Here is a 57,671-nt window from a genome sequence, read left to right as displayed (position 1 = left end):
CAGCTGTTCCAATTGAGTGGAGTTATGAACATTTTTGGACAGGTATTCCGAAATTCTTTCAATATAGAGTGTATTATAAGAAGGAACTCTTTTTCCATGAATCCAGCGGTTAACAAGCGAGTTGTCAACATTGATTGCCTTGGCCAGTCTATTAATACTTATATCTAAAGCCGATAGAATTAATTTCAGGCATTCACCGAATTTAATGTTGGTTGCCATGGTTTTCTCCTTAAATCAGTAGTGTATTTACTATATATCAATTAAAACGATTGTTCTCTATCTTCAAATATTTGTCATAACCACGGCTTTGACAAATTTTGATAATATATTACAAATAAAGCCTTACTAATATATCATAAGAGATAAGTTGTCAAAAAAAAATATATTGAGATAGTGATTTGTGGCACATTATTTGGAGGTATCTATGTTCAAGCTAAAAAGTATTAAAACAAAGCTGGTTCTATTTTTTGGAGCGTTATTGTTGTTTATTTGTACAGGACTTGGAGTTGCAGCAGATACGGTTTCATCTGGAGCATTGAAATCCACTATAAATGAATCGCTGGCTCAAATGTCCAAGGAGGCCGCAAAGGTTATACAGGCAAGGGTTGATGTTCAGCTGAGCGTTTTGGAAGCATTTGCCGAGACAGATTACATAAAAAATGATACCACATCATATGACGAAAAGCTGAGATTGATGGAAAACGAGGTAAAAAGAAGCGGCTATTTATACATGATGCTTGCAGATATGGATGGCAATGCAAGATATACCAACGGTAAAAATTCCATAATTGCGGACAGGGAATATTTTATAAAGGCAAAAGCCGGTGAAAGAGCCGTATCAGACCCTATTGTAAGCAAAACAAATAATAGTCTGGTAGTGTGCTATGCAGTTCCGATTAAAGAGGGAAATACCGTAAAGGGGGTATTGATTGCAGTCAGGGATGGGAATGAATTGAGTTCCCTTATCGATGACATACAATATGGAAAAAGTTCGGAAGCTTTAATGATCAGTAATTCAGGGACTATAATAGCTCATCATGATAAAAATCTTGTCTTTGATATGTATAATGTTTTTGAAGAAGCAAAAAAAGATCCGCAATTAAATGGACTGGCCGAATTGACAAAGCAAATGGCTGAGAGAAAATCAGGAGTCGGGGAATATCATTTTAACGGTGTTACAAAATACATGGGCTTTTCACCGGTGCAGGGCACTGCCTGGTCGTTGTCCATAGCGGCTCCGGAATCAGAGACCATGGCCGAAATAAGTAAATTGGCCGTAATTATAGTTGTACTTTCAATTATATTTATGTTGGTAAGTCTGGTAATTACACTATTGATTGCAGGAAAGATTTCAAAACCTATAAAAACAGCTTCAGATTATTTGAAGGTTGTGGCTACCGGGAACTTTTCGGGTAATATGCCTGAGAAACTGTTAAAAATGACAGATGAAACGGGTATCCTTGCAAACTCCATCAATACCATGCAGCAGGCTGTAAAAAATATTATCATTGAAGTTGCCGATGAGTCCTCCGAGGTCAGCGAGCTGCTGGTTACAATAAATTCTGAGATGGACAGGCTCAACAAAAATATAGAAGAAATTTCGGCGACAACGGAAGAGCTGTCAGCAGGTACCGAGGAGACTGCATCGTCCACAGAAGAAATGAATGCAACCTCTCTTGAAATTGAAACGGCAATTGAGGCTATTGCCACAAAAGCCCATGAGGGAGCACTTACCATAAATGACCTGAATAAAATGACTGAGGATATGGAACAAAATGCCGTTTCCTCAAAGTCCGATGCCGTATCGATATATGAAAAGACCAAAAAGGATTTGCAGAGTGCAATTGAACAGGCTGAAGCTGTCAACCAGATAAACGAACTGTCTGAAGCTATCCTCGAAATAACCTCCCAAACAAACCTGCTTGCCTTGAATGCGGCTATTGAAGCTGCAAGGGCAGGGGAAGTGGGAAAAGGCTTTGCGGTGGTTGCCGATGAAATAAGAAAACTTGCCGAAGGCTCCAAGAACACCATTGCGAGGATACAGAAGATTTCAAAAATAATATTCAAAGCGGTGAAGGAACTCTCGGCCAGCTCGGGAGAGATCATGGAGTTTATTGACAGGAAGGTTCTGAACGACTATGATTACCTGGTTGCTTCCAGCGGACAATACAGCAAGGCTTCAACAAGCATAAATGATATGGTAACCGACTTCAGCGCCACTTCCCAGGAGCTTCTTGCTTCCATGCAGAGTATGGTAAAGGGGATAGACGAAATAGCAAATGCCTCCAATGAAGAGGCGCAGGGCGCTACAAACATTGCAGAGGCGGCATCAACCATAGCTCTGATGTCAAACGATGTCATAAAGATGGCAGGGTCGGCAAAAGGAAAATCGGAGATTTTGATTAAAGCGGTCTCCCGGTTTAAGGTGTAGGCAGCGGAAGTTGTTAATGATTATACCGGTACTTCCGTACTAACTTCAAGCAGTGGAGTGCACACAAAGTGCTTACTTGAAATAGTAAGGGTTCAAAACAAGTATTTCACCTACAAATTTCAGTAAGCACTTTTATCGTGCACTCCATTGCTTGAAGTTGTACTCGCGTACCGGTATGATTATCATAAACAGTTCAACTGCCAGGCCGGTATCCGTCAATGGGATGACCGAATAGAAGAATTTGCTTGAAACATGCAGGTTTGCCCAAGTACATGGTGCCGGCAGATTTGCAAGCTGGAAAGCATACCGAATTTAACCGGGTTGGCAGGTACATCGGGTCTAAGTTAACGTGTTGTGCTAATTGAAATTGTCTTTTGCTTTACGGATAGATTTAATTAGAATCAACTGGTAACGCGAGGACAACTTCATGAAATAGATGCACGGTTAAAAACAATTGCGATAAATTGTCGACGAAGGTAAAGCGGTTTTGCCGGCAAAGCAGCAGGACGCTGCTTTGAGCTTCAAATCGAGACATGATGCCGAGTTTGAGCGACGGCAAAAACCGCTTTATAATGAGGCGATACAATTTTCGTAATTGTTTTTGGTGTGTCTATTTCATGAAGTTAGTGCGGAAGTTACCAGTTGATATAAAAAATTACACAGGTAAAGCAAATATGGAATAACTGGCACAACGGAGTTAAGTTAGCGCAGATGCTGCTTCCTGTACTCCCTCGGAGTGATGGAGGTAATATTCCTGTATGCCCTGTTGAAGGTTCTCAAGGTTTCAAAGCCGCTTTCCAGAGCAATCTCGGTTATCTGCTTGTCTGTGGATAAAAGCAGATGATTTGCGTAATTTATCCTCAATTCATTTATATATGTGTCAAGCCTGAGACCTATGTTATTTGAGAAGACCCGCGACAGGTAAAATGGGCTTATATCAAGTTCTGCAGCAATGGAATTAAGATTTATGGCATTGAGGTAATTCTGCTGGATATAGTTCAGTACCTTCTCCACCAGATTCACCGATACCTCCTTATTTACTTTTTGCAGATTCAAGAGTTCCAGCAGTCTTGCTACTGCGATATAAAGATATCCTGTGGTGATACCGGGATTATTGCCCGACTGTGTCTCACTGAATATGCTGCTGAGGCTGGAATAGACTTCTCCGGGGATACTCGGCCCCGGAATCCGGCATTCGGCGGCCTTGCAGGTTGAAAATACATTTTTATACAGGGGTAGCAAATCCCCATTGAATATTAAAATATAATAGTGACTCTGGGATATGGTTTTATATCCATGAATGGTATTGGGGAAAGCAAAACTTATATCTCCTCCATGCAGCACCTGCTGTTTGGAATTGACCGTCAGCTCTATTTCACCTTCTAATAAATACAGTATTTCAAGTTCTTTGTGAATGTGCGGAGGAAAAGTCATATTACTTCCCTGCCAGCAATATAAATGACTGGATTTATTTTCATAAAAAATCATTTAAGCCTCCAATCTGCACTCCATATAATTCAAATCCATGCACATTTTGATATAATTTTGCATCATATTAATATATTATATCTTACTGCAATAATTGTCTACTTTTTATAGCCTTTTTACTTTTTTTAGAAGCTGCAAAAGCATAATATGTTTTTAACGGATATTTAGAATTTAATCCGGACAATAAACTGCGGGTTGATTGACCGGGAGATGGGAGAGATTTTATGAAGAAAAGGGCTATGATTGTACGGGGCGGATGGGATGGACATCAGCCTGTGGAAGTATCTCTGATGTTTGAAAAACTGTTGAAGGGTGAGGGCTTTGAAGTTGATATCTTTGAAGAACTGAGTGTTTTTGAAAGCCTGGACACAATAATGGGATACTCTTTGATTATACCTGTATATACAATGAGCGAAATCAAGGAGGAATATGTCGGAAACGTCTGCAAGGCTGTAGAGAGCGGTATCGGATTGGCAGGCTGCCATGGCGGGATGTGTGACTCCTTCCGCAACAGCACCAGATGGCAATTCTTGACTGGTTCCCAATGGGTGGAACACCCGGGAAATGACGGTATCGAGTATGAGGTCAATATCGTCGGAGCAAGTTCCAGCCCTATAGTTGAAGGGCTTAAAGATTTTAAAGTGAAAACGGAACACTATTACCTGCACATTGATCCGGTTGTAAATGTTCTGGCAACCACGAGTTTTCCGCTTGTCCCGGGACCTCACAGCACCAACGGCCCCGTACTTATGCCAGTTGCCTATACAAAAAAATGGGGTGAGGGCAGAATATTTTATACTTCTCTGGGACATCACGCCGATGTATTTGATGCACCTGAAGCCGCTGAGCTGATGAAACGGGGATTTTTGTGGGCCAACAGGCTTATATGAAAGTATAAATCATTAAAAAAGCAAGTATAAAAAAATAAATGAGCATTGGCCCGGTAGGGTTTAGCCAATGCGAACGGAGGCCGGTATGGAGAAAGTTAAAATTGGAATAATCGGATGCGGGAATATCAGCGACATTTACCTGCAGAACCTGACTTCAGCTTTTGTCAACACCCAGGTATGGGCGGTCTGTGACCTGGTGGAAGAGAGAGCTGCGGCAGCTCGGGAAAAATATAAAATCAACAGGATATGTACCCTTGAGGAAATGCTTAACAGCGATGAAATTCAAATAATTATAAATCTCTCAACTCCAAAGGATCACTTTGAAATATGCAGGCGTTCCCTGGAGGCGGGCAAGCACACTTATGTTGAAAAGCCTTTGTCGCTCAAAGTTGAGCAGGGACTGGAGCTTGTGAAAATCGCAAAGGAAAAAAACCTGCTGCTGGGCTGTGCGCCTGACACCTTTCTTGGTGCAGGCCTTCAAACCTGCCGCAAGGCAATAGATGACGGCCTGATCGGGGATGTCACAGGCGCTACGGCTTTTATGGTCTGCCACGGGCATGAGAGCTGGCATCCCGACCCTGAATTTTATTATGATTTCGGCGGCGGTCCCATGCTGGATATGGGCCCGTACTATCTGACAGCTCTCGTTTCTCTCATTGGTCCGGCCAAAACGGTAGCCGGAATGAACTCAATAACCTTCAAGCAGAGAACCATCACAAGTGAGAAGAAATTCGGAAAGGTTATTGATGTGAAGGTTCCCACCCATGTGGCCGGAACGGTGGAATTTAAAAATGGGGCAATTGCCACGGTCATAACCAGCTTTGATGTATGGGGAAGCACACTTCCCAGAATAGAGATATACGGTTCAAGAGGCACGCTACTCGTTCCCGACCCCAATACTTTTGGAGGGGATGTAAAAATTCAGACCTATTTCCAGGACGGATTCAGGGAGCTTCCTCTGACACATATATATTCCGAGAACAGCAGAGGTCTGGGTGTGGCAGATATGGCCGACGCTATCTGCAGCGGCAGAAAAAATATAGCAAGCGGTGAACTGGCAGCCCATGTCCTCGAGATAATGCAGGCATTTCAGGAGAGTTCTGAAAAAAGAAGTTTCATTGACCTAAAAACGGAATGCTCCAGGCCAGAAGCATTAAAAATCGGGCTTGTCAAAGGGTTTGTCAGGTAATCAAAACAGTAAAAGTGAATAATGAACATAATAAAAAGCCTGCCTGTAAATAAGACTAAAAAAGTTGGACAGTTTATTTACAGGTATGGCTTTTTTATTATTTCACAAAAAAAGAAGTGGAGTTTTTTACGCGGCGGTTTTGTTACCTGGGTAATAGTTATAAGTCAAAGTTTAACCTGGACAAAGATAACGTAAGATAACACGAGATAATGAGTGAGAATTGAAGATATATAATAAAATTGATAAAATTTTAAATAAATTCTTGAAATTCTGCACAAAATCGTGTTAAAATGGGTTTGAGATACTTCTGAAATTATATAATTTCTAAAATTTTATCTTTTAAAAAAATTAAAATCTATTTAAATCAAAATTATTAAATAGTGTCCACACACGTACAGAAAAGACATTCAATGCCATATCTGGAAGGGGGTGAACATATGTTTGTCAGAATGCTAAGGCAGCATAAAATAAAAACTGAATAAAAAAGCGGTCAGAAGTGAAGTCTATTTTTTAGCACTTGTTTTTTGATCGCTGGTATACTTCAATGTTAATACACAAAATGGAGGTACTTAGTCATGACCATTAGAGAATCTGATTTGCCGAATATCGGAAAAAAATTCGAAGTAGAGGTTCAGGAAGGAAATAAGCTGGTTATTGTGGTACATGATGACGGACGACGGGAGCTGTATCATTTCTATCACAATGATTATGAGAACTGTGCTTCAATGGTAACCCTCGATGACAATGAGGCACGGAATGTTGCTGCAATAATAGGAGGACTGGCATACAAGCCAAAGGCCCTTGAAACGGTTGACGTGTCTTTGGGAGACCTGATAGTTGAGTGGTACAAAATTCAAGACGGTTCAAAATGCATCGGTAAATCCATTGGTGAGATGCAGGTAAGGAAGACGACGGGAGCGTCAATTATTGCCGTTATGGAGAAGGGGCAGAAAAAACACATAAATCCTGGTGTTGACTACGTATTTTCAGCTGAGTCCACCATAGTTGTAGTCGGGGAAAGAAAGCACTTAAAAGTGCTTAAAAATTATTTATTCGGAGGAGAAATATGAAAGTATAAACATCATAGGGAGGTAGAATGGATACATTAGTTTTTGAAATTGGTGTGGCAATAACACTGATAGCCATAGTGGGGTTTTTATCAAATAAACTTAACTTTTCGGTAATCCCATTTTATATATTGATAGGTATGGCTATGGGGCCTCATGCCCCGAGCTTTGGTATTATTGATTTAAGGTTTATTGAAAGTTCTTCATTTATAAATTTTATGGGCCGGTTGGGCGTGTTGTTCCTATTGTTTTATCTGGGTCTGGAGTTTTCGGTAACACGTCTCATCAAGTCGGGCAAGTCTATTTTTATTGGCGGTACGGTTTACGTCCTGTTAAACTTTTCTTCCGGGCTGCTGCTTGGCTGGATTATGGGCCTCCCCATCAAGGAAACCATGGTAGTATGCGGCATCATGACCAGTTCCTCCACCGCAATAGTAGCAAAAGTTCTCATTGACCTGAAGCGTACCGCAAATCCTGAAACAGAAATTATCATGGGAATGATAATGTTTGACGATCTGTTCATAGCTATTCACATATCCATATTATCCGGGCTGCTTCTCAGCGGATCAAATTCGGTCTGGGGAGTACTGTCTACATCACTTGTGGCGCTTATCTTCATACTGGCCATACTTATAGGCGGCAAAAGGGTGATGAAGTACATTGACAAATTGCTTAACATACAGTCGGCCGAGCTTTTCCTGCTGGTGGTTATAGGTGTATTGTTTCTGGTCGCCGGATTTTCCGAAACACTGCATGTAGCCGAAGCAATAGGTGCCTTGCTTGTTGGGCTTATTATGGCCGAATCGGTGCATGCCAAGAGGATCGAACACAATATACTGCCTTTCAGAGACTTCTTCGGCGCAATATTCTTTTTTAACTTCGGACTTTCAATAGACCCGCTGTCACTGGGCGGCGGTGCGATTATGGCGGTTGTAGCCGCTATTCTCACCATTCTGGGAAATATAATTGCCGGAATATTCTCGGGACGTCTGTCGAAAATATCCAATCCGGCTTCGGCCAATATTGGTTTTACACTTTCGGCCAGAGGTGAATTTTCAATAATTATGGCTAATATGGGTAAGGCAGGCGGGTTGCTGCCGGTACTCCAGTCCTTTGTTGTAATATATGTACTGATTCTGGCTATTGTTGCTCCGTTACTTACAAAAGAATCAAAGAAGATATATAATCTCTGCAGTTTTATTTATCAAAAGATATCCGGCAGACAAAAAAATATTCCTTCTTAAAAGAACAATGGTTTCAAAACTGAATTTATGGAGGTTGATATATGAATGTAAAACGCATGCTTCCAATAATTGTTATGAAATACATTTTTATTCTTGTGGGTTCAATAATGACTGCCCTGGGTCTCGAGGTCTTTTTCAAAACCCATAATCTTATCGGAGGCGGAATTATAGGAATTTCAGTGGTATTGAGCTATCTTATTGAAATACCTTTGGGAGTGATAATTTTTATTTTAAATTTCCCCTTTATTCTTATTGAATATATACAACGGGGAAAGCAAAAGCTGGTTACAATATTATTTGCATTGCTGTCCCTTATTTACTGGATATCCGCAATAAATACCGATAACTGGGAAACTTACGATATTCTGAATTCTACCATATTAGGCGGGATTTGTCTTGGTATAGGTTCGGGATTGATTCTAAAATACGGAGGGTTTTTAGACGGGATTGAGCATAGAAGAATATTATTTAAGATTAATAACAATTATTCACCAAATATGTTATTTATATTAATTAATCTTCTTATAGTAATTGCGGCCGGATTTATATTTGGGTGGGAAAATACAATATATTCGCTTATAGCGTATATTATTGTATTTAAAGTAATTGATTTTACACTGGATATATTGCATCCGCTGGACCGCATATACAAAAAGGGACAAAAATAAGAAAATAGCCTTCAAATAACAAATTTATAGGATATAATATTATTAAAATTTATTTTTTGAAGGAGAAGTAATGACTAAAAACAATACACTGGACGTTATTAAAAAGCATAACCTGAGGTTGACCAAGTCCCTCGGACAGAACTTTCTGAATGATGATAACGTCGTAAGGAAAATAGTTGATGCCGCTGATCTTGATAAGGATACGCTGGTTCTGGAGATCGGGCCGGGAATCGGCAGCATGACAAGGGAACTTGCCGGGAGGGCGGCCGGAGTTGTGGCCATAGAAATTGATAAACATCTGATACCTGCTCTCAATGACAACTTAAGTGAGTTTTCAAATATAGACATAATTAACAATGATGTTATGAAGGCAAATATCGATGACATAATATCGGAATACAAGAATAAATATAATTCAAAGTCGGTAAGGGTAGTTGCCAATCTTCCGTATTATATTACCACTCCCATAATCATGAGATTTCTGGAAGAGGTCAAAGGAATAGACGGAATGGTGTTTATGGTGCAAAAGGAAGTTGCGCAAAGAATGGTTTCCGGGCCGGGTACAAAGGATTACGGGGCACTGTCGGTTGCAGTGCAGTTTTACTGCAAGCCTGCAATAATATTTGATGTACCGCCCCATTGTTTTATTCCGCAGCCCGAGGTACATTCTACAATTATCAGGCTGGATATATTGAAAGAGCCTTCAGTCAGGGTTGACGATAAAGATCTGTATTTCAAACTGGTCAGGGCCTCCTTCGGGCAGAGAAGAAAGACTCTTGTAAACGGACTTGCCAATGCAGGCTTCCTTAGAAAGGATAAGGAGCAATTAAGGCAAATAATCGAGAGTATGGGCTTAAAGGACAATATAAGGGGCGAAGTGCTCTCGGTACAGCAGTTCGGAGAGCTGTCAAACCTGTTGGGACGTTAAGCGGCTATAAACTAAATAAAAGACAAATATAAAATGCCAATTATGCTTAAAAAAATCATAATTGGCATTAATTCTATATCATAGAAAATATTAACGTAACAATTTTATTATTATGTTACATTCGACCTTATTTGTCATTATACACTATAATATTTCCAATTTCTACATTAATTTTAAATTTAAATCTGACCGAACTTCAGAACTGCACCAATGAATAAAGCTCATCTTTCTGATCCTGATTGATCCCGATATAACGCAAGGTAATGCTCTGGGAACTATGGTTGAAAGTATCCATTATTAAACCGACATTATATTTTGACATGTTATATGTCCAGTACCCCCAGGTTTTTCTCAAGCTGTGAGTGCCGAAATTTTCAACATTGCAGAACATGGCCGCTTCCTTTAAAACCCTGTAAGCCTGAATCCGCCCGATATATCCGCCTTTTTGGCTTGAAAACAAATAGGAATCATACTTTATGCTGGAATTTTTAAGATACGAATTAATATTTTTACGCAAGGCATCATTTAACTTTATCTTCTTTTCCTTTCCCGTTTTCATTTCTTTTAATATCAGGTAGTCTCTGTATTCACCTTTTTCATTCAGTATATCCTTTACTTTTACCGCTAGAATATCACTGATCCTTAGTCCGGTATTCAATCCAAACTTAAATAAAAGGCCATATTTGGGGTCCTTTCCATTTAAAAAATAATAAATTTGCTTAATTTTTGCTTTATCCCGTATGGGTTCTACTGTCATGGTGATTTCCTCCGAGGTCAGATTCGTTTGGCAGACAAATGTCGTGAAATGTAGATTTGTGTCAATAAATAATGTAATTATTATAGCATATTATGCATAAATTGATACATTTATTTTTTGCAGGTTTAATATATTTTATAGCTGGGCGTCAGTGTAATTACAGTAATAGTATGCCTTATATACTTTAAAAAAATGTAACATAATAATAATATTGTTACATGGTTGATGAAGATATTATGTCAATAAATTTACAAAAGATTTTATATATTATTTATATTTACAAACAAGGATGTGATTGGATGCTAAAAGTGTTGGTAGTTGATGATGCGGTCTTTATGAGACAGGCTTTAAAGCTGATACTTGAAAGAAATGGTTTTACGGTAGTCGGTGAGGCTGAAAATGGCAGGATAGCAGTTCAGAAATACAAGGAATTGTCACCGGACCTTGTAACAATGGATATAACAATGCCTGAAATGGACGGGATTGAAGCCGTTAAAGCAATAAAAGCAATCAGTCCGGGCAGCAAAATAGTCATGATATCGGCACTGGGACAGGAAAGTCACATCAAGGAAGCTGTTATGGTAGGGGCTACCGGCTTTATTGTAAAACCTTTCAAAGAGGAAAGCATAATAAAAGCTCTCAGTAAATTTCACAGCAGCACATGAAAATAATCCGGTAATCATTATTCGATACAAAATTTATATTACGGGGTGGCTATTTTGTCGGACTATATAAATACTGAGCCAATGCAGGAAATATTTGTATTTGAAACTTCCCAGCTTATTGAACAACTTGAACAGATAATTCTTTACAGTGAAAAGAAAAACGGACTTGAAAGCCAGATAAATGAAATATTCCGGATTATGCACACTATCAAGGGCTCTTCTGCAATGATGTGTTTTAATAATATTTCCCTGCTGGCACATTCTGTTGAAGATGTATTTTTTCATTTGAGAGAGAACAAACCTCCGCAGGTTGATTACATGTACCTCACCGACATCATGCTGAAGGTCATCGATTTTATTGGGAGCGAGGTAGTAAAAATCAAAAATAAGGAAGAGTCCTATAAAGATCCATCAAATATAATCCACCTGCTTACCAATTTCCTATCTGATTTAAAAACTTCCCGGACGGGAGAAGAAATAAACCGTTCTGCACATGAAGCCGGTGAGCCTGACAACAACCCCGGCATACACAATTATGCCTATAAAGCTGTCATAACCTTTGAGGAAGACTGCGAAATGGAGAGTATGAGAGCATTTGCAGTTATTCATACACTTCAGCAGGTGGCTTATGGGATCAGCCACTTGCCGGAGGAGATTTTGGATAAGGACAGCTGCAATAAAGAAATCCGTGCTAAAGGACTTACAGTGCGGTTCTGCTGCCGGCTGCCCGAAAGTGAGGTAAGGCAGTTTCTGGAAGAAACCATGTTCCTGAGGGAGCTCACTATTGAATGTGAACCTGTACACGCAGATCGTGAGAGCTCAGAGGAAACTGAAATTTGCCTGCCAGGCATGGAGGAGGACAGTACCGGGAAGAATTCCGGGGAGCCTGCCGAGGCAGATAAGCTGGTAAATCTGTCAAAACAAAATTTCATAAGTGTTAATATTCAAAAAATGAATAAATTAATGGATGTGGTAGGAGAGTTGGTCATATCCGAATCCATGGTTACCCAGAACCCGGAGCTGAAGGGGCTTGAACTGGAAGGCTTCAAAAAAGCTGCCAGACATCTGAAAAAGATAACCGGAGAGCTGCAGGATATAGTCATGTCTATGAGGATGGTTCCCCTTTCCACTACATTTCAGAAAATGAACAGGATAGTCAGGGATATGAGCAAAAAGCTGGAAAAGGATATTGTTTTCGAAATAACCGGAGAAGAGACAGAGGTTGATAAAAACATTATCGAACATATATCAGATCCATTGATTCACCTTATCCGCAATGCGATTGATCACGGAATTGAAACCAGGGAGGAAAGAATATTGGCCGGAAAGGGTGAAATAGGAAAAATCACTCTTGAAGCAAAGAACTCCGGCGGGGATGTTTGGATAATCCTGAAGGACGACGGAAGGGGGCTGGACAAGGAGGGAATTATCCGGAAAGCCATTGAAAATAATATCCTTCAAAGGCCTGCAAGTGATATGACCGATAAGGAGATCTATTCAATCATACTGCTGCCGGGATTTTCGACAAAAGAGGAGGTAACTGAGTTCTCAGGCCGTGGAGTTGGAATGGATGTTGTCCAAAAAAACATCGATAAAGTCGGAGGAACAGTCCAGATCGACAGTAATCCCGGCACAGGCACCACATTCTCCATAAAAATTCCGCTGACTCTGGCCATTATGGACGGAATGACGGTAAGAGTCGGACCGGCTACCTATACCATCCCTACCGTTTCCATACGTGAATCGCTTAAAATCCGCCAGAACGATGTGATATGTGATCCTGACAAAAATGAAATGATTATGATCCGGGGTCAATGCTATCCAATATTAAGGTTACATAGGATTTTTAATGTGAAAGCCGGTACCGGTAAACTTGAAGAGGGCATCTTGATATTGGTGGAAAGCGAAAATGAAAGTGTATGTGTCTTCGTTGATAGTCTTATAGGCGAACAGCAGGTGGTGGTAAAAGCGTTGCCGCAATATATCAAACAGGTTCAGGGAATTTCAGGATGTACATTATTGGGTGACGGAAGCATCAGCCTGATAATTGATATAGCAAGTCTGATCAACAGTAAACGATGAAAGGAGACCAACATGGCTTCGATATTGGAAGATAATTTGCAAATTGAAAATGAAGACACTCAAAAAGGAAGGTTTCTGACATTTACATTGGGAAAGGAGGATTACGGGATAGAAATAAAATATGTAACCGAGATAATCGGAATACAGCCCATAACACAGGTGCCGGAGCTGCCGGATTATTTGAAGGGCATTATTAATCTCAGAGGCAAAATAATTCCGGTAATGGATGTAAGACTCAGGTTTAAAAAAGAACCTCTGGATTACACCGACAGAACCTGCATAATAGTGATCGATATAAATGAAACTTCCATAGGGCTCATCGTCGACACGGTATCCGAGGTAGCTTCCATTGATGATGAGGATATTATGCCGCCTCCCAATTCCAAAACCGGCTTTAATAACAAATATGTCAAGGGGATAGGAAAACTCGGGAATGAAGTAAAACTGCTCCTGGACTGCGGAAAGATACTGAGTGAGGATGAGACTGAATTGCTGGGAAGTATGGTGCAGGTGTAGTTATTGTTTTGCCGGTGGAATTATTGACAGCAATCTATCCGGTTATTTAAATTGGTTTATTTAAATTAAAATACATATCTCAAGGGAGGCTTTATATGAATTGGTTCAAAAATATGAAAATAGCGGCAAAGCTTATTACAGGCTTTGTTATTGTGGCATTGATAGCAGGCATCGTAGGCGTTGTGGGTGTCATTAACATTGTTCAGATAAATAATGCAGATACCGAGCTGTATGAAGTAAATACGGTACCCATAACAGAACTGGCCACCGCAAATGAAAAATACCAGAGAATCAGACTCAATATGCTCAATGTCATAATAAATAAAGATGCTCAATCAATGAATGAGAATATGACCAAAATCAGTCAGTTTCAGGATGAAATGCAGACTGCGCTGGACAGTTTCGGGAAAACCATTGTGGACAGTCAGGTGAGAACCGAATATGACTCGCTTGTAAAAACTATAGATGAAGAATTCCTTCCGTACAGCAAGCAGGTTACCGATCTGGCCCTGGCAGGTAAAAATGATGAAGCTCATGAGCTCACCAAAACAAAGGGAGACAGCTTGAATAAGGCTATTCAGGCCAACTATGACAACCTGTTCAATCTAAAGGTAGACGGTGCCAGCAAAAAATCCCAAAGCAACGATGGTGCAGCACAAACAGCTATTGTGATGATGATAATATTTATCGCTGTCGGAATGTTTTTAGCCATAGGCCTGGGAATGATCATATCAAGGCTCATCAGCAATCCTATAAAAAATATGGTTGTTGCGGCTGACAGGCTATCTCTGGGAGATGTTGAAGTAAGCGTACAGGCCGATACAAAGGATGAAATAGGAACTCTTATGCTGTCCTTCTCCAAAATGGTGGAAAACATACGGAGCCAGGCCCTGATTGTAGAGCGGATGGCAGCAGGTGATCTGACCATCGATGTAAAAGTGAGATCGGATAAGGATCTGCTCGGCAGGAAGCTGAGTGAGATGATCGAAACGAATAATGAGGTGCTGAGCAATATTAATTTTGCTTCGGAGCAGGTGGCATTGGGGGCCAGACAGGTGTCCTCATCAAGCCAGATGCTGTCACAGGGCTCTACTGAACAGGCAAGCTCGGTGGAAGAGATTACTTCCTCAATAACCCAGGTGGCTGCCCAGACAAGACAAAATGCCCAGAATGCCGGACTTGCAAATGAACTTGCCGTATCGGCCAAGGATAATGCGGCCAGGGGCAACTCCCAGATGCAGGAGATGGTAAAGGCAATGGCCGAAATCAATGAGTCTTCTGCAAATATATCAAAGATAATAAAGGTAATTGACGAAATAGCTTTCCAGACAAATATACTTGCGCTGAATGCAGCAGTGGAAGCCGCAAGGGCCGGGCAGCACGGAAAGGGTTTTGCAGTGGTTGCCGAAGAGGTAAGAAATCTTGCCGCAAGAAGTGCCAATGCAGCAAAAGAAACCACCGAAATGATAGAGGGCTCTATTAAGAAGGTTGAAATAGGTACAAAGATCGCCAATGAGACGGCAGCGGCATTGGACGAAATTGTCGGAGGTGTGGCAAAAGCAGCAGCGCTTGTGGGAGATATCGCAGTGGCATCAAATGAACAGGCCACAGGTATATCCCAGATCAATTCGGCTATCGAGCAGGTCGCTCAGGTTGTCCAGACAAATTCGGCTACCGCCGAAGAGTGTGCGGCTGCCAGTGAAGAGCTTTCCGGTCAGGCCGACATGCTTAAGGAGTCGGTATCACGATTCAAACTGAAAAAAGCTAAAGCCGCATTAACCGCCAACGATGTGCTTACACCGGATATGCTCCGCACAATAGAGGGTATGCTTGAACGGAAAAAGAGCAAGGAAACTCCGTATACACCAGAGGAGGAAGCCGCCGCCGCAAAACCCAAAATATCCCTTGACGACAATGACTATGGTAAGTATTAGGCAAATGACAGAAGAAGAATTCATCGATTTGGTTGATTATGTAAGGCAAAACTATGGGGTAAATCTTATACATAAAAAATCACTGGTTTCGGGAAGGTTAATAAATTATCTTGCAGAAAATAACTTTTCCAGTTTTACCGATTACATGAATCACATAAGAGCCGATAAAACCGGCAGGTCTGCTGCTGCAATGATTGACAGGCTCACAACAAATCATACGTATTTCATGCGTGAAAATCAGCATTTTGATTTCTTCAGAGATCATGTATTGCCTCAGCTTGAAAGGGTCTGTGACAAAAAGAAGGATATGGGTATCTGGAGTGCAGGCTGTTCTACGGGAGAGGAACCCTATACTCTGGCCATGATAATCGGTGATTACTTCGGGGCTTTAAAAAGTAATTGGGATACCAGTATCCTTGCCACCGACATATCCACAAAAGTTCTGGACAGAGCTGCTGCCGGTATTTATGGCAGAGAGACCGTAAACAGTCTGCCGGAAGCCTGGAGAAAAAAATATTTTACTGTTCAAAGCGGGGAGTCTTTTAAAGTTTGTGACAAAATAAGAAAGGAAGTCATTTTCAGAAGATTTAACTTAATGACCAGCTATTTTCCCTTTAAGAGAAAGTTTCATGTTATATTCTGCAGGAATGTGATGATATATTTTGATAATGAGACGAAGCGCGAACTGGTGAATAAGTTTTATGAGAGTACCGAGGAAGGCGGTTACCTTTTTATAGGTCACTCCGAATCCCTGAACAGAGAGGATTCAAAGTACAGGTGTGTCATGCCGGCAGTGTACAGAAAATAATATCCTGGAAAAATATACTTCTTCAAAAATTTTTATAAAAACAGAGCAAGGCAACCCAAAGAGTTAACGGGTTGCCTTTTAATTTGATATTAAAAGTTTTCAATGGAATATACGAGTGACTCCCTAAATTACCCATGTAAAATTTAAATGGGATTAATAACCAAAGGAATTAAATTAATATTGTAGAATAGGTATACCATAATATTTGCTATAATGATTCGGCAGTAAAATGTCACAGAATTATATCTCAAAGTTTTATCCAGGGTGTAGCCGGAGGGAATATCAGATGTTCAATATTTTAATTGTAGACGATGATCAAATAGATATAGAAGGTTTAAGCCGGTTTGTAAACTGGAAGGAACTTGGATATAATGTCATAGGTTCGGCCCACTCTGCAGCCGAAGCTGTTGGAATCATAGAAACGGAGTACGTGGATGTGGTGCTTACCGATATAGTTATGCCCGGCAAAAATGGGCTTGAACTCATAAAAGATGCCCTGGAAATCAATCCGAACATAAAAACCGTCATTTTAAGCGGTCACAGCGAATTCCAATATGCAAAGGAAGCACTGCGGCTGGGAGCTTTTGATTATCTGATGAAGCCTGTGGATTTTAATGAACTCAAGAGTATATTTGAAAAGCTGAAAGTGAGCCTTCATGAGGACATCCTGGCCAAGCAAAAGCAGGTTGAATTTATGAAGATACTGAGGATGCAGTTTCTGAATAATATTGCAGGAGGAGTCATACAAAATCCGGAATACATTCATAAAAAAGCCTATGAAATAGATATTGATCTCACGGATGAAAGTTTTTGCATAATCAGATTTTTAGTTCTGAATGAAAAAAGCCATAAGAACCTGGAGCATGGTGATTATGACAGTTTTAAGTCTGCATTGACCGGTGAGATAGCGAATTATTTTGAGAGCTACGGAAAAGCCTATGCCTTTGAAAACAATATAAGCGAAATATCGGTTATTTTTTATCCAAAGGATTTGACCAAATTGGAAAGCATACTTAAAAAGTTAATACTGACTATAGATATAGTTAAATCAATAAACCTGTACCTTGGTGTGGGAGGCATCTACAATACTGTGGGAATGCTCTCTCATTCGTACAGGGAAGCCGGAAAGGCTCTGGATTACAGGTATATAAACAAAAGCAGCCTGCTTTTTTATAAAAGCATATCAAGGTTCATTACCGGAAAGCCGGTTGTGCCGGCAAATCTTGAAGAAAGCATACAGGAACACCTCCTGCATGATAACGAGGAAGCCTTCGAGGAACATATTCTTAACATAATATCGGAACTGTATACCGAAAACATGTATGACAGAGGAGTCCTTCTTGAGGCGTGCATTGAAATTTTATTGAGCATAAACAGATTTTTAGGAAAATACGACAGCCGGGAGGTTCAAACCGCCCAATCCGATCACAATGTAATTGGAACACTTTTAAAAATAGACAATTACGAGGAAATTAAAAAGTTCATCTCCTCATATTTAAGAAAAACCATATCAGGTTTGCATACAGTCAGGGAAAAGCCCCTTGGGCTGGCTATCGAAAGCGTGCTCAGGTATATCAATGAACACTACAATGAAAATCTATCCCTGCAGAAGCTCTCCGATGTGGTATATATGCACCCTACCTATCTCAGCAAGCTCTTTAAGGAAAAAACGGGTGAGAATTTTTCCGAATATATTATGAAAGTGCGGATAGAACAGTCAAAAAAGCTGCTTCAGGATTTATCGCTCCGAATGTACGATGTTTGTGAAATGGTGGGCTATGACAGTCCCAAGCATTTTGGCAGGGTGTTTAAAGAAATAACGGGAATCACGCCAAAGGATTTCAGGAAGCAAAGCAAGGGGTTGAAACAATAATTTCTCATAAGGGGAAGTCCGATGAAAAGAAAAGGGATGAACCAGAAATTAAAGAAGATATATGCAGGAATTTTAAATATATTGAGGAAATTCAGCATATACAAGAGGCTGATATTAGCTTTTCTCATTATCATCATAATACCCAATATGGTAATTGGCTATTATTCCTTCAACATAAGCACCCGTGAGATGGATAAGAATATTTCAAGCAGTACCAGACTGATATTGAGCAATATCGAGAAAACTGCCGATGAAAAGCTGAAGCCTTATGAGAAACTTGCCCTCAGTGTCTTTTCAAATACACAGCTCAGAAATTTATTAACAGAATGCAAATCTCTCAAAGATAATAAAGCTTCTGACCCCGAGGCTATGAAAAAATACCAGGATTGTAAAATTAAAATAGGAAATATCCTTTTTGAGTCCTCTTTGCAGCAGGATATAAATAATCTGCAGATTGCCAGCGATTATGACCAGTTTGTCCAAATTGATTACAAAGGCACAAAAAGAGGTGCATCCATTGAAAAGATTGAGGAATATGTAAAAAGACAGGATTATCTCAATGCGGTAAATTCAGACGGCTCTCTGGTCTGGAGCAACAGTTCGAAGGAAAAGGACATATACCTCGTAGAGCCTTTCAGAAAATCATATTTGGGCGGATATATCACGCTTTTCCAGTCAATTCCCGACCCTCAGCTGAATCAGAGCGGACAATTGGGAGTAATTATTATTAATGTTCCCGTTAAAATATTCAAGGACATGATCGACCTGGAGAACATGTATGATGAAAATGAAATAGTATTCATGTCCGGAAAAGGCGGAACGGTGAGTGTTTTAAACGGCGTGTATGCAGTGAATAAAATGCCCGGAGCAGATATAATGAATGAAATAGCTGCTATTAAAGAAGGCAGCCTGGTGAGGAAAATCCAGAACAAGGATTATATACTGGTTTTCCGGACATCTGAAAAGACAGACATGACCATTGTATATATGGCCGAAAGGAAAAAAATACTCAGCGGTGTTTACAATGTCAGAAGCCTTATTATAGAGGTAACAATAATATGCATATTTTGTGCGCTTGTAATATCTTATGTCGTCACGTCAAGTATTTCCATTCCGCTCAGGCGTCTTAAGAAAACAATGGAGAGGGTCGGTGAAAATAATCTTGAGCTTGTCTATCATGACGAACAGAGAGATGAAATCGGGGTTCTCGGAGACAGATTCAATGCCATGATTGTACGTATAAAAAACCTGCTGGGAAATCTCATTGATTCCGAGGTGTCGAGAAAGAATGAAGAGATCAGACGCAAGGAAGCTGAATTGGATGCACTGCAGATGCAGATCAAACCTCATTTTATGTACAATACTTTAAATATTATCAGGTGGAACGCAATGTTTGCCGAAGATGGGGAAGGCCCTATCAGCAGTATGATTGCGTCATTTTCCAAATTTTTAAGATTTAATACCATAAATACCAACAGGCTGGTGGAGATACGGGAGGAAATAGAGCATCTGTATGCCTATGAAAAGGTGCTCAAGCTCAAGAAAGAGCTGGAATTTGCCATTATACTGGACCTGTCTGATGAGGAGCTTTTGAACAGCAGGATAACAAAACTCACTTTTCAGCCCATTGTTGAAAATGCGGTAAAATATGGACTCAGAAGTAATGGCCGGCCAGGTGAAATCAACATAAAAATCAGTGCTTCAGATGCGGATATATTGATAGAAATTACCGATAACGGAGTGGGCATGCCGCAGGAACAGGTGGATCTGATCAACGGCAGGCTCATTTCCAGCAGCAGTACTTCCGAGGGCGGAATCGGACTCAAGAATGTCAATGAGAGAATCAGACTTTCTTTTGGACAGGAATACGGACTAAAAGTCGTTAGTGAGGAAGGAAGATATACTTCTGTCATTATTCATATCCCATATATTAAAGGTTGATTATAAAATTGGTTTACATAATAATATTTTTAAAAAAGAGATTGAATTCACGCACCTTTTACAAATATACGGCCTTTTGAGCACGTTGGGTTTCTTCATATAATTGATCTGGAAAGTAGTTAAAAATAAAGGGGGAAATCATTAAATGTGTAAAAGATTTTTAAGTATTATCTTATCGGCAGCGCTTTGTACGGGATTGCTTTCAGGATGCGGCGGAAGCGGTACTGCTGAAAGTGCCGGTTCCACAGCTGCAGCACAGACTTCGGCAGCTTCTGCTTCGGCTCCTGCAGCTGAACCTGAAAAGGATATAACCATAACCTTATGGCAGCAGGCTGCAAATACAGCAGAAGCAACACTTGCCATGCAGCAGAGTTTCCAGAAGGATAATCCGCATATTAAACTGAACATAGTTGAAACACCGGATAACGGCACTGATGCCATAATAGCAGCCATTGCAGCGGGAAATGCTCCTGCGGCCATACAAATGGGCTATCCTACCGTAATGTCCTACATATATAGGAATGCATGTCTGCCTATTGATGATTTTATAGCTAAAACTCCGGATTTTTCAAACTTCGAAAAGACACAGGTGGAATCTTTTGCGGTAAACGGCAAGCACTATGCGGTACCCTACGATAAATATGTCATGGGTTTCTACTACAACAAAAGATTGTTTGAAGAAGCAGGAGTAACTTCAACTCCTGCAACCTGGGATGAATTCCTTGAAACTGCCAAAAAACTCACAAATCCTGCAAAACAACAGTACGGCTTTGGCCTTGATGCAATACAATGGGGCTGCTGGCATTTTGAAACCTGGGTATGGGGAGCAGGCGGAGATTTGACCAAACAGAATTCAGACGGAACGCTCACTTTGACATTTACAGATCCGGCAGCAATAAAGGCGGCCGAATTCTACAGAACTCTCAAAAAAGAAAAAGTAATACAATCTGACGGAACAAAAAATCTTGAAGCTTTGACAAAGGATTTTGCAATGGGAAAATCAGCAATCATTTATGACAGCATAAATGCAGGTACTCTTGCAAAATTTGTAGATGCCGGTGCAAAGGCTGAGGAAATAGGATATTTCGCATTTCCGAAAGGCCCAAGCGGAAATGCCTATACACAGGCCGGTGCCAATGCCTGGGTGCTGCCTGCCACCAGTGATATGGATATTGCAAATGCAGGCTGGACCTATATAATGTATGCAAATTCAAAAAATGAATTAATAAATACACTTAAGGAACAGGCCGCAAAAGGTCCTTTAGGAGCAGCAATTCTGGCCAGAACCGATGTGAAGGTTTCTGATATCGGTGAAATTGATGCTGAAATGCAGGCAGTAATGGATGCATCAAATCTCATAAGCAAGCCTGAATTCTATGGAAAAGGCGCAGTTGGTTCTTTCGCAGACGATATGGTTGCAAAAATCTTTGGTGATACAAATTCAGACATAACTAAAGTATTCCAGGAATATCAGGATAAAGCCGCTAAAGCTGTAGAAGAATTCAATAAATCCGTCAAGGAATCTAAAAATTAATCCCTCTTGTAATTAATATTGCAAACATACAAAAGAGGCACTTAACAGGTGCCTCTTTAAAAATAGCGAGGTTTAGTTTGAAAGAAACTGAAAAAGTTTCTGGAAAACTAATGCACAAGTGCCTATTTTTTAGGCACTAAAAAATAAATGGCACGTGCGATAAATTGAATTTAAGCCCATAAAAAATTTCATTGAAATTTTTGTGTCTGTTTTGGGCAAATTCATTTTGCACAAAGCAGAAATGGAGCTTAAAATGAAAACATCAAGTTCTGTTATTACTACCCACAGGCATCTGCATATTTACCGGGTAAAAAAGGCGGTAATACCGTGGCTGTTCCTGCTGCCGGGATTGTTATCCACCTTTGTGCTGAGATATTACACAATATTTCAGGGGCTTAAATTGTCCTTTTATCAGTATGACGTTGCAAACCCTCCGGGTAAGTTCGTGGGTTTTGAAAAATTCGGAGAGCTGTTCAGGAATACAGATTATTGGCAAGCCTGGAGGAATACCTTTGTATATCTGGTTCTGATCGTGGCATTGAATTTTTTCATACCCATAATTCAGGCACTGTTTTTAGGAGAAATAATCAAGCTAAGAGGCTTCTTTTCAACTTTTTATATTCTTCCGGCAGTTATTCCGCTGACAATAAATATAACCCTGTGGAAGTGGATATGGGAACCTGAATTCGGAGTGGCAAACTACCTGGTAAAGTTTTTTGGAGCCGATCCCATACCATGGCTGTCAGATGCACGGTGGGTCAAGTTCTGCATTATTTTCCCCGGAATTATAGGCGGCGGGTTTTCGGTATTATTATATCTGGCGGCAATCCTCGGCATATCGGAGGATGTCAAGGAAGCCTCAATGCTGGACGGCTGTACCGGCTTTAGAAGAATGTTCTACATTATTCTGCCCAACATCAAGTTTCTTATATTGATTCAATTTGTTTTAACTACCATGACGGCTCTGCAGCTGCTGGACCTTCCTTTCCAGTTCACAGACGGAGCACCGGCCGGGGCGTCAACATCACTTCCGCTGTTTATTTACCACTACTACACAAGGAATTACGATTATGGCCTGGGCAGTGCCGCAGCCATGACACTGATGATGATTATAGCGGTAATAACATTTATACAGTTGAAGCTGAATAACCAGGAATCGGAATAAAGGGAGGCAGATGAAATGGCTAAAAACATTTCCGAAAAAAGACTTAAAATCATAGCATATTTTTTAAGCACTATATTTTTATTAATTATTATATTCCCGTTGTTTTATATCGTGAGTTTATCTCTGCAGGACGACAGCGAAATATATTCCTACCCTCCAAGGCTGATTCCCAGAGAAGGAACAAGCATATCCATAGTTATGGATTATTCAAAACTGGAAAATCAATCTGAGGATGAGTTAAAGGATACTCTGCTGAAGGATTCGACCCTTGCAATGTATTCCACCATATATGAATTGAACAGGGAGACTATAAGTGAAGTCAAATTTTACGGCACCATGGACGGCAAAACAGTATTTTATTCAAGGGCTCACGGTTTAATGCTCAGGCTCCAGCTGCAGTTCGGAACATATACCAAGGCAAGGGTTTCCTCAAAAGTCCTGCTTGCAAACGGCAAATATTTGGAATCAGCGGAGGCATTGGGCTATAGCTTTGATATTAATGGTCTGGACAGGGTTTATGATACTATGGAGCTGGGAAAAAACAGTTACTCCGGCCAAATGGGGGAATATCTCAAGACCACATATAATACCGAAGGTGATTTCAAGGGCACCATAGCGGCTTACAACAGTATTCTCCTGCTGGAAAACTACAAGTACTATTATCTTACACCGGTGTATATGTATAAAAATATTCCAAGCATCCAGAAATACAGTTTTTTTGCATTTATGTTCAATACTGTGATCACACTGGTATTTGCCATAGTTTGCGAAGTGGTCATATGCTCCATTACTGCATATCCTTTGTCTAAATTATTGAGTAAAAAAACCTCCGACAAGGTACTTCTATATTTTCTTGTTACTTTGATGATACCTTTTGTATGTATTATGATACCGCAGCTCATACTGGTCAAAAGCTGGGGAATGTATAATAACTACGGCGGAATGCTGATTACCTGGCTTTATCCCTATCCATTCTATATTTATCTTTTTAAAGGCTTTTTTGACAGGATTCCCAATGCATATTTCGATGCTGCAAGAATGGACGGTTCGGGAGAACTCAATACTTTTCTGAAAATATGTATTCCCATGTCCAAGCCTATTATAACTTTGATTGCCCTTCAAACCTTCGTAGGAGCCTGGGGCGATTTCTTCTGGTACTTCCTGGTGGCAAACAAGCCCGAACTTTGGACACTTAACGTGGCCATATATACGATTTCCAAGACATCCCAGGTACGGCAGAATATGATGATGGGACTTTCTGTAGTGACAATCCTGCCTGTTCTGATAATCACAGCTGTTTTCTCAAAGCAGATCAAAACAAGTATCATGTCCTCTGGCATAAAAGGTTAAAATAAAGAATTTTGTAGTATGGAGGTATATATGAAAAAAGTAAGCATCGCATTGATAGGAGCCGGGCAGAGAGGCAGTATATATGCCGCTTATGCGCTTTCTCATCCTGAGGAGCTCAGAGTTGCTGCTGTTGCAGAGCCTGATAAAAATAAAAGGGAAGCTTTCGCAAGGCTTCATGGAATCCCGGAAAACATGTGTTATCCCACCTGGGAGGAATTGCTGTCGTCTCCGAAGGCAGCAGATGCCGTTTTGGTCTGTACCCAGGATAATATGCATACAGGGCCGGCAATAAGGGCATTGGAGGCGGGATACCATGTTTTGCTGGAGAAGCCCATGTCAAATAATGCATTGGAATGTTTGGCGATAGATGAGCATTCACAGAAGTATGGCCGGATGGTTTCGGTATGCCATGTTCTGAGGTTTACTCCTTTTTTTTCAACATTAAAAAAGATATTGGACGAAGGTCAAATAGGCAGGCTCATATCAATACAACACAATGAAAATGTGGGATACTGGCATCAGGCACACAGCTATGTGCGGGGCAGCTGGAGGAATTCCAGGGAGTCAAGTCCAATGATTCTTGCAAAATCCTGCCACGACCTGGATATACTTTTATGGCTGGCAGATTCGGAATGCAGTAGTGTGGCATCTTTCGGAGAATTGACCCATTTCAGGGAGGAAAATGCCCCTGGTGATGCTCCCGCCCGCTGTCTTGACGGATGTCCTCAGCGTGAGGAGTGCCCGTTTTATGCACCCAGGATATATATAAACGGAAATACAGGGTTTCCCGCATCGGTAATCAGCAGTGATACCAGTGCGGAAGCACTCACTGCTGCTCTTAGGGACGGTCCTTACGGAAGGTGCGTGTACCGCTGCGATAATGATGTGGTTGACCATCAGATAGTAGCAATGGAATTCAAAAATAGCGTTACAGTATCGTTTACAATGTGTGCCTTTACAAATGAAGTAAGCAGAACAATTAAAATTATGGGTACCAGAGGTGAAATAAGGGGTGCCATGGAAAAAAATGAAATTGAGATCACCAGGTTTGCCGATGGTGCAAAAACTAAAATCTGTCTTAACCCTGGTGCTTCAGGGCATGGGGGAGGAGACGAGGGGATTATGAGTAATTTCGTAAAACTCATGCAGACAGGAGAGGAAGACCGGCTCACATCCTCCGGAATTTCAGTCCAAAGCCACCTCCTGGCATTTGCAGCCGAGAAATCCAGAATTGAAAAACGGGTAATCCATATGGAGGAATACACCCGGGAACTCAGAAACGGAGGCCGCCATGAATAAGCCTGATGAAGCAGCAAAACCCACAAAGCAGCAAAGGAACTGGCAGGACCTGGAGCTGGGGCTTTTTTGTCACTTCGGAATAAATACCTTCAACGGCAAAGAGTGGGGGGACGGCACCGACGACCCGGATGCCTTCCATCCAACTTCCATGGATTGTTTGCAGTGGGCCCGGACTGCCAAAAAAGCAGGTTTCAAATATTTGATTTTAACTGCAAAGCATCATGACGGATTTTGCTTGTGGCCCACAAAAACAACTGATTATTCGGTAAAATCGGTTACATGGAGGAACGGGAAAGGGGATGTTGTGAGGGAGTGTGCAGAAGCCTGCCGTCAGGAGGGAATACATTTCGGCATTTACCTGTCACCCTGGGACAGGCATGAACCCTGTTATGAAAATAAGGCCGCTTATGACCAATTTTATCTGGAACAGCTTAAAGAGCTGTTAACAGGCTATGGCCCTCTGATAGAGCTCTGGTTTGACGGAGCGGGTTCCGAGGGGCGTCAGTATGACTGGAAGAAGATATGCGATACTGTGACTGAATATCAGCCCGATGCAATGATATTCAACATGGGACGCCCCACTATACGCTGGGTGGGAAACGAGGACGGCCTTGCACCCGAGACCTGCCGGAATACGGCAAGTGAAGCCAGAGCCAGTATGTTTACAGAGGATATGCTAACCTGGCTGCCTGATACACCGAAGTGGGTACCCGCTGAATGCGACGTTCCCATAAGAAAGAAGCACTGGTTCTGGCATCCGGATGATGAAGGAAGCCTTCTTTCACTTGAGGAACTTATGGATATATATTATAAATCTGTAGGAAGAGGTACCAATTTGCTGCTAAACGTATCTCCGGACAGAAACGGTTTATTCCCCGAAACAGATATTAAAAGGCTGCTGGAATTCGGTGATGAGATCAGAAAGCGTTTCTCAAAGCCTGTAAAAACCGTTGAAGGACCGGGAAAAAGTCTGGAATTGACGCTGGAGGAGCCAGCTTATATCGACCATGCGGTAATTATGGAAGAGATATCAGAGGGGGAACGTATAAAAGAATATAAATTGGAAGCCGAGCAAAGAGGAAAATGGATTGAGCTGGCAAGGGGTACTTCAGTAGGACATAGGAAGATAAATCATTTTAGCAGGATAATGACCTCAAGGGTCAGGCTTACTGTACTGAGCTGTGAAAACCAGCCTCTGATAAGGAGTTTTTCGGTTTACCATACCGAAGTTGATCTTTAACAATTTATAAAGGTGGGAGAGAGACTGTGCATTACGGATATTTTGATAACCAAAACAGAGAATATGTAATAACCAGACCGGATACTCCTACTCCCTGGATAAACTTCCTTGGAAACGGGGAGTACGGAGGTTTTATCTCCAACAGTGCCGGAGGAATGAGTTATTACAAGGATCCGAATTCAAAGAGGATAACAAGATACAAGTATAATAACCTGCCTGCAGACAGGCCCGGCAGATATATTTATCTTAAAGATATGAAAACGGGGGAATACTGGTCGCCTACCTGGCAGCCTGTAATGAAAACACCGGATTCCTATGAATGCCGCCACGGTCTGGGGTATACGGCCATAAGCAGTTCATACGGCGGAATTGAAACACAGATCACGTATTTTGTACCGGTTGGGAAAGACCATGAAGTCTGGAAAGTCCGAATAAAGAATAATTCCGGAAAGGAACTGAGCCTGAAAGCCTTTACTTATGTGGAATTCAGTTATCATACGGCTTCTCTGGATCTGATGTGTGATTGGCCCAGGATGCTGTTTAATGCTGATTTTAAGGATGGATTCATTGTATTTGAGTCCATGACGGCTGAAGCTTTTTATCCATACATAGGCACAAATGCCGGAGTTGAGGGCTATGACTGCAGTCTGGAAAAATTCATCGGGACATACCGTTCCGAGAGCAATCCTATTGCACTTGAAAACGGAAAGTGTTCAAATTCCCCGGTATCTTCCGATAACGCAGTTGGAGCTATGTGCTGTCCTGTAAATTTGGAGTCCGGGGAGGAAAAGACTTTCGTTGTGGTTCTGGGTTTTTCAGAAAATAAGGAAACTGCAGTGCAAAAAGGCAGGGAGAATCTTGATGAACAGCAAATCGAAAAGGACTTTGCCGATTTACGGGCATACTGGGATAACTTCTTATCCCATGCCAGCTTCAGTACTCCAGATGAGAATGTAAATATTATGCTGAACATCTGGAACCAGTATCAATGCAAAACTACCTTTGACTGGTCCAGATTTATTTCCCTGTATGAGCGCGGGATAGACAGGGGATTGGGATTCAGGGACAGTATGCAGGATATATTGGGAGTTGTGCATGCAATTCCTGATAAGGTTAAAGCCAGAATTAAAGATCTTCTGAGCATACAATTTAAAAAAGGAGATGCCATGTCGGTACTGTACCCCGCAGACAGGAAAGCCTGCGGAGGAGGACGTTCCGATGATCACCTGTGGTCTGTCTTTTCGGTCTGTACTTATATAAGGGAAACAGGGGACAGGGAATTTCTGAATGAAAGGGTACCCTATTATGACGGGGGAGATGGCACGGTTCTGGAGCATATGGAGAATGCTGTGAAATTCACCGTGGACAATTCTGGAGAACATGGCATACCGCTGCTGCTGCTCAGCGACTGGAATGATACGTTGGCTTCAATCAATAAAAAGGGCGGCTCGGAGAGCATATTCGTATTTTTCCAGCTGGCTCATGCAGTATATGAACTGCTGCTTTTATACAGGCAATACGGATATATTGAAAAGGAGAAATGGGCATCGGAAATATATGCTTACTGCGAATCAAAGCTTGATACCATCTGGGACGGCAAATGGTTCTTAAGAGCCTTTAACAGCTATGGTGAAAAGTACGGAACAGCTGATGACGAGTACAATAGAATTTTTCTGAATCCGCAAACCTGGGCCGTCATGAGCAGACTTCCAACCGAAGAACAGGCTCATTCGGCGCTGGATGCCGTCCATGAAAATTTAATGACAGAGTTTGGTTTGCTCATCCATTATCCTGCTGCTGATTTTTATGATGTTGAAAAAAAGGCCTATATGCCCTGTGCTGCGGGAACAAAGGAAAACGGCGGAATTTTCTATCATACAAATGCCTGGGCTGTTATTGCCGAAGTCTTGCTTGGAAGAAATGAGCACGCTTTTGAATATTATAGTGCTGCATTGCCCTGCAGAAGAAATGAGATTTCCGAGCTTTGCCGCATTGAACCTTACGTCTATGCATCGCATATATTCGGAAAACAGCACCCGGAGTTTGGGGCAGGCACAAATTCATGGCTTACAGGAACTGCGGCATGGATGTTTCTTGCGGCATCTCAATATATACTGGGAATACGCCCTGATTATGACGGCCTCGTTATTGATCCCTGCATACCTAAGGAGTGGGATGGGTTTAAGGCCGAAAGAATGTTCAGAAATGTAAAGGTTATCATTACGGTAAAGAATACCTGCGGCAGTGCTGGAAGAGTTAAAAATCTGACTGTTGACGGTAATGTGATGGAGGACAATACGATTCCGGCTGCTTATTTAAAGGGAAAAACTCTGGTACAGGTATATGCGGAGATATAAATATTACAATGCACTGGAAGGGAGGCTGCTCAATTAACGGGCAGCCTCCTGTCCGACTGCGCAGAAGGGTTTTAGCTGAGGTTGAAACCAAGGCATGACTATTATTCTAAAGCTGAAGAAAGCTGCGGAATATATTTATTACACTTTTGGCGTCCTCCAGGGACGGCATTTCACTGAAAATTCTCAGAACAGGTTCGGTTCCCGAAAAACGGCAGATGACCCAACCACCGTCTTTGAAATATATCTTGCAGCCGTCAAGGTATGAAATTTTATCTATAGCCCATGGGAATTCCGGAATCTGTTTTTCCCGGAACAGGAGATTTGACAGATCCAATTTGCGTTCACCGGTCATCAGACAGTCAAATTCATCCATAAAGAAACTTCCGTATTTAGTGTGTATGTCCTTCAAAATTTCATTCAAAGGCTTTCCGATTACACTCATCATTTCAACTAAAAGTGATCCGGCATAAACACCGTCCTTGCCCTGTATGTGCCCCCTGACCGTCAGGCCTCCCGAGGATTCTCCCCCGATAAGGGCATCAGTTTCCATCATTTTGGAGGAAATATGCTTGAAGCCCACCGGCACCTCGTGACACTTTTCTCCAAATGCGGCTGCCATCCGGTCGAGGCAGTGGGTTGTCGCAATGTTTCTTACAACATCTCCCTTCCAGCCTTTGAATTCATGCAGATAAAAATACAGCAGCACCAGGATGTCATTGGGATGTATAAAAGTGCCGCTGGAGTCGATCAGACCAATTCTGTCGGCATCTCCGTCTGTTGCTATGCCCATGTCGTAACCGCCCTGAACAACCAGCTGGGACAGGTGGTACAGCGTCGAACTGTTGGGGGAGGGGAGCCTTCCTCCAAACAGTGTGTCATGCCGGTCATGTATGACATCCACCTGGCAGCGGCAGGTGAGCAGGATTGTCTGGAGGGTGGTTTTACTGACACCGTACATGGGATCAAGCAGGATCTTCAAGTTCTTATTCTTAATTGCTTCGTAATCAATTATTTTAAGTATGCTGTCAATATAACTGTTCTGGGGGTTTATAGCGATTATCAGACCTGAGGCAATTGCTCTGGAATATTCCATGCTGCGGATATCGGCCTTTGATATAAGAGCGATCTGGGCCTCAATATCATTTGTGACTGTTTCTGTGGCATCTCTGCCGCCTGAGGTGAACACTTTTACTCCATTGTATTGTGCCGGATTGTGACTTGCGGTGACAGCCATGCCGTATGCGGCATTTTCCTTCATGACCTCGTACATTATAAGCGGCGTTGGAGCATCATAGTCTATAAGGTTAACTTTAATGCCCTCGGCTGCAAATACGCAGGCCATCCATTTAGAAGCCAGATCCGATAAAAATCTCCGGTCATATCCAATAACCACAGGTAAAGATTGCTTCATATCGCGTTTGATTATTCTTACAAGTGCAAGCGATATGAGCTCGAGATTTTCCCGGGTAAAATCTTCGGCTATTATTGCACGAAAACCGCCTGTTCCAAATTTTATCATAGTAATACCTCCAATTAATCCTTCCGTAAATACCGTTTATGGCTGTATTCTAACACCCGCAGCGCCATTTTTCAAGGAATCGGCAGCAAATCTGAACAACATGCAAGTATTCTCAACAAAAGTTCAGAATCGTCACATTGTATAAAAAAAGCTAAGATGCAATAATATTTTTGTAGATATTCAATAAAAAATCGGGAGGAAGAAAAATGAAAATGAAAAAAATTCTCAGTTCCATGTTAGCTGCAATTATGATCATGGGGGCAGTGGCTGGTTGTGGAAATTCCGGCGGAAGTTCCTCTGAAAGTTCCCAGGCAGCAGCCAGTACTTCTGTAGCTTCAAGCGAGAGCTCAACTGCAAAAGCCGGTGGTTCAAAAACTGTCACAGTTTATTCTCCGCACCCGGCAGATCCTTTAAATGCAGGTATTAAGGAATTCCAGGAAAAGACGGGCATCACGGTGGATCTTGTAGCTGCCGGAACAGGTGAATTACTTAAAAGAATAGAAGCAGAAAGCGGCAATCCCCTGTGTGATGTATTCTGGGGCGGCGGAGCCGATTCACTGGCCGCATACAGCAAATATTTCGACACCTTCAAACCCGCAGATTTAAGCAGTATAGATCCGCAGTATGTAAGCAAGGATAACCTCTGGACAGGTGAATCACCCCTTCCGATGGTAATCATGTATAATAAGAAGCTTGTAAGCGAGGCCGATGTTCCGAAAGGCTGGGCCGACCTGACAAGTGCAAAGCTAAAGGGTAAAATTGCCTGCGCTGATCCTGCAAAGTCCGGATCTTCTTACACCATACTGTGCACTATGCTCACCGCCTTCGGAAAAGACGACGGAAAGGGCTGGGATTTTGTAAAACAGTTTGTTGGCAATCTGGATGGAAAGATTTTGAGTTCCTCCGGCGATGTATATAAAAAAGTGTCCGATGGTGAGTACAGTGTTGGCCTGACTCTTGAGAAGGAAGCCATCAAATATGTTCAAGCCGGTGCCGATGTTGGTATCATTTATCCGTCGGAAGGTACTTCGGCTGTTCCTGATGGAATCGCAATAGTAAAGGGCGGCAAAAACAAGGAAAATGCAGAGATCTTCGTTAATTTCGTCCTTGGAAAGGAATGCCAGACAATGATGTCAAATGACTTCTCCCGAAGGTCGGTTAGAACTGATACGGAAGCTCCCGAAGGCCTTCCTGCAATAAAGGATATAAAATTCGTGGACTATGATTTTAACTGGGCTTCCTCGGAAAAGGTGAATATCCTGGAGAAGTGGAAAGAGATAATAGTGGGATAAACTTCAATATGAAGTAATACGGTTTTTGGATAAATACATTAAATAATCGGAAATCAGTTCGTGCAGGCACCTTTCAGAAGCTGGAAGGCGCCTGTACAATATATAGCTGTCCAGTAGTCTGTAACCTCCGTCTCCGGACAATATACGTTTTAGATGTTACAGAATGCCGGGCTTTGCGAGAAAAGGGGTTGAGTGGATGAGCCACAGTGTTAAGGTTTGTAATGTAGTCAAGAAGTATGGTGATTTTGTTGCAGTAGACAAAATATCCTGTGAAATCCGTGAGGGTGAATTTTTTACCCTGCTTGGTCCGTCAGGCTGCGGAAAGACAACTTTGCTGAGGATGATCGCAGGGTTTAATTCAATTGACGACGGTGAAATTTATTTCGGAGATAAAGTAATTAATCAGATAGAGGCTCATAAAAGGGATATAGGAATGGTATTCCAAAATTATGCCATATTTCCCCACATGACGGTATATGATAATGTGGCATATGGGCTTAAGGCCCGCAAGGTTCCGAAAGACCAGATAGAGGTAAAAGTCATGGAGGCCCTTGATCTGGTTCAAATCAAGAATTTAAAGGACAGGAAGCCGTCCGAGCTGTCGGGGGGACAGCAGCAGCGCGTTGCACTGGCACGTGCCATTGTCATAAAGCCGGGAGTTCTGCTGATGGATGAGCCGCTCTCAAACCTGGATGCAAAGCTCAGAGTCCAGATGAGAACCATAATCAAGAAGCTGCAGAAGGATCTGGGGATAACAACGGTATATGTTACCCATGACCAGGAAGAGGCACTTGCCATATCGGACAGAATAGCCATAATGAAGTCGGGAAAAATCATGCAGCTGGATACGCCGGCCGATATATATAAAAGGCCCCGGAATACATTTGTTGCAGGCTTCATTGGAACTTCCAACTTCCTGGATGTCCAGGTGAGATATGACGATAAAATGAATACGTTTATAAAAGCCGAGGGCGGCCTGGAATATCCTGTAAAATTGAAAAGAAAGCTGGAAACCGCCGTATTGTCAATAAGGCCGGAACAGTTTATCATAAACGGTCCCGATGGCAGGGGCATTCCGGGAGAAATTCAGATGTATACCTTTCTTGGAGATTTTGCAAATTATGAAATCAAGCTTCCGGGCGGCCAGGTGGTGGAGGCCAATGAATACACCAAGGACATTGACTTTGTAAGGGCTATAGGAGACAGGATCAGGCTCGACTTTGACCCTGAAAAAATCAGTCTGTTTGACCAGGAAGGGACGGAGGCTTATCTATGGTAAATGAGCAAAGCATTGCTGGAAAGATAAAAAATCATTTCAACTTCTGGAATATCACAAAATACCTGTTTATAATACTATTGCTGATATTCCTGGTATATCCGCTGTTTGCAATAATATTCAGGAGCTTTTACAACAGTGAAGGCGAATTCACCATGAAGTTTTACAAGACGTTTTTTACCAAGGCATATTATTACCGCACTCTGATAAACAGCTTGAAGGTGTCTGTCCTCACAACGGTTTTATCTGTGGTGGTGGGAGTTCCACTTGCCTATATCACCTCGAGGTTCAATGTTTTCGGCAAGAAGCTTATCAACCTCCTTATTATCATGTCGCTGATGTCTCCGCCTTTTATAGGAGCTTACTCCTGGATAATGCTGCTGGGAAGGAACGGCTTCATAACAAATCTGTTTGAAAAGATAGGGATTACCATGCCCCCGATATACGGCTTTGGAGGGATCATCATGGTATTTACCCTCAAATTGTTCCCTTACGTTTATTTGTATGTTTCAGGGGCAATGTCCAGTATCGACCGTTCCCTGGAAGAGGCGGCCGAGAATCTGGGGTCCAGCAAACTGAGAAGGGTATTTACTGTTACAATACCGGTAATCATGCCAACACTGGCTGCAGGAGCCATAATGGTATTCATGTCCTCACTGGCCGACTTTGGTACACCCATGCTTATCGGGGAAGGTTATAAGGTGCTTCCGGTTCTGGTATATGAGGAATATATGAGCGAAATGGGCGGCAATGCCAACATGGCGGGAGCCCTCAGCGTTGTAATCGTATTTTGCTCCACTGCAGTGCTTCTGATCCAGAAGTACGTCATATCCAGGAAGAATTACGTAATGACTGCCATGAGGCCTCCCATAATTGAAAAATTATCCATGGCAAAGCGAATTCTGTTAACTGCAATATGCATGTTTGTGGCGTTTGTTGCTTTTCTGCCCCAGATAGTTGTTGTCATCACCTCTTTTGTAAAAACAAGCGGCCCCATATTTGTAAAAGGCTTTAGTTTAGAGAGCTATGAAAAGATATTCTATAAGTTATCAAAAAACATAACAAATACTTTCACATTCTCAATTATTGCCATCGTAATAATAATAATAGCGGGCATGCTGCTGTCATACCTGATTGTAAAGAGAAAAAGCAAGATCAACAGCTTTCTCGACCTGCTCATAATGTTCCCATATGTTATTCCGGGTGCCGTGTTAGGTATATGCATGCTGGTAGCCTTCAACAAGCCGCCGATCATATTGTCCGGGTCGGCTGCCATTCTGATAATAGCCTACGTTATCAGAAAAATGCCGTATACCATCAGGTCCAGTAGTGCGCTTTTGTACCAGATTGAGCCAAGTATAGAGGAAGCCTCCATCAATCTGGGGGTTTCGCCCATGAAGACCTTTTTCAAGATCACTGCCCGCATGATGGCACCGGGAGTTTTGTCAGGTGCAATTTTGAGCTGGATAACCACAATAAATGAGCTGAGTTCGAGTATAATGCTGTATAGCGGTAAGACAGCCACAATTTCGGTCGCAATATACACCGAAGTTGTACGTTCCAGCTTCGGTACTGCGGCGGCATTGGCTTCCATTTTGACAATTACCACCATTCTGTCCCTTTTATTGTTTAACTGGGTAAGTAAAGGAAAAGTTTCCGTAATTTAATATACACAAATTATGTTAACTTTGTTGTAATCATTTGTTATAATAAAGCTAAAATTCAAGACGTTGGACGGATGGTGCCGAATGCGTTCTGATAAAAAAGTCAGATTGAGTTTTATTAAAAAACTATTCATTTGCTTTACAATTATGAGCTTTATACCGGTCCTGGTGCTGGGGACACTCACGTACACCATTTCCTCCAGGGAATCCATGAGGAATCTTGAGAATCAGGCCTCGGAGACTGTGGACCAGGCATTGAACAGTCTGGGCAGAACACTGGATGAGTATAAGTCTGCCATATCTTATTTCTGCAAGGATGAGGAAATTATCAGCATGCTTGATGCCGGACGTGTTACCGAAAAAAGCCGTACATCCATTTATCAGAAAATGTATATCATGCTTGCGGGAAAACCAACGTCGGTAGCAATGCACCTGATAAAGGCTGATGGAAGCTTCAGCGTTTCAACATCTCAAATACCCGAGGTATATGAAATAAAAAATCACGAGGATTGGGGCGTGTTCAGGAAACTTAATTCAAATGACGAATCCATGGAGTACTCCAACAGATATACCGCAAAAAACGGTATCAGATACTGTATGGCAGTTGCCCATAACATTAAAAAGGACAATGTTGTGTTGGGGTATGTGATCATGGACATACCTGAGGAAGCTTTCAAAGCCGCGCTTGGTGCCGTAAATCCTGCAATTCCCATGAAATATGCCATTGCAGACAAAAACTATTACATTTTATATGATGAAACTTTTGGTTACAGGCCGGGAAGCTTTCTGGACAACAATATCCGGGATAAAATATTTCAAATGCAGTCCGGGAAAAAGATTTATCTTGATGAACCATACAGGCTGCTGAGTTACAGTGAAACAAAAGACGATTATCAGCTAAGGATCATATCCTCTGTTCCGGTTGAAATGGTGGTTATCAACAGCAATTATATTACAGTTACTACTTTAGCGGTGGCAATAGGTGCTATTTTGATGTGCCTTATTTTATCCCCTCTTATAATCCGGGGACTGACCAAACCCCTCAGTACCATAATTCATACAATGAACAGGGTTAGAACCGGGGATACTGCGGCTAGAGTCACCGTTAAAAATAATGATGAATTCGGATATATAGGAAAAAATCTGAATACCATGCTGGATAATCTGAATGAGCTCTATCAGAAGGATCTGGAAAAGCAGAACAGGCTTCGCCTTGCTGAGCTGAAAGCACTGCATTCACAGATAAACCCTCATTTTCTCTATAATACGCTTGATTCCATAAAGTGGCTGGCAAAGCTAAGCGGAATTAATGATATTGTCGTTATGGTTTCCCAGCTTGGCAGGCTTTTGAAAAGCAGCATCAACAATCAGAGGGATATAGTACAGATATCGGAGGAGATCTCGCTTATCGGAAGCTATATTTCAATACAGAAAGTCCGTTACAGCAATAAATTCGAAGTGGATATGGAAGTTGACCCGGATATAATGAGCTGTGAAGTGCCAAAGCTCATTATACAGCCCATTGTTGAAAATGCAATCATACATGGTATCGAAGATAAAATAGGTAAAGCACATCTTAAAATCAGGGGTTGGAAGGATAATGACAGAATTATCTTTGAGATTACGGATGACGGTGTGGGTATGAGTTTGGACGACCTGGAGGGCATCAGGAAAAAGGTCCAGGCCGAGGACATGGGAAAGAGCAGTATCGGACTTGCAAACGTGGATAAGAGGATAAAATTATACTATGGTGAACAGTACGGACTTGCAATAAGCAGTGAAGCAAATGTAGGTACCATAATGAGAGTGGTCATGCCGTTTTTCGAAATACAGCAGGAAAAAACGGAAGGTGAGTCTGAAGATCATGATAAGAATCGTTGTAGTTGAAGATGAAATTCTGGTGAAAAAAGGTCTGATACTGACGACAGACTGGCAGAAGTACGGCTGTGAAGTAGTAGGTGAGGCATCCAACGGTCTTGAAGGCGTTCAGCTTATTGACAGGGTGAAACCCGATATTGTGATCACGGATATAAGGATGCCGGGACTGGATGGTATTAAAATGATAGAAAGTCTCAAGGAGAACGGGGTGAGTCCCGAATTCATCATCATCACAGGCTACGGTGAATTTGAGTATGCCAGAAAAGCTCTGAAGCTGGGAGTGCGGGATTTTCTTGTAAAGCCCATTGACGATGATGATCTGGATAATGCCCTGACAAATACCTGTCAGGCTGTACTGGATAAACAGAGGATTGAAAAAATCCGGGATAAGCTTGATAATATCGGTGAGAGCCGTGTAATGCTCTTCAAGGAATACATTGTGGACCAGGTGTCGGAGGATGATTATGTTGGAAGGGCTGTCAAATATATAAGTCTGAATTACAGCATGGATATCACTGTAAAAACCGTGGCCGATAACCTTTTTATAAGTGAGAGCTACTTGAGCAGGCTGTTCAAGCTAAAAGTAGGTCAGACCTTCGGAGATTACCTGACGTATTACAGAATAAAAAAGGCATGTGAGTATCTGCGTGAACCTGACGGTAAAATATACGAAATAGCAGAAAAAATAGGATACAGGGATCAGCGGTATTTCAGCCTGATATTTAAAAAGCTGGTGGGAGTGACACCTAAGGAATTTCGTGATAAATTGAATAGTAGGCTTTGATGATTTTGGGCAATTTATTTTGCACATTGGGCTCATGGAGGTTAATTGATGATAAGAAATATTATTTTTGATATGGGAAATGTACTGCTGGCATACACGCCGGATAAATATATCGCAACCCTGACAGAAGATGCCGAGGCTGCGGAGGCATTGCTCCGGGAGCTCTTCCGCAGCAGTGAGTGGCTGGAGCTGGATGCAGGGAGCATAACCGAAGAAAGTGCGGTAGAGAGTGTCAGCCTGAGAATTCCTCAATATGGCGGGCTGGTCAGGAAGGCCATGGACAACTGGCATTCCGATCTGACGCCAATAGAAGGCATGGCAGAGCTGGTGGAAAAGTTAAAAAGTAAGAATTATAATATATATTTGCTTTCCAATACAAGTATGAAGTTTTTCAGTTATATGGATAAAGTTGAAATGTTCAGACACTTCGATGGGTTTATAATATCGGCCAAGGAAAAGTTGGTAAAACCCGACAGAAAAATCTTCGAATGTATTTGTTCAAGATTCGGATTAACTGCCGGAGAATGTCTGTTTATAGATGATTTACAACCCAATATCGACGGTGCTCAAAGTGCAGGACTCAATGCCCACCTGTTCCAGGGAGCCGAGGAGCTGACGCAATTTTTGAAGAATAGTAATATTTTATAATTAGATTAACTTTATGTGCTAGTTATTCTATATTTGCTTTACCTGCGTAAATTTTATATAACTGGTAACTTCCGTACTAACTTCATGAAATAGGACGCACCAAAAACAATTACGAAAATTGTATCGCCTCATTATAAAGCGGTTTTGCCGTCGCTCAAACTTGACATCCTGTCTCGGCAAAACCGCTGTACCTTCGCCGACAATTTATCGCAATTGTTTTTAACCGTGCATCCTATTTCATGAAGTTGTCCTCGCGTTACCAGTTGATTCTAATTAAATCTATCTGTAAAGCAAAACATATTTCAATTAGCACAACATGTTAAATTAACCGTCATGCTGTTAAAACGGCCTCTCAACTTCGCAGTTAGTACGGAAGTACAGGTATATTAGGAGTGATTTTATACTGAAAAAGTTGATCAACTAACCCGCACAACAGGTTAATTTGTATGCAATAAGACTATTCAAAAAAATAGTCTTATTTTTTTATACCCCTCATATACTTTAATGTTAAGGCATATCACGGCCTTATAATATTAAAGCAAAGGAGAATCCTTGTCATGGGCAATAATTATCAGAGACAGTTTTATATATTTCAGAACATGGATAATAATCTGGGCAATCCGACGGGCTATATAAAGGTTGAGATAAATGATCCGACTGCAAAGCTGCAAATATCACTTGGGAACCTGACAAACAGACCGGGAATGGCATACCGGCTGTATGGCATAAGCAGGAAGGAAAATGAGCTGCAATATGCTGAAATATGTGATATCGGAAATAACAACGGCAGAGCGGACCATAAGTTTAGTCTGGAAAACAGCAATATAGGAGGAAGTAATCTTTGCTTTGATGATATTAATGTATTTGCAGTAATAGCAGAAATTCCCGACAACAATTCGGTTGTTTGCCCGCTGGTTGCATATAGAAACGGTCAAGTACCGTGGAAGCAGGAGTTCGAGTCCGCTCTGAGAAAACCCGCACCTCCGGTAATTGTGGAGGCAGTGGTTGAGAAGATGAACGAAAGAATCGATGTGCAGAGGACCATAGAGGAAGATGCTGTGCCGCCTGACATTCCGGCAGATGGAGATAGGGGCAATATTCCGGAAGAAATAAGCAGCTTTGAAGAGGAAAGACAGAATAGAGTAACCGAAGAGGGCTTTGAAGAGGAAGGGCAGAACATAAACATAATAACTGAAGAGGGCCTTGAAAGGGAAGAGCTTGAGGAGGAAACCGTAGGTCAGCTGTCCGATCTGATAGAGGTTTCGGTTAATAATGAAGATGAACATTCTCGTACTGCCGTGAAACCGGAGCCGGAGAACGTAGAAGATAAAAGCCGCGATGATATGTCAAGCAAATTTGAAGCAACCCTGACCAGCATATACAATCACGAAAAGGTGAATGATGCAGTAAGTGCGGAAAGTGATATAATAAGTGCCGCCGAAAAAAATTTCAGAGACATCTCCTCAATAAATACAGAAGGGGACAGGGTGAGGAAAGAGCTTGATATTGACCTTCTGAAAGAGGAGCTGGACAAAAGCTTTGAGATATGCAACCCTTTCAACACCAGGAGCAAGAGGTTCAAATGGTGGAAAATCAATAGTCCCGGATACCTTAATAATATACTTTTCAGAAATAATGTAAAAACATATCTTTTATTTAATCCAAAGGTTATGCTGGCACATTATAAGTACAGGTACATTGTTTTCGGCATCCGGTATGATAAATATTCGGGAAGAGAGCGCTTTGTATGCGGTGTTCCCGGAGTATACAGCATTGATGAGAACCCCTTCGGAAACCTGGGAAGCTGGGCCCAGCTGGAAGGCTATAGGCCAAAATACGGTGCCTTCGGGTATTGGATCATTCTTATAGATCCGAGAACAGGAAAGTTAATCAAAATTAAGTAGATAATTGTCGTTTCATAGCGTTGCAAAATGGTATATAATAGAATTATAAGCCTAATATTGTAATGTATTGGAGGGATAAAAATGGCGGCAATACAATGGAGAGACAGCTATATGATTGGCATCAAGGAGATAGACGATCAGCATAAACAGCTATTCGATGCGGTTGACAAACTTTTTGCAGCATGCAGTCAGGGAAAAGGCAAGGAAGAAGTGGGAAATACACTTAAGTTTTTAGAGGAATATACCAAGGTTCATTTTACCGATGAACAGCAGCTGCACATAAAATTCAATTATCCTGAAAGGCTCAACCATAGGAATGTACATGATAATTTTTTAAAAAATTTTGAAAAATTGAAACAGGAATTCGACGAAAAAGGTGCAGGTGTTCTTTTTGTTTCTACTGTTAACAAATTATTTGTGGACTGGCTGATCAAGCATATCGGAAGCATGGACAAGGCCTTTGCCACCTACGTAAAAGAGCAGCAGAAATAAATTATTTGCCGAAATATAGAATAATATAGTATAATTGAGGTAAATTGAGGAAGGCTTGTATAAGCCGTTCCACAGCGAGATTGAAGGAGCTGATCACCTTGACCTCAAAAAATAAGGTTGTTATCCGTATAGCCGGCAAAGATTATACGCTGGTAGGTATGGAGTCAGACGAATATATTCAGAAGGTCGGACTGTATATCGACAAAAAAATGAATGAAATATTGATGCGCAACAATAGGCTCAGTACCTCGCTTGCAGCTGTTCTCACCGCAATAAACGTGGCCGACGATTTTTTCAAATCCCGTGAAGCGGAGGTTAATGTCAGGAAGGAAAAAGAAGCTGTAAATGAAGAACTTGAGAAACTCAGGAATGAAATCATGCAATTGAAGGAAGAAAACGGCAGCCTGGCTGCAAAAAATACCAGCCTTCAATTGGAACTTGCCAAAAGGGAAGCAGAGCTTGGCGAAGTCAGAAATTCAATGGATAAGGGAAGCAGAACACTTATTCAAAAAACTTTGAGTGGATATGATATGTAGTTGTTCATAGCTGACACAGCCGGAGGAAAAATACCCTCCGGCTTTTTTGTTACAAAGGACAGGTTTGACTTTTAAAAATCCGCATTATATAGTTAGAATTGATGGGAAATACAAAAACATATACGAATACGAAGGGTCCATATGAAAGTAATTTTTATATTTATAGATGGAATAGGTACCGGAAATAAAAACAGGGATACAAACCCAATATATGCCGCGCACACACAGGTTTTGTCAAATATGATCGACAACGCCCGGTTTACAGCCGACGCATCCATGGGAGTGCCGGGTCTGCCTCAGAGTGCTACCGGACAAACTGCCATTTTTACCGGCATCAATGCGCCGGCAGTACTGAACAGGCACCTCAGCGGACAGCCTACCGTCACACTGAAGAAGCTTATTCAGGATATTAATATCTTCGGACAACTGATGAAAATGGGGTTGACGGTTACCAATGCAAATGTCTACCGGGATGAATATCTTGCCAACATGCTGGAGGTCAAGGACAGGCGGAACAGGCCATCTGTGACTTCCGTCATGGGAATGGCCGAAAATATCAAGTTCCGCAATGTAAAAGATTTTATGGAGAATAACGGAGTATATCATGATATAACCGGTGATATATTAAAAGAGTCGGGATATGAAGTGGATGTGATATCGCCGGAGGAGGCAGCTCAAAACCTTTACAGGTTAAGCCGCCAATTTGACTTTACCTTGTACGAGCATTTTATAACTGATTATGCGGGTCATAAATTTGAAATGGACAGGGCAACCGAAGTGGTAGTCAACCTGGACCGATTTCTGGGCAAATTGGTTGATATGCTGGACTTTGAACAGGAGGACGTACTTATAATCACCAGTGATCACGGAAATCTTGAGGATATATCGGTCCGGACACATACCATGAACAGGGTTCCGGTAATTGTAAAGGGAAAGAAGGCTGAGCAGGTGGAGAAGGAAATAAACTCCTTGGTTGACATAATGCCTTTTGTCATAGAACTATTCAGGAGGGAATTAGACGGCAATGACAAAGAAAATTGAGCTTTTGGCACCTGCAGGCAATTATGCTGCATTCCTTGCTGCGGTTGAAAATGGCGCGGATGCGGTTTATATGGGCGGAAAGCTGTTGAATGCAAGACAGTTTGCAGGAAACTTTGAGGATGAAGAACTGCAAAAGGCAATAGATTATGCACATGTCAGGGGTGTGCGCATACTTCTGACCCTAAATACACTGGTGCTGGACAGCGAAATGCAGGAGGCTGTGGAATATGCGGCCAGGGCATATGAAATGGGTGCGGATGCTTTTATAATACAGGATGCGGGACTTGCGGCAAATTTAAAAAAAGCCGTTTCCGGTATTCCGATCCATGCAAGCACCCAGATGACTGTTTATAACCTGGAGGGCGTAAGGGCTCTCGAAAAAGCTGGCTTTGAAAGAGTGGTGCTTGCCAGGGAGCTTGGAATTGGTGAAATCAGAGAAATTTGCCGCAATACCGGGCTTGAAATAGAAATATTCGTACATGGCGCACTCTGTATCAGCTACTCCGGCCAGTGTCTGATGAGCAGCATGATCGGCGGCAGGAGCGGAAACAGGGGGAAATGCGCCCAACCCTGCAGAATGTATTATTCATTGGCCAGGGATGGAAAAAACCTTAAAAGCAGCTATTTGCTCAGCCCAAAGGATATCTGCTATATAGACCATCTGGCAGAACTGGTTGACGCAGGTGTGGCCTCCTTTAAAATAGAGGGCAGGATGAAAAGCCCCGAATACGTTGCCACCGTGGTGGGCATCTACCGGAAATATCTGGACCTGCTCCGGCAGGAGCAGAGAAAGCTCCCGGGTGAAACGCCGGTTGGAGCAAATCAAAAGCAGATATCGGGTCCCGGGGTTTCGGAGCAGGACAGGCATCAGCTCCTGCAGAGCTTTAACAGAGGGGGCTTTTCAAAGGGTTACCTGCTGGGCAAGACCGGGCCTGATATGATGGCCTACCATAAGCCTAAAAACTGGGGAACCTATTTAGGCACGGCGCTTGCCCGGGACAGAAGCACCAACTCTGTAAAGATCAGGCTGGAAAATACATTGGGCAATGGAGACGGCATAGAGATATGGTCGGGGAAAGTCTGCGAGGAAAGTCCCGGCGGCATTATCACAAAGATAGTCCTGGATGGGGGCAAACAGGTCAAGCGCGCCAACTCCGGCGATACGGTCTGGGTCTCGGTTATCAGGGGAAATATAGAAAAGGGGAGCAGGGTTTACAAGACTTCGGATAAGGAAATGCTGGAGCAGGCAGCAGCTTCCTTTGCAAAGCCCTCCAGAAAAGCAGATATTAAAGCAGCCTTTAAAATGAAGGCCGGGAAACTGCCGGAATTAATCCTGGAGGATTTCAACGGCAATATTGTTTCTGCGAGGGGTGACAGCCTTCCCGAAAAAGCTGTCAACAGGCCTCTCACCGGGGACAGGATTTCAGAACAGCTAAAAAAAATGGGTTCAACACCCTTTAATGTGGTTGAATTAAAAATAGAAATGGACAACGATATTGTGATATCTATAAGTGAATTGAACAATATCAGGAGAAGAGCGGCCGAGCTTTTGGAAAATAAGCGCGTATTGGCAGGAAAGCCGAAACACGGACTGCAAAATAATCCGACATATTTCCCGGGAAATATGCATAATTACCATGAAAAAATGCCGGTTGATACTGCAGACCTGTCATATAATCTTAAAAGGCCAAAAATTTCTGCCATGTTCTATCATGTAAACAGGGATATGGAACTGGACCGGGTCAATGCAGACAGATTGTATATTCCTTTAAAAGATATTTTGGACCGGGACACCGGTGAGCAGATAACAAAAGTCAGAAGCAAGGGAAAAGAAGTGTACGCATATATTCCGGCAGTGATCAGGGGAAAGCAGACAGAGCTTCTCATTAAAAACGCCCGAACCGTCAGGGAAAAAACCGATGGATTTCTGGCGGGAAATATAGGCGTTGGGGAGCTGCTGAGGGATGTGCTGGGTGAGAATGTGAAATTAATGGGTGATTATACTCTCAATGTGCTAAACAGTTCAACTCTGGATTTCTTTAAGGAAGCAGGCTATAAAGGGGCTGCCTTATCCTACGAGCTGAATTTGACCCAGCTGGCATCCATTGCCTGCCCGGGGGATTTTGAAGCCGAAATTGGAGTTTACGGGAGAATACCGGTTATGACCAGCGAGTACTGCCCGGTGGGAGGAAGTGTGGGAAATGCCGCGCCTCACAGGTGCGGAACGGAGTGTAAAAACGGAGTTTTTCACTTAAAGGACAGAAAGAATGCGGCATTCCTTGTCAGGTGCGACTGCCTGGATTGCAGAAGCACCATATTCAACTCGGATATATTGTTTGCGCCCGATCTGCTGGACGATATATGTAAAACAGGGGCGGCTTATCTGAGGATGAGCTTTGTTGACGAAACAAGTCAGGAAGTTTATGATATTGTTAATTTACACAGAGATATGATAGAAGGCGGAAGAAACACACCTTCCGCCCAAAGAACAATGGAAATAATCAGAAACAGGGGTATAACAAAAGGTCACCTGCAGAGAGGTGTTTAGTAGTTATTAAGGATACTGGGCTGAGTTTATACCCGGAAATGGAGGAATAGGTGGTTGAGGTTTTTGTAGAGGTGTGCAGGGAGGATGCAATACTGCCGGTATATGCGAATCCGGGTGATGCGGGGATGGATGTATTTGCAGCCGAAGAGGTGATTATAGCCCCGGGAGAGACAGTCATAGTACCCACCGGTTTAAAGCTTGCAATACCGGAGGGCTATGAAATACAGGTGAGGCCCAGGAGCGGGCTGTCCCTGAAAACTCCCATCAGGATTCCCAATTCCCCCGGTACCATTGACAGCGGTTACAGAGATGAATTGGGGATAATTGTAAGCAATAATTCCGACAGGAATGTGTGTGAACCCGGCCGGACACCTTTTACACTGGAGGAGAAGGGCAACAGGCAGGGAACGTATATTGTAAGAAAGGGTGACAGGATCGCCCAGATAGTATTGCAGGCGGTACCAAAAATGGTATTTACAAAAGTCCTGTCGGTAAAGGCTGTGGGAAATGACAGGGGAGGCGGCTTTGGCTCGACCGGAGTAAAATAGGGGGAATCCGCTCTGATAAAACAAAGGGACAAATATAAAAAATTTATTTTTACTGACATTTCCAAAGAGAAAAAGGATGACTTTCCTGTAATAATAGGTGAAACCTACGGTATTGATAAGAACAGCTGCATGCTTCACTACCATGACTGTATCGAAATATGCTATATAAAGCAGGGGACCGGAACTTACCTGATAGATGGAAATGAATATTCTTTCGCAGCCGGTGATATTTTTGTCATCGGCAGCAATGAAATACACCTGGCCTATAATGACAGAGATGTCATAATGCTTGTAGTCCTTTTTATGCCCGCATTACTTTATAACGGAGCAGGGTACTCTTTTGAGATGGATTATATCAACACCTTCCAGGAGGCCAGGAGGATGCTGTTTCACAGGATATCGCCCTCTTTTAGCCATTATGAAGCTATTCTTGACGCTCTTGTGGAGATAATGCATGAAAATACCGGTAAAACCCCCGGATATGAGTTAATGGTTAAAGCAGCTCTCTTAAAAATGACTGTAAATATTAAGAGGTGCTTTAATATTGAGTTAAAAAGTGGTTTACATAATAATATGAAGAATTACGACTTTTTTATTCCGGTATTTGAGTATATTAAGGAAAATTATTCAGGAAAGATTAAAATAGAGGAGCTGGCCAGGCTTGTCAATATGAGCTCATCAAATTTCAACCTGGTTTTTAAAAAGTCAACCGGTTCAACCCCTACTGAATATATAAATAAATTCAGGATAGTAAAAGCATCTCAAATGCTGCTGGAAACAGACGGAAAAATTATAGATATTGCTGCAGAGGCTGGTTTCTTGAGCCTGCCGCATTTTATAAGCTGCTTTAAAAAATACACCGGAAAACTTCCGAAGGATTTCAGGAGCATAAGAGAATATATAAATTAGTTTGTAATATATATAAAGATGTAAAAGATGTGCTGCCGTATAATTTTTATACGGCAGCAATTTTTTTGAAAAGCAATTATAAGAAGTAATTAATAATAAGCAATTATGAGGAGTGATTATATGGAAAAAAATTTGACGGTTACATCCCAGTCCCATAATGAAGTGACAGTTTTCGCAGCAGAGGAATTAAAAAGATACCTGGAGTTGATGCAAAACAACCGGTGCAATATGGAGCCAAAGGCAGCCGGAGGTCTTGAAAAAGCGCACCTGATAAAGCTTGGAGTATTCGGGGATTTTGACTTAAAGCCCATAAACGGCACTACAACAGCATTTGATGACGAGATTTTCATTGATATTGACAACGGTGAGGGCATTATCGCAGGAGCAAATCCCAGGAGTGTACTGCTGGGAGTCTACAGATTTCTTACAGAGGCAGGCTGTAGATGGGTCAGGCCCGGAGCCGGGGGAGAAATCATTCCTGGGCGGTGTATTGAGGATATTTCAGTAAGGCTGCAGGAAAGGCCGTCATACAGGCACCGCGGCATATGTATAGAAGGGGCGGTCAGCCTGGAAAACGTCACTGATACTGTAGACTGGCTGCCCAAAGTGGGATTGAACAGTTATTTTATCCAGTTCAGGGAGGCATATACTTTTTTTGAGAGGTGGTATAACCATTCCGATAATCCTGAAAAGCAGGGTGAGAAATTTACCATTGAAAAAGCAAGGGAACTTACAAAAGCACTGGAGTCAGAGATCGGAAAAAGAGGCCTGATTTACCATGGAGTGGGGCATGGCTGGACCTGTGAACCCCTGGGTATCCCCGGCGTAAGCTGGGAAAAGATCCAGGAGGGTTTCAGCCCTGAGGTCACCAGATATTTCGCAATGGTCAGGGGTGAAAGAAAGATGGTTGACGGGATCCCCTTAAACCTGAATCTGTGTTATTCCAATCCGGAAGTCCAGGAAATGATGGTACAGAGTGTGCTGGATTACCTGAAGTCCAATAAAAATGTTGATATCCTCCATTTCTGGCTGGCAGACGGGTACAACAACCAATGCGAGTGTGAAAACTGCAAAAAGCATATACCTTCGGATTTTTATGTGCAGATATTAAATAAACTGGACAGGGTGTTGACTGAAAATAATATTAAAACCAAAATTGTATTCCTGCTGTACTATGATCTCCTGTGGACTCCCGAAGAGTATCATATTGAGAACCCGGACAGATTCATAATGATGTTTGCACCCATAACAAGAACGTATACCCACTCTTTTGCCGGCAGCACCGTAAGTGAAAATACCGCCAGGCATGAAAGAAATGATATTAAGCTGCCCAAAACCATAGGTGAAAATCTTGGGTTCTTAAAAAACTGGAAAAAGGAGTTTAAAGGAGACAGCTTTGATTTTGATTATCATTTCATGTGGGATCACTTTTACGATCCAGGCAGTATATACACAGCTAAAACTGTTTATGAAGATGTACTGAATCTGAAAGAAATAGGCCTGGATGGCCTGATCAGCTGTCAATGCCAGAGAGCGTTCCTTCCCACGGGATTTGGCGTATATATAATGGCCCGGACACTTTGGAATGACAGGCTGGACTTTGATAAAACAGCTGCGGACTATTTTAATAGTGCTTTTGGCGAACAGGGAAGCCAGTGTTTTTCATACCTGCTGACCTTGTCGGAATTATTTACACCACCGTATATGCGGGGAGAGATTCCGGCGGCTGATGAGAAAATTTCAGATAAATACGATTCCATACATAAGGTTTGTGAGGAGTTCGGATTGTTAATAAATCAGAACAGGGAAAAAGGATATCCAAGTCAAAGGCTGTCCTGGCAATATTTAACCTTTCACATGGAAATTTGCAAACGTATGGCTGAACTTTTAAAGTACAGAACGCTTAATAATTTTGAAATGGTTGAGAACGCCTGGAAAGGGCTGAAGAAATATATTTGCAGCATCGAGGACCAGGTACAGCCGGTTTTTGATCTGTACGAATTTATCCAGACTTTTGAGATCATGAACGGTTTTATCCTGAGAGATCCGGAAGAGAGGAAATGACAGATGCAATGGATTAGATTCAGATGTAGTTCAGATGTAGTTCGGTGTAATTCAGGGAGGATGGGATTATGAGAAATTTAAAGATTGCAGTAATTGGTGCAGGAAGTACATATACCCCCGAACTTATCGAGGGATTTATCGTCAGGAGGGAGACCCTTGACGTGGAATCCATTTATCTCATGGATATAGATAAAACGAAAATGGGTATAGTGGGTGCACTGACCGAAAGAATATTAAGGAAAAATTCTATGAAATGCAGGGTTGTTATGACAGACAATCTCGAGGAGGCAATACAGGGGGCTCATTATGTGCTGTCCCAGGTCAGGGTGGGAAAACTGGATGCCAGGATCAGCGATGAAAAGATACCCCTTAAATATGACATGCTGGGACAGGAGACCACGGGGGCAGGCGGCTTTATGAAGGCCATGAGGACCATTCCCGTTATTATGGATATTGTAAAAACCATGGAAAGACTTGCTTCCGACGCATGGCTCATCAACTTTGCAAATCCGTCGGGTCTGGTGGCTGAAGCAGTATTGAACAACAGCGGCATTAAGATGGCCGGATTGTGCAATTGCCCCACCAGCATGATAAAAGATGCCAGAGCCATGGTTTCAGCTGATACGCGGAATTTTGACTACGATTACGTCGGGCTGAATCACCTGAGCTGGATAACAGGAGTATATGCCGAAGGAAACAATATCCTGCCACAGCTTATTGAGAGTGGACTGGAAATAACCACTATGAAAAATATCCAGGAGGCGGAGCTTCAAAAACCGTTGCTGAAAGCCACCGGAGGAATTCCTTCCTCGTACCTTAACTATTATTATTTCAGGGATGCTCAGATAAATCACTGCAAGGAAGCGGAGAAAACCAGGGGCGAGGTGTGCAAGGAGCTTGAAAGGGAGCTGCTTGAGCTGTATGAGGACATTAACCTGGTTGATAAACCGGCACTGCTGGAGCAGAGGGGTGGAGCGTATTATTCCACCGCAGCAGTCTCACTGATCGATGCGCTGGAAAATGACAAAAATGAGTATCATGTTGTAAATGTAAGGAATGAAGGAGCATTGCCCTTTATGGACAATGATGATGTTGTTGAGGTAAAGTGTCTTGTAAACAGAATGGGAATTTTCCCTGTTAAGATGAAGAATTTTAATAACCATATGATTATAGGGTTGATGAAGGCTGTGAAGGCATATGAAAAGCTGGCTGCCAGGGCGGGACTGACAGGGGATTATGATGCAGCACTGTCCGCCTTGCTGGTCCACCCGTTAATAGGTGATTACAACAAGGCAAAACCCATGCTCGATGAGATGCTGGAAGCCAACAGAAAATTTTTGCCGCAGTTCCATAAGCAATAAAAACAGTTGCTAACCTCCTTTACTTGCCACATAGCGATAAAGGATATTAATTACATAACATTTTGTGGCCACAAATGTGGCTCATGGAGGCTAATATGAAGCAATACGTGCTTGGAGTGGATGGAGGCGGTACTAAAACACAATGTGCACTGTATGATATTGAAGGTAACGAAGTTGACTTAATTAATTGGGGCCCGACGAACCATGAGGTATTAAAAGGCGGCTATCAAGGCTTCAAAAGTGAAATGACGCTGATGCTCAACTACCTTGTAAAGCGTAACGGGCTGCAAATCAGTCAGATAGTTAAAAGTGTTTTTGGCATGGCAGGAGTTGATACAAGATGGCAGCATAAGGTCATTTCAGTCATTTTGAAGGAACTTGGCTTCAATGATTTTAAATTGTATAATGACGCCTACCTTGCAATAAAAGCCGGAAGTAAAAACGGGTGGGGAATCGGAGTTGTCAACGGGACAGGGTGCAGTGTGGCCGGTATTGACCGGACGGGAGGCGTTCTCCAGGTGGGAGGTATGGGTGCCATTACGGGAGATCTGGGCGGCGGTGCATACCTGGGAGAAAAGTTTATACAGTCTGTTTACAATTACTATTTCAGGTGCGGGGCAGAGACCTGTATGCTGGATATGATTCCCGAAGAACTGAAGGTGGAGTCAAAATATGATTTCATTGACAACGCTATCCGGAAAATAGAAGAAGGAAGCATAAGTGTACGGGAACTGAACAGAATTATCTTTGATGCTGCCAACAAAGGAGATAACCTGGCCATAAAAATACTTGAGGAGCTTGGCCGGAGTCTGGCAAACTCGGTTAACGGGTGTATCAGGGAACTGAAATTTGATACACCTGGGCTGCAGGTAATACTATCGGGCTCCATTAATACAAAAGCGGCAAATCCCACAATTACCGACACTTTAAAAAAATGTGTGACCTCGGCGAACAGGGATATGGCTATAGAGTTCATCCTCCTGGATAAGCCGCCGGTCGTAGGTGCGGTCATATGGGCTCTGGAGGATATAATAGATAGAAAGCAAATAACCGGACTTTTTATGAAATACTGATCATAGTACGGAAGTCACCAGTTGATATTAAAAATCACACCGGTAAAGCAAATTTAAATTTATTAGTTAACAGCACTCCTTGAAATTTTCATTTATCTGCCTTATTCTCTAATAGTAATATATAATATAGGTAAATCTGCATCATGCAAAATTGGTGTGCAAGTGTGCCGGGGCGTACCTGGATTATAGGAGGCGAGCTTATAAATATTAACGGAAATACCCAATCCATCAAGGAGAGACTTCTTAACGAGCTTGAGGAGTTGTATGATAAAAAATTCGAATCAAGGGAACTTGTTCCTGTCGAATTGGCTGAAACCATAGCAAGAATTTCTCATGAGATTAACAGGGAAATATCTGTTCTTATAAACAGAAGAGGAATTGTAGTTGACATAAGTATCGGCGACAGCGGAACGGTGTCGCTGCCCCAGTTGGATAACAGAAGAGGGAAATCCAGATTGTCTGCTATCAGATGCATTCATACACATCCAGGTGGAAACGGGATGCTGTCACAGGTTGACATAAGTACACTGCAAAAACTAAGGCTGGATGCAATGCTGGCAATGGGCATAAATGAGGGACAGCCTGGGGAAATATATGCGGGCTGCCTGTCGGCTGAGCAGGATGTGGATGTGTATGGCCCGTTTACACTGGGCGAGCCGAGGCTTAACTATCTGTATAAAATCATAGAGGAACTTGACGCCTCGGCGAAAAACGATATATATGAAAATGAAGGAGAGGCCGAGAAAGCCATACTTGTTGGACTGGAAACCAGCCAGAGCAGGCTGGAAAGTGCCTCGCTCAGGGATGCGGAGGACTCTCTCAGTGAGTTGGAGGAACTGGCCGGGACTGCAGGAGCCATAGTTGTGGACAAAGTCCTCCAGCGCAAGCAGGCTCAGGACTCAGCCTACTATGTGGGAAAGGGCAAAATTGAGGAGTTGTCTCTGCTGTGCCAGGCAAGGGATGTTCAGCTGCTCATATTCGACGATGAGCTCTCGGGCGCCCAAATTAGAAATATTGAAGATGCAACAGGTGTACGGGTGGTAGACCGTACCACATTAATATTGGATATTTTCGCCCAGAGGGCCATATCAAAGGAAGGCAAGCTTCAGGTGGAGCTGGCACAGCTCAAGTATCAGCTTCCCAGACTCATCGGCCTGGGAACTCAACTGTCCAGATTGGGCGGAGGTATCGGAACACGCGGCCCCGGTGAGAAAAAGCTGGAGGTGGACAGAAGGCATATCCGCAGAAGAATATCAGGTCTTGAGAGAGAACTGGAGCAGCTTGAGAAAAGAAGAGACTTTATGCGGAGCACAAGAAGTAAAAACAATGTGCCTGTTATAGCCATCGTTGGTTACACAAATGCCGGAAAATCAACACTCATGAACAGGTTGTGCGGAGCGGACGTATTTGTGGAGGACAAACTGTTCGCCACTCTTGATCCGTCTGCCCGCAAGCTGATACTGGCCGACGGAAGGGAAGCCGTACTCGTAGATACGGTCGGTTTCATAAGAAAACTGCCACATGATTTGATAGAGGCGTTCAAGTCAACACTGGAGGAGGCGGTGCACGCAGATATGCTGCTGCATGTTGTTGACGCTTCAAATGAGAATGCGGCTATGCAGATCAGTGTTGTGGAGGGGCTGCTGGATGAATTGGGAGCTTCCTCAAAAAATACGATACTTGTACTCAACAAGCAGGATCTTGTCACCTCGGGAGGCAGAATAAATTCCATAGGCTATTCCTCAGTCTGTGAAATATCGGCAGTTACCGGAACTGGTATCGACCGTCTGCTTGAACAAATTACCGAAGGTTTTAAAGACAGGCTCAGGGAAATAAATCTGCTCATACCATATAATGAGGGGTGGGTGCTCCCATACATTTACAAATACGGGCAAATAATCAATCAGGAGTATCTGGAGAACGGAATACAGGTTAAGGCTTTAGTGAAATTAGACAAAATTGGCAAACTCGAAGAATTTATCCTTGTATAATATATATAAGTACGGTATTATATTTATAATAGAATGTATTAAATTCTATGCATTGGAAATAATAAGGAATAGTTAGATAATATATACATATGAATAATTATATTATTATCTGATTATTCTGAAAACTCAAAAAAATCTATCAGGGAAGGGGTTTTGATTATGCTTGTTAGAAACTGTGCAGGTGGTGTTGTCTTTTCCGGAGAGAAAGTATTTCTTCTCAAAAATGAGAAGGATGAGTGGGTGCTTCCTAAGGGAGTAATTAAGATCGGGGAATATCCCGATGAAGTTGCCAGGCGAAGAGTTAAAGAAGAAGCAGGAATTAATGCCGAAATTATTTCTACTGCGGGTAATACCAATTACGAATTCTTTTCAGTCACACGTCAAAGGCCAGTCTGCAATAAGATCACATGGTACGTCATGAAATCCCTGGATGATAAATTTGAAGTTAATAAAGAAGAGAACTTTACCGATGGCGGTTATTTTACCATTGAGGAAGCCTTGCAAAAAATAACCTACAGTCAGGACAGATCCCTTATAAACTGTTCCTATTCAAAATATTGCAAGGTGGAAAATTCCGATGCGGTAGGGTTTTATTAAGTTTGACAATAATAAAGTAAATAAATTACAGCACTCTCCATGATGGGGGGTGCTGATTTTATTGAGGTGAAAAATCTTGCAGCCTTTAATTTTCAGGTATACTGAGGTATAATAATTACTATTCTGCTATAACCTTTTTATGGAGGCAAAATGATATCCGAATATAAAACAGTCCTTAATACTGCTGTAACCGAGTTTGAGGAAAAGAAGTCAAGATTTATAACGAATGTAAAGCCTGTGTCTTATGAGGAGGATGCGGTTGAATTTATAAATGAAATAAAATCCAGGCACTGGAATGCCACCCACAACGTCTATGCCTATTCCATAAGCGGTGACAGCCTCATCCAGAGATACAGCGATGACGGTGAACCGTCAGGAACGGCCGGTATGCCGGCGCTTGAGGTTATCAGGAGGATGGGTGTGCAAAATGTTGCCGTTGTTGTGACCAGATATTTCGGAGGTACGCTCCTGGGTGCATCCGGTTTGATACGCGCGTACAGCCACGGGGCTTCCCTGGGTCTGGAGGCCGCTGAAGTGGTTACGAGAAAATTATGTGTAAATGTTAACATAATGCTTGAATATACATTGTTTGGGAAATTACAGAATATGCTCATGACAAACAATAATATAATAAAAGATACACAGTATGGACAGGATGTTGAAATCACGGTCCTTATTGAGAACGGAAGAGAGGAAGCCTTAATCAAGGAGGTCGTTGAGAACACAAATGGCAGGGCCGTTATCGAATGCGGTGAAAAAGAATACATAACATTGGATGGTGAAGGGAAACTCATATGTTAGCAAACTCATATGCCAGCAGGTTGATTATTTGAGAAATTACTATTATAATGTTTAAGTAATAATCCAAAAATTAATCAGCAATGTTTATTATAATGCAGTGAGCATTAGGGAGGTATTTATGTCAGGGCATTCAAAATGGGCCAATATCAAGCGTCAAAAGGGTGAAGCCGACGCAAAGAAGGGAAAGATCTTTACTAAACTTGGCAGAGAAATTCAAATTGCCGTTAAAGTTGGTGGAAGTGCAGATCCAGTTACAAATTCCAAACTGAAGGATGTTATTGCCAAGTGTAAAGCTGTCAATATGCCTAATGATAATATTCAGAGAAGTATAAAAAAGGCTGCCGGTGACGGTGATAATGCGAATTATGAAGAAATAACCTATGAGGGTTATGGGCCGGGCGGGGTAGCTGTTATTTGCGAATGTACCACCGATAACAGAAACAGGACTGCGGGGGATTTAAGGCACTACTTTGATAAATTCGGAGGGAATCTGGGTCAGAGCGGCTGTGTTTCCTTTATGTTCAATAAAAAGGGTGTCATAGTTATTGAGAATGACGGAAAAATCAGCGAAGATGATCTCATGATGGAAGTCCTTGAGATTGGTGCCGAGGATTTCAAGGCGGATGGGGATGTATTTGAAATATTGACTGACCCTGCGGATTTTTCAGCTGTACGTGAGGTTCTTGAGAACAAGGGATATGAATTCCTTGAAGCCGAAGTGTCAATGCTTCCTACAACGACAACAAAACTTACCGATCCTGAGCAGATCAAGTTTATGGATAAGCTGATTGAAAATCTGGAGGACCTTGATGATGTTTCCAATGTATATCACAGCTGGGAACAGGATGAAGAATAATTCGGAACGTGTTGAATAGATATAAAATGGGAACGGCCCTTGTGGCCGCCGATAAAAAAGCCGGCTGATGCCGGCTTTTGATTTTAGCAACAACAACTAAAGCATTTTAATTTACTGCTTATCAATGATTTCCAGTCTGCCCTCGTCAACGAACTTTTGAATATGGGCAACTTTGATGTCCAGATCAGTAGCAATTTTACCTATTGTAGCTCTTGGATTCAGTTTCAGGTAGTTCTTGATTTTTTTAAATTCCAGTTCATTTCTCTGGCTGCAGGTCAGACAAAGACCGTCACTGGTGGTATATTGGAACATTCCCATACATTCTTTACATTGCTTTGTTTCAGCCATATATAACCCCGGTAATAAATTATAATTGATGTTTTAGTAATATTAATCCGAACAAATCTGGCTGTTTTTTGCCTTAACGCCAGGAATATTGTTCAAGTTTTCCTCCAACTCCAGCACTTCCTTGTCAGCTCCAATCAAGTGAAGGATAATAAGGCCTTCGTTTGAGCAAAAGTCTTCACCTGCATCGTGAATTCCGAGCCTTGTCTTGATAATACAGCCTGATTTAGTAAAAACATGCTGCATTTCAGAAACATTTTCAATTCTGTTGTTTGTCAGAACAGTCATAACATTATAACAAGCCATAAACAACCTCCATAATAATAATTAAGTGATAAGTAAAACTTGTTGTAACTCCCGGTATTTATTATTGACCAGCCCGGTCTTCAGGTTCCGCTGCAGCCGGTATGTCAGGATTTTGTACCTCAAGTACATCCAATATAAAAATAAATATCGGAATTCCGATTATAAGTCCCCAAATCCCCAGGATATGCTCTGATACTATCAGAATTACGAAAGTATAGAACACCGGAAGTTTTGTCTTCTGGGACATAAGCTTCGGATTGAGAATATAGCTCTCAAGGGCATGCAATATTGCAATCAGAATCAAAACATAAATAATCATTCTAAAGCCGCCAATTGTAAAAGCTATAATAGCAAGCGGCAGCAGTGATATAACCACACCTGCCACGGGGACAAGCCCCAATACGAATATCATGGCGCCTAAACCCAATACCTGCGGAAAGTCAAGTACGTACAGCATTATCATTGACAGTATGGCATTGATAAATGATATGGTTATCTGAGTTTGTATCACTTTTCCGAAGGATTGAAGAAATTTTCTTCCGAAGAAGGACATTTCATCATATACAACTTTAATTTTACTATTTTTAAAATATGAAGTAAATTTGACGATCCTGTTTTTTTCAAGTATAAAAAACAAGCTCAATATCAGGGCTATAAAGATATCGATGCCCCATTTGCCTATATTGGTGATGGATTTGATCAAACCCTCATAATTATTGTTGATATACGTTGACACTTTAAATTCCTTTGAAAGTGATATGAAGTAATTCAAGGTTTCATTTTCGTAGGTACCGTTTAAGAAAACAATTGCCTGCTGTATGATTGAGTTTACTTCGGAAATTATTTTCGGAATATACAGATACAGTACATAAACGGCAAGTGTCAGGATTGCAAGGTATACTATGATGATAATTGCCTTTAAGACTCTTGAATTAAGATTTTTAGCCCTTTTAAAAACAAAATTTTGCGCAGTATAGCCGAGATAGGCAAAGATAAAGGTCAGCAAAAACATATTTGCCATACCTCTTAAAAGGTAGATGCCTAATCCGAAAGCAAGAAGTATCAGTATACGCCTTGTCATTTGATTTGTGAGGATTGTTTTAAATGTTGTCATAGAAACCGTTTCCTTGTTATTATTATAAGAAAATACATTATCCCCGCAGTGTATGTACAGGCTTGGTGCAATTAACTTATTAGTTCAATTATATAAAAATATTCCTAACTTATAAAGTGTTTATTTGCAAATAAGTTTAATTAAATAAAAGGACACCGTCCTAAACGGCATCCTTTTATTATTGCGTCCTTTAAGGACACTCACCTGCAAATATTACTTACCCTGTGAATCTCTAAATGTCTGGAATACTTTCTTGGTGATGTTTCCACCAACTTTACCAGCATCTCTGGAAGTCAAATCACCATTGTAGCCTTCTTTGAGGTTTACGCCTACCTGAGAAGCTATTTCATACTTCATGTTCTCAAAACCAGTGTTCCTGTTATTATTTCTACTTGCCATAATCGCATTCCTCCTTTTAGTGTCACCATATTTCACTGTATCAGTGATTTTGCTGGTGTACTTATATAATTTGCAATACCGAAAAAATTATTACAGAAATTTATAACTTTTTTAATAAAAAATTCTGGAAACAAAAACGTAAATATATTTTTACCCGGCCATAAAGTAATAAAGTGGCGTCAAACACCCGCCACTTTAGGCTATTATTGATTTCTTGCAGTTTCAGTTTCCCTAAATAAAAGACTTATGCTGTACAAACCGGCAATACCTACTATGGTAAATATTGTCCTTGTTAAAAG

The 57,671-nt window shown here is 41.9% G+C and carries 49 protein-coding genes (2 of these 49 cut by a window edge); 40 read left to right on the top strand and 9 right to left on the bottom strand.

Features of this window, described 5'->3' with window-relative positions; genetic code table 11:
• Window positions 1-219 carry the start of a helix-turn-helix domain-containing protein gene (locus CTER_RS21430; protein WP_004629119.1) on the bottom strand. The gene continues 1,353 nt to the left of window position 1, outside the view, so only the first 219 of its 1,572 coding nucleotides appear in the window; the start codon lies at window positions 217-219; the stop codon falls past the left edge of the window.
• A 205-nt stretch (window positions 220-424) separates the two neighbouring features.
• Between CTER_RS21430 and CTER_RS21425 the strand changes: the two genes are divergently transcribed.
• Entirely contained in the window at window positions 425-2,431 is a 2,007-nt protein-coding gene (locus tag CTER_RS21425) for a methyl-accepting chemotaxis protein (RefSeq protein ID WP_004629244.1), read from the top strand.
• Window positions 2,432-3,133: 702 nt separating this feature from the next.
• Here CTER_RS21425 and CTER_RS21420 read toward each other — a convergent pair.
• Complete coding sequence (locus tag CTER_RS21420; protein WP_004629110.1) at window positions 3,134-3,919, bottom strand: helix-turn-helix domain-containing protein; 786 nt, start codon at window positions 3,917-3,919, stop codon at window positions 3,134-3,136.
• Between the two features lie 224 nt (window positions 3,920-4,143).
• Between CTER_RS21420 and CTER_RS21415 the strand changes: the two genes are divergently transcribed.
• From CTER_RS21415 to rsmA, 6 genes are all read left to right on the top strand, one after another.
• Window positions 4,144-4,809: a ThuA domain-containing protein gene (locus tag CTER_RS21415; RefSeq protein WP_004629227.1), complete on the top strand. Its 666-nt coding sequence runs from the start codon at window positions 4,144-4,146 to the stop codon at window positions 4,807-4,809.
• A gap of 85 nt (window positions 4,810-4,894) precedes the next feature.
• A complete protein-coding gene (locus CTER_RS21410) occupies window positions 4,895-5,998 on the top strand; it encodes a Gfo/Idh/MocA family protein (protein ID WP_004629062.1) in 1,104 nt (367 codons plus the stop codon).
• A gap of 575 nt (window positions 5,999-6,573) precedes the next feature.
• Complete coding sequence (locus tag CTER_RS21405; RefSeq protein WP_004629223.1) at window positions 6,574-7,068, top strand: cation:proton antiporter regulatory subunit; 495 nt, start codon at window positions 6,574-6,576, stop codon at window positions 7,066-7,068.
• A 26-nt stretch (window positions 7,069-7,094) separates the two neighbouring features.
• Window positions 7,095-8,309 (top strand): cation:proton antiporter, encoded by a 1,215-nt coding sequence (locus tag CTER_RS21400; RefSeq protein ID WP_004629001.1) that lies wholly within the window; start codon window positions 7,095-7,097, stop codon window positions 8,307-8,309.
• 41 nt (window positions 8,310-8,350) lie between these two features.
• A complete protein-coding gene (locus tag CTER_RS21395) occupies window positions 8,351-8,977 on the top strand; it encodes a YitT family protein (RefSeq protein ID WP_004629182.1) in 627 nt (208 codons plus the stop codon).
• Window positions 8,978-9,047: 70 nt separating this feature from the next.
• Window positions 9,048-9,905 (top strand): 16S rRNA (adenine(1518)-N(6)/adenine(1519)-N(6))-dimethyltransferase RsmA, encoded by an 858-nt coding sequence (rsmA, locus tag CTER_RS21390; protein ID WP_004629263.1) that lies wholly within the window; start codon window positions 9,048-9,050, stop codon window positions 9,903-9,905.
• Between the two features lie 196 nt (window positions 9,906-10,101).
• Here the strand turns inward: rsmA and CTER_RS21385 are convergent, their stop codons facing one another.
• Window positions 10,102-10,662: a tyrosine-type recombinase/integrase gene (locus CTER_RS21385; RefSeq protein ID WP_004629112.1), complete on the bottom strand. Its 561-nt coding sequence runs from the start codon at window positions 10,660-10,662 to the stop codon at window positions 10,102-10,104.
• Between the two features lie 299 nt (window positions 10,663-10,961).
• On the opposite strand from CTER_RS21385, the gene CTER_RS21380 reads away from it, so the two are divergent.
• From CTER_RS21380 to CTER_RS21320, 13 genes are all read left to right on the top strand, one after another.
• The gene (locus tag CTER_RS21380; RefSeq protein WP_004629149.1) at window positions 10,962-11,327 is read left to right on the top strand and encodes a response regulator; all 366 of its coding nucleotides are present in this window, start codon (window positions 10,962-10,964) and stop codon (window positions 11,325-11,327) included.
• A 54-nt stretch (window positions 11,328-11,381) separates the two neighbouring features.
• Window positions 11,382-13,409 carry a chemotaxis protein CheA gene (locus CTER_RS21375; protein ID WP_004629015.1) on the top strand — a complete coding sequence of 676 codons (2,028 nt, stop codon included), beginning with the start codon at window positions 11,382-11,384 and terminating at the stop codon, window positions 13,407-13,409.
• 12 nt (window positions 13,410-13,421) lie between these two features.
• Window positions 13,422-13,925, top strand: a complete 504-nt coding sequence (locus CTER_RS21370) for a chemotaxis protein CheW (protein WP_004629090.1) — start codon at window positions 13,422-13,424, stop codon at window positions 13,923-13,925.
• 95 nt (window positions 13,926-14,020) lie between these two features.
• Window positions 14,021-15,859 carry a methyl-accepting chemotaxis protein gene (locus CTER_RS21365; protein ID WP_004629232.1) on the top strand — a complete coding sequence of 613 codons (1,839 nt, stop codon included), beginning with the start codon at window positions 14,021-14,023 and terminating at the stop codon, window positions 15,857-15,859.
• Window positions 15,846-16,667, top strand: coding sequence for a CheR family methyltransferase (locus tag CTER_RS21360; protein ID WP_040761811.1), 822 nt, complete (start codon window positions 15,846-15,848; stop codon window positions 16,665-16,667). Before CTER_RS21365 ends, CTER_RS21360 begins: the two co-directional genes overlap by 14 nt.
• Window positions 16,668-16,953: 286 nt before the next feature.
• A complete protein-coding gene (locus CTER_RS21355; protein ID WP_004629198.1) occupies window positions 16,954-18,540 on the top strand; it encodes a response regulator in 1,587 nt (528 codons plus the stop codon).
• Between the two features lie 21 nt (window positions 18,541-18,561).
• Window positions 18,562-20,481, top strand: coding sequence for a sensor histidine kinase (locus CTER_RS21350; RefSeq protein ID WP_004629181.1), 1,920 nt, complete (start codon window positions 18,562-18,564; stop codon window positions 20,479-20,481).
• Between the two features lie 145 nt (window positions 20,482-20,626).
• Entirely contained in the window at window positions 20,627-22,015 is a 1,389-nt protein-coding gene (locus CTER_RS21345) for an extracellular solute-binding protein (protein ID WP_004629009.1), read from the top strand.
• Between the two features lie 253 nt (window positions 22,016-22,268).
• Window positions 22,269-23,180 (top strand): carbohydrate ABC transporter permease, encoded by a 912-nt coding sequence (locus CTER_RS21340; protein ID WP_004629208.1) that lies wholly within the window; start codon window positions 22,269-22,271, stop codon window positions 23,178-23,180.
• Between the two features lie 15 nt (window positions 23,181-23,195).
• The gene (locus tag CTER_RS21335; protein WP_004629046.1) at window positions 23,196-24,530 is read left to right on the top strand and encodes a carbohydrate ABC transporter permease; all 1,335 of its coding nucleotides are present in this window, start codon (window positions 23,196-23,198) and stop codon (window positions 24,528-24,530) included.
• A 30-nt stretch (window positions 24,531-24,560) separates the two neighbouring features.
• The gene (locus tag CTER_RS21330; protein WP_004629077.1) at window positions 24,561-25,829 is read left to right on the top strand and encodes a Gfo/Idh/MocA family protein; all 1,269 of its coding nucleotides are present in this window, start codon (window positions 24,561-24,563) and stop codon (window positions 25,827-25,829) included.
• A complete protein-coding gene (locus tag CTER_RS21325; protein WP_004629167.1) occupies window positions 25,822-27,069 on the top strand; it encodes an alpha-L-fucosidase in 1,248 nt (415 codons plus the stop codon). Before CTER_RS21330 ends, CTER_RS21325 begins: the two co-directional genes overlap by 8 nt.
• A 26-nt stretch (window positions 27,070-27,095) precedes the next feature.
• Complete coding sequence (locus tag CTER_RS21320) at window positions 27,096-29,426, top strand: GH36-type glycosyl hydrolase domain-containing protein (protein WP_004629130.1); 2,331 nt, start codon at window positions 27,096-27,098, stop codon at window positions 29,424-29,426.
• A 106-nt stretch (window positions 29,427-29,532) separates the two neighbouring features.
• Here CTER_RS21320 and CTER_RS21315 read toward each other — a convergent pair whose 3' ends face one another.
• The gene (locus CTER_RS21315; RefSeq protein WP_004629237.1) at window positions 29,533-30,945 is read right to left on the bottom strand and encodes a phosphoglucomutase/phosphomannomutase family protein; all 1,413 of its coding nucleotides are present in this window, start codon (window positions 30,943-30,945) and stop codon (window positions 29,533-29,535) included.
• 206 nt (window positions 30,946-31,151) lie between these two features.
• Here CTER_RS21315 and CTER_RS21310 point away from each other — a divergent pair, with 206 nt between their 5' ends.
• The 20 genes from CTER_RS21310 to CTER_RS21215 all read left to right on the top strand — a co-directional run bounded on the left by CTER_RS21310 (window position 31,152) and on the right by CTER_RS21215 (window position 55,208).
• Window positions 31,152-32,237: an ABC transporter substrate-binding protein gene (locus tag CTER_RS21310; RefSeq protein WP_004629021.1), complete on the top strand. Its 1,086-nt coding sequence runs from the start codon at window positions 31,152-31,154 to the stop codon at window positions 32,235-32,237.
• A 196-nt stretch (window positions 32,238-32,433) separates the two neighbouring features.
• Window positions 32,434-33,516, top strand: a complete 1,083-nt coding sequence (locus CTER_RS21305; RefSeq protein ID WP_004629170.1) for an ABC transporter ATP-binding protein — start codon at window positions 32,434-32,436, stop codon at window positions 33,514-33,516.
• Window positions 33,510-35,180 (top strand): ABC transporter permease, encoded by a 1,671-nt coding sequence (locus CTER_RS21300; RefSeq protein ID WP_004629036.1) that lies wholly within the window; start codon window positions 33,510-33,512, stop codon window positions 35,178-35,180. The genes CTER_RS21305 and CTER_RS21300 overlap by 7 nt, the downstream gene beginning before the upstream one ends.
• An 81-nt stretch (window positions 35,181-35,261) precedes the next feature.
• Entirely contained in the window at window positions 35,262-37,064 is a 1,803-nt protein-coding gene (locus CTER_RS21295) for a sensor histidine kinase (RefSeq protein WP_004629191.1), read from the top strand.
• Complete coding sequence (locus CTER_RS21290) at window positions 37,042-37,839, top strand: response regulator transcription factor (RefSeq protein ID WP_004629162.1); 798 nt, start codon at window positions 37,042-37,044, stop codon at window positions 37,837-37,839. Before CTER_RS21295 ends, CTER_RS21290 begins: the two co-directional genes overlap by 23 nt.
• A gap of 48 nt (window positions 37,840-37,887) precedes the next feature.
• Window positions 37,888-38,487, top strand: coding sequence for an HAD family hydrolase (locus CTER_RS21285; protein WP_004629024.1), 600 nt, complete (start codon window positions 37,888-37,890; stop codon window positions 38,485-38,487).
• Between the two features lie 557 nt (window positions 38,488-39,044).
• A complete protein-coding gene (locus tag CTER_RS21280; protein WP_004629234.1) occupies window positions 39,045-40,391 on the top strand; it encodes a hypothetical protein in 1,347 nt (448 codons plus the stop codon).
• Between the two features lie 81 nt (window positions 40,392-40,472).
• A complete protein-coding gene (locus CTER_RS21275) occupies window positions 40,473-40,883 on the top strand; it encodes a bacteriohemerythrin (protein WP_004629108.1) in 411 nt (136 codons plus the stop codon).
• A gap of 44 nt (window positions 40,884-40,927) precedes the next feature.
• Entirely contained in the window at window positions 40,928-41,419 is a 492-nt protein-coding gene (locus CTER_RS21270; RefSeq protein ID WP_479725119.1) for a cell division protein ZapA, read from the top strand.
• A 141-nt stretch (window positions 41,420-41,560) separates the two neighbouring features.
• Complete coding sequence (locus CTER_RS21265) at window positions 41,561-42,460, top strand: alkaline phosphatase family protein (protein WP_004629059.1); 900 nt, start codon at window positions 41,561-41,563, stop codon at window positions 42,458-42,460.
• Window positions 42,444-45,008 carry a U32 family peptidase gene (locus CTER_RS21260; protein WP_004629084.1) on the top strand — a complete coding sequence of 855 codons (2,565 nt, stop codon included), beginning with the start codon at window positions 42,444-42,446 and terminating at the stop codon, window positions 45,006-45,008. The genes CTER_RS21265 and CTER_RS21260 overlap by 17 nt, the downstream gene beginning before the upstream one ends.
• A 50-nt stretch (window positions 45,009-45,058) precedes the next feature.
• Window positions 45,059-45,556 (top strand): dUTP diphosphatase, encoded by a 498-nt coding sequence (gene dut, locus CTER_RS21255; protein ID WP_004629100.1) that lies wholly within the window; start codon window positions 45,059-45,061, stop codon window positions 45,554-45,556.
• Window positions 45,557-45,568: 12 nt separating this feature from the next.
• Window positions 45,569-46,465: an AraC family transcriptional regulator gene (locus CTER_RS21250; RefSeq protein ID WP_341349548.1), complete on the top strand. Its 897-nt coding sequence runs from the start codon at window positions 45,569-45,571 to the stop codon at window positions 46,463-46,465.
• A 120-nt stretch (window positions 46,466-46,585) separates the two neighbouring features.
• On the top strand, window positions 46,586-48,529 hold the full coding sequence (locus CTER_RS21245) for a DUF4838 domain-containing protein (protein ID WP_004629050.1): 1,944 nt from the start codon (window positions 46,586-46,588) through the stop codon (window positions 48,527-48,529).
• A gap of 68 nt (window positions 48,530-48,597) precedes the next feature.
• Complete coding sequence (locus tag CTER_RS21240; protein WP_004629185.1) at window positions 48,598-49,890, top strand: 6-phospho-beta-glucosidase; 1,293 nt, start codon at window positions 48,598-48,600, stop codon at window positions 49,888-49,890.
• A gap of 95 nt (window positions 49,891-49,985) precedes the next feature.
• Window positions 49,986-50,963 carry an N-acetylglucosamine kinase gene (locus CTER_RS21235; RefSeq protein ID WP_004629018.1) on the top strand — a complete coding sequence of 326 codons (978 nt, stop codon included), beginning with the start codon at window positions 49,986-49,988 and terminating at the stop codon, window positions 50,961-50,963.
• Window positions 50,964-51,106: 143 nt separating this feature from the next.
• Window positions 51,107-52,954 (top strand): GTPase HflX, encoded by a 1,848-nt coding sequence (hflX, locus tag CTER_RS21230; RefSeq protein WP_004629081.1) that lies wholly within the window; start codon window positions 51,107-51,109, stop codon window positions 52,952-52,954.
• Window positions 52,955-53,113: 159 nt separating this feature from the next.
• A complete protein-coding gene (locus CTER_RS21225) occupies window positions 53,114-53,551 on the top strand; it encodes an NUDIX hydrolase (RefSeq protein WP_004629204.1) in 438 nt (145 codons plus the stop codon).
• Between the two features lie 150 nt (window positions 53,552-53,701).
• On the top strand, window positions 53,702-54,352 hold the full coding sequence (locus CTER_RS21220) for a YigZ family protein (RefSeq protein ID WP_004629066.1): 651 nt from the start codon (window positions 53,702-53,704) through the stop codon (window positions 54,350-54,352).
• A 118-nt stretch (window positions 54,353-54,470) separates the two neighbouring features.
• A complete protein-coding gene (locus CTER_RS21215) occupies window positions 54,471-55,208 on the top strand; it encodes a YebC/PmpR family DNA-binding transcriptional regulator (RefSeq protein ID WP_004629177.1) in 738 nt (245 codons plus the stop codon).
• Between the two features lie 111 nt (window positions 55,209-55,319).
• On the opposite strand, the gene CTER_RS21210 is transcribed toward CTER_RS21215, so the two are convergent.
• The 5 genes from CTER_RS21210 to CTER_RS21190 all read right to left on the bottom strand — a co-directional run.
• Window positions 55,320-55,556, bottom strand: coding sequence for a hypothetical protein (locus tag CTER_RS21210; RefSeq protein ID WP_004629164.1), 237 nt, complete (start codon window positions 55,554-55,556; stop codon window positions 55,320-55,322).
• Window positions 55,557-55,598: 42 nt separating this feature from the next.
• Window positions 55,599-55,859, bottom strand: a complete 261-nt coding sequence (locus CTER_RS21205; protein WP_004629034.1) for a CPF_0552 family protein — start codon at window positions 55,857-55,859, stop codon at window positions 55,599-55,601.
• Between the two features lie 61 nt (window positions 55,860-55,920).
• Window positions 55,921-56,973, bottom strand: coding sequence for an AI-2E family transporter (locus CTER_RS21200; protein WP_004629137.1), 1,053 nt, complete (start codon window positions 56,971-56,973; stop codon window positions 55,921-55,923).
• A 213-nt stretch (window positions 56,974-57,186) separates the two neighbouring features.
• Window positions 57,187-57,372 carry an alpha/beta-type small acid-soluble spore protein gene (locus CTER_RS21195; protein WP_004629013.1) on the bottom strand — a complete coding sequence of 62 codons (186 nt, stop codon included), beginning with the start codon at window positions 57,370-57,372 and terminating at the stop codon, window positions 57,187-57,189.
• Between the two features lie 203 nt (window positions 57,373-57,575).
• A protein-coding gene (locus CTER_RS21190) for a DUF378 domain-containing protein (RefSeq protein ID WP_004629179.1) crosses the window boundary here: on the bottom strand, window positions 57,576-57,671 show its end. Its footprint extends 117 nt past the window's final position; 96 of the gene's 213 nt are visible here — the last part of the coding sequence; its start codon lies beyond the right edge, outside the window; it ends in the stop codon at window positions 57,576-57,578.

The sequence above is a fragment of the Ruminiclostridium cellobioparum subsp. termitidis CT1112 genome (assembly GCF_000350485.1).
Classification (GTDB): domain Bacteria; phylum Bacillota; class Clostridia; order Acetivibrionales; family DSM-1351; genus Ruminiclostridium; species Ruminiclostridium termitidis.
The sequence above is the reverse complement of the archived record's forward strand: the minus strand, read 5'-3'. Positions and strand labels throughout refer to the sequence as shown.

Bases quoted from the DNA above. Each gene is read 5' to 3' on its own strand.
- CTER_RS21425 (WP_004629244.1), top strand. From the start codon at position 425: ATGTTCAAGCTAAAAAGTATTAAAACAAAGCTGGTTCTATTTTTTGGA.
- CTER_RS21420 (WP_004629110.1), bottom strand. From the start codon at position 3,919: ATGATTTTTTATGAAAATAAATCCAGTCATTTATATTGCTGGCAGGGA.
- CTER_RS21415 (WP_004629227.1), top strand. From the start codon at position 4,144: ATGAAGAAAAGGGCTATGATTGTACGGGGCGGATGGGATGGACATCAG.
- CTER_RS21410 (WP_004629062.1), top strand. From the start codon at position 4,895: ATGGAGAAAGTTAAAATTGGAATAATCGGATGCGGGAATATCAGCGAC.
- CTER_RS21405 (WP_004629223.1), top strand. From the start codon at position 6,574: ATGACCATTAGAGAATCTGATTTGCCGAATATCGGAAAAAAATTCGAA.
- CTER_RS21400 (WP_004629001.1), top strand. From the start codon at position 7,095: ATGGATACATTAGTTTTTGAAATTGGTGTGGCAATAACACTGATAGCC.
- CTER_RS21395 (WP_004629182.1), top strand. From the start codon at position 8,351: ATGAATGTAAAACGCATGCTTCCAATAATTGTTATGAAATACATTTTT.
- rsmA (WP_004629263.1), top strand. From the start codon at position 9,048: ATGACTAAAAACAATACACTGGACGTTATTAAAAAGCATAACCTGAGG.
- CTER_RS21385 (WP_004629112.1), bottom strand. From the start codon at position 10,662: ATGACAGTAGAACCCATACGGGATAAAGCAAAAATTAAGCAAATTTAT.
- CTER_RS21380 (WP_004629149.1), top strand. From the start codon at position 10,962: ATGCTAAAAGTGTTGGTAGTTGATGATGCGGTCTTTATGAGACAGGCT.
- CTER_RS21370 (WP_004629090.1), top strand. From the start codon at position 13,422: ATGGCTTCGATATTGGAAGATAATTTGCAAATTGAAAATGAAGACACT.
- CTER_RS21365 (WP_004629232.1), top strand. From the start codon at position 14,021: ATGAATTGGTTCAAAAATATGAAAATAGCGGCAAAGCTTATTACAGGC.
- CTER_RS21360 (WP_040761811.1), top strand. From the start codon at position 15,846: ATGGTAAGTATTAGGCAAATGACAGAAGAAGAATTCATCGATTTGGTT.
- CTER_RS21355 (WP_004629198.1), top strand. From the start codon at position 16,954: ATGTTCAATATTTTAATTGTAGACGATGATCAAATAGATATAGAAGGT.
- CTER_RS21350 (WP_004629181.1), top strand. From the start codon at position 18,562: ATGAAAAGAAAAGGGATGAACCAGAAATTAAAGAAGATATATGCAGGA.
- CTER_RS21345 (WP_004629009.1), top strand. From the start codon at position 20,627: ATGTGTAAAAGATTTTTAAGTATTATCTTATCGGCAGCGCTTTGTACG.
- CTER_RS21340 (WP_004629208.1), top strand. From the start codon at position 22,269: ATGAAAACATCAAGTTCTGTTATTACTACCCACAGGCATCTGCATATT.
- CTER_RS21335 (WP_004629046.1), top strand. From the start codon at position 23,196: ATGGCTAAAAACATTTCCGAAAAAAGACTTAAAATCATAGCATATTTT.
- CTER_RS21330 (WP_004629077.1), top strand. From the start codon at position 24,561: ATGAAAAAAGTAAGCATCGCATTGATAGGAGCCGGGCAGAGAGGCAGT.
- CTER_RS21325 (WP_004629167.1), top strand. From the start codon at position 25,822: ATGAATAAGCCTGATGAAGCAGCAAAACCCACAAAGCAGCAAAGGAAC.
- CTER_RS21315 (WP_004629237.1), bottom strand. From the start codon at position 30,945: ATGATAAAATTTGGAACAGGCGGTTTTCGTGCAATAATAGCCGAAGAT.
- CTER_RS21310 (WP_004629021.1), top strand. From the start codon at position 31,152: ATGAAAATGAAAAAAATTCTCAGTTCCATGTTAGCTGCAATTATGATC.
- CTER_RS21305 (WP_004629170.1), top strand. From the start codon at position 32,434: ATGAGCCACAGTGTTAAGGTTTGTAATGTAGTCAAGAAGTATGGTGAT.
- CTER_RS21300 (WP_004629036.1), top strand. From the start codon at position 33,510: ATGGTAAATGAGCAAAGCATTGCTGGAAAGATAAAAAATCATTTCAAC.
- CTER_RS21295 (WP_004629191.1), top strand. From the start codon at position 35,262: ATGCGTTCTGATAAAAAAGTCAGATTGAGTTTTATTAAAAAACTATTC.
- CTER_RS21290 (WP_004629162.1), top strand. From the start codon at position 37,042: ATGATAAGAATCGTTGTAGTTGAAGATGAAATTCTGGTGAAAAAAGGT.
- CTER_RS21285 (WP_004629024.1), top strand. From the start codon at position 37,888: ATGATAAGAAATATTATTTTTGATATGGGAAATGTACTGCTGGCATAC.
- CTER_RS21280 (WP_004629234.1), top strand. From the start codon at position 39,045: ATGGGCAATAATTATCAGAGACAGTTTTATATATTTCAGAACATGGAT.
- CTER_RS21275 (WP_004629108.1), top strand. From the start codon at position 40,473: ATGGCGGCAATACAATGGAGAGACAGCTATATGATTGGCATCAAGGAG.
- CTER_RS21265 (WP_004629059.1), top strand. From the start codon at position 41,561: ATGAAAGTAATTTTTATATTTATAGATGGAATAGGTACCGGAAATAAA.
- CTER_RS21260 (WP_004629084.1), top strand. From the start codon at position 42,444: ATGACAAAGAAAATTGAGCTTTTGGCACCTGCAGGCAATTATGCTGCA.
- CTER_RS21245 (WP_004629050.1), top strand. From the start codon at position 46,586: ATGGAAAAAAATTTGACGGTTACATCCCAGTCCCATAATGAAGTGACA.
- CTER_RS21240 (WP_004629185.1), top strand. From the start codon at position 48,598: ATGAGAAATTTAAAGATTGCAGTAATTGGTGCAGGAAGTACATATACC.
- CTER_RS21235 (WP_004629018.1), top strand. From the start codon at position 49,986: ATGAAGCAATACGTGCTTGGAGTGGATGGAGGCGGTACTAAAACACAA.
- hflX (WP_004629081.1), top strand. From the start codon at position 51,107: ATGCAAAATTGGTGTGCAAGTGTGCCGGGGCGTACCTGGATTATAGGA.
- CTER_RS21225 (WP_004629204.1), top strand. From the start codon at position 53,114: ATGCTTGTTAGAAACTGTGCAGGTGGTGTTGTCTTTTCCGGAGAGAAA.
- CTER_RS21220 (WP_004629066.1), top strand. From the start codon at position 53,702: ATGATATCCGAATATAAAACAGTCCTTAATACTGCTGTAACCGAGTTT.
- CTER_RS21215 (WP_004629177.1), top strand. From the start codon at position 54,471: ATGTCAGGGCATTCAAAATGGGCCAATATCAAGCGTCAAAAGGGTGAA.
- CTER_RS21210 (WP_004629164.1), bottom strand. From the start codon at position 55,556: ATGGCTGAAACAAAGCAATGTAAAGAATGTATGGGAATGTTCCAATAT.
- CTER_RS21205 (WP_004629034.1), bottom strand. From the start codon at position 55,859: ATGGCTTGTTATAATGTTATGACTGTTCTGACAAACAACAGAATTGAA.
- CTER_RS21200 (WP_004629137.1), bottom strand. From the start codon at position 56,973: ATGACAACATTTAAAACAATCCTCACAAATCAAATGACAAGGCGTATA.
- CTER_RS21195 (WP_004629013.1), bottom strand. From the start codon at position 57,372: ATGGCAAGTAGAAATAATAACAGGAACACTGGTTTTGAGAACATGAAG.